Annotated in this window: 32 protein-coding genes and 1 pseudogene; all 33 read right to left on the bottom strand. The window is 39.0% G+C overall.

The genetic code is table 11. The annotated features are described in order from the left end of the window. Positions 1–143: 143 nt before the first annotated feature. Positions 144–341, bottom strand: coding sequence for a hypothetical protein (locus tag DW059_RS10100; protein WP_022244445.1), 198 nt, complete (start codon positions 339–341; stop codon positions 144–146). An 81-nt stretch (positions 342–422) separates the two neighbouring features. Then, positions 423–2,066 (bottom strand): glycosyltransferase family 2 protein, encoded by a 1,644-nt coding sequence (locus DW059_RS10095; protein WP_117698698.1) that lies wholly within the window; start codon positions 2,064–2,066, stop codon positions 423–425. A 77-nt stretch (positions 2,067–2,143) separates the two neighbouring features. Then, a pseudogene (locus DW059_RS10090) lies at positions 2,144–3,327 on the bottom strand (nucleotide sugar dehydrogenase). An 11-nt stretch (positions 3,328–3,338) separates the two neighbouring features. Continuing rightward, positions 3,339–4,811: a flippase gene (locus DW059_RS10085; protein ID WP_118172998.1), complete on the bottom strand. Its 1,473-nt coding sequence runs from the start codon at positions 4,809–4,811 to the stop codon at positions 3,339–3,341. A 15-nt stretch (positions 4,812–4,826) separates the two neighbouring features. Beyond that, the gene (locus DW059_RS10080; RefSeq protein WP_117698696.1) at positions 4,827–5,177 is read right to left on the bottom strand and encodes a glycosyltransferase family 2 protein; all 351 of its coding nucleotides are present in this window, start codon (positions 5,175–5,177) and stop codon (positions 4,827–4,829) included. A gap of 89 nt (positions 5,178–5,266) precedes the next feature. Beyond that, complete coding sequence (locus tag DW059_RS10075) at positions 5,267–5,743, bottom strand: glycosyltransferase family 2 protein (protein WP_158552105.1); 477 nt, start codon at positions 5,741–5,743, stop codon at positions 5,267–5,269. A gap of 26 nt (positions 5,744–5,769) precedes the next feature. Then, entirely contained in the window at positions 5,770–6,777 is a 1,008-nt protein-coding gene (locus tag DW059_RS10070) for a glycosyltransferase family 2 protein (RefSeq protein ID WP_117698694.1), read from the bottom strand. Positions 6,778–6,792: 15 nt separating this feature from the next. Continuing rightward, positions 6,793–7,782 (bottom strand): GNAT family N-acetyltransferase, encoded by a 990-nt coding sequence (locus DW059_RS10065; RefSeq protein ID WP_022244451.1) that lies wholly within the window; start codon positions 7,780–7,782, stop codon positions 6,793–6,795. Between the two features lie 63 nt (positions 7,783–7,845). Continuing rightward, entirely contained in the window at positions 7,846–8,892 is a 1,047-nt protein-coding gene (locus tag DW059_RS10060; RefSeq protein ID WP_330408378.1) for a DegT/DnrJ/EryC1/StrS family aminotransferase, read from the bottom strand. A gap of 12 nt (positions 8,893–8,904) precedes the next feature. Then, positions 8,905–9,318 carry a sugar 3,4-ketoisomerase gene (locus DW059_RS10055; protein ID WP_117698693.1) on the bottom strand — a complete coding sequence of 138 codons (414 nt, stop codon included), beginning with the start codon at positions 9,316–9,318 and terminating at the stop codon, positions 8,905–8,907. A gap of 62 nt (positions 9,319–9,380) precedes the next feature. Beyond that, a complete protein-coding gene (locus tag DW059_RS10050; protein ID WP_117698692.1) occupies positions 9,381–10,349 on the bottom strand; it encodes a glycosyltransferase family 2 protein in 969 nt (322 codons plus the stop codon). A gap of 56 nt (positions 10,350–10,405) precedes the next feature. Beyond that, positions 10,406–11,314 carry a glycosyltransferase family 2 protein gene (locus DW059_RS10045; RefSeq protein WP_158552104.1) on the bottom strand — a complete coding sequence of 303 codons (909 nt, stop codon included), beginning with the start codon at positions 11,312–11,314 and terminating at the stop codon, positions 10,406–10,408. A gap of 12 nt (positions 11,315–11,326) precedes the next feature. Next, positions 11,327–13,102 carry a hypothetical protein gene (locus DW059_RS10040; protein WP_117698690.1) on the bottom strand — a complete coding sequence of 592 codons (1,776 nt, stop codon included), beginning with the start codon at positions 13,100–13,102 and terminating at the stop codon, positions 11,327–11,329. A gap of 21 nt (positions 13,103–13,123) precedes the next feature. Then, positions 13,124–15,073, bottom strand: a complete 1,950-nt coding sequence (locus DW059_RS10035; RefSeq protein ID WP_117698689.1) for a DUF2142 domain-containing protein — start codon at positions 15,071–15,073, stop codon at positions 13,124–13,126. Further along, positions 15,070–18,006, bottom strand: coding sequence for a YfhO family protein (locus DW059_RS10030; RefSeq protein WP_158552103.1), 2,937 nt, complete (start codon positions 18,004–18,006; stop codon positions 15,070–15,072). Before DW059_RS10030 ends, DW059_RS10035 begins: the two co-directional genes overlap by 4 nt. Next, positions 17,987–18,931 carry a glycosyltransferase family 2 protein gene (locus tag DW059_RS10025; protein ID WP_117698687.1) on the bottom strand — a complete coding sequence of 315 codons (945 nt, stop codon included), beginning with the start codon at positions 18,929–18,931 and terminating at the stop codon, positions 17,987–17,989. The genes DW059_RS10030 and DW059_RS10025 overlap by 20 nt, the downstream gene beginning before the upstream one ends. A 12-nt stretch (positions 18,932–18,943) precedes the next feature. Beyond that, positions 18,944–19,276 (bottom strand): EamA family transporter, encoded by a 333-nt coding sequence (locus tag DW059_RS10020; protein ID WP_117698686.1) that lies wholly within the window; start codon positions 19,274–19,276, stop codon positions 18,944–18,946. A 3-nt stretch (positions 19,277–19,279) separates the two neighbouring features. Then, a complete protein-coding gene (locus tag DW059_RS10015) occupies positions 19,280–19,636 on the bottom strand; it encodes a transporter (protein WP_117698685.1) in 357 nt (118 codons plus the stop codon). Beyond that, positions 19,633–20,778 (bottom strand): ATP-grasp domain-containing protein, encoded by a 1,146-nt coding sequence (locus tag DW059_RS10010; RefSeq protein WP_117698684.1) that lies wholly within the window; start codon positions 20,776–20,778, stop codon positions 19,633–19,635. The genes DW059_RS10015 and DW059_RS10010 overlap by 4 nt, the downstream gene beginning before the upstream one ends. A gap of 20 nt (positions 20,779–20,798) precedes the next feature. Continuing rightward, positions 20,799–21,815, bottom strand: a complete 1,017-nt coding sequence (locus DW059_RS10005) for an NAD-dependent epimerase/dehydratase family protein (RefSeq protein WP_117698683.1) — start codon at positions 21,813–21,815, stop codon at positions 20,799–20,801. A gap of 28 nt (positions 21,816–21,843) precedes the next feature. Beyond that, the gene (rffA, locus tag DW059_RS10000; protein ID WP_117698682.1) at positions 21,844–22,977 is read right to left on the bottom strand and encodes a dTDP-4-amino-4,6-dideoxygalactose transaminase; all 1,134 of its coding nucleotides are present in this window, start codon (positions 22,975–22,977) and stop codon (positions 21,844–21,846) included. Positions 22,978–23,044: 67 nt separating this feature from the next. Then, positions 23,045–25,483 carry a glycosyltransferase family 2 protein gene (locus DW059_RS09995; RefSeq protein ID WP_242986202.1) on the bottom strand — a complete coding sequence of 813 codons (2,439 nt, stop codon included), beginning with the start codon at positions 25,481–25,483 and terminating at the stop codon, positions 23,045–23,047. Positions 25,484–25,603: 120 nt separating this feature from the next. Next, positions 25,604–27,463 carry a hypothetical protein gene (locus tag DW059_RS09990; RefSeq protein WP_117698681.1) on the bottom strand — a complete coding sequence of 620 codons (1,860 nt, stop codon included), beginning with the start codon at positions 27,461–27,463 and terminating at the stop codon, positions 25,604–25,606. Between the two features lie 17 nt (positions 27,464–27,480). Then, positions 27,481–29,049: a transglutaminase domain-containing protein gene (locus tag DW059_RS09985; protein ID WP_158552102.1), complete on the bottom strand. Its 1,569-nt coding sequence runs from the start codon at positions 29,047–29,049 to the stop codon at positions 27,481–27,483. 157 nt (positions 29,050–29,206) lie between these two features. Next, entirely contained in the window at positions 29,207–30,307 is a 1,101-nt protein-coding gene (locus DW059_RS09980; RefSeq protein ID WP_117698679.1) for a hypothetical protein, read from the bottom strand. 98 nt (positions 30,308–30,405) lie between these two features. Then, positions 30,406–31,080 carry a hypothetical protein gene (locus DW059_RS09975; RefSeq protein ID WP_117698678.1) on the bottom strand — a complete coding sequence of 225 codons (675 nt, stop codon included), beginning with the start codon at positions 31,078–31,080 and terminating at the stop codon, positions 30,406–30,408. 30 nt (positions 31,081–31,110) lie between these two features. Next, positions 31,111–32,148, bottom strand: coding sequence for a CAP domain-containing protein (locus DW059_RS09970; RefSeq protein WP_117698677.1), 1,038 nt, complete (start codon positions 32,146–32,148; stop codon positions 31,111–31,113). Between the two features lie 18 nt (positions 32,149–32,166). Beyond that, complete coding sequence (locus DW059_RS09965; RefSeq protein ID WP_117698676.1) at positions 32,167–35,253, bottom strand: N-acetylmuramoyl-L-alanine amidase; 3,087 nt, start codon at positions 35,251–35,253, stop codon at positions 32,167–32,169. Between the two features lie 16 nt (positions 35,254–35,269). Further along, a complete protein-coding gene (locus DW059_RS09960) occupies positions 35,270–36,277 on the bottom strand; it encodes an NAD-dependent epimerase (RefSeq protein WP_117698675.1) in 1,008 nt (335 codons plus the stop codon). A gap of 225 nt (positions 36,278–36,502) precedes the next feature. Beyond that, positions 36,503–38,734 carry a DUF5722 domain-containing protein gene (locus tag DW059_RS09955; RefSeq protein ID WP_117698674.1) on the bottom strand — a complete coding sequence of 744 codons (2,232 nt, stop codon included), beginning with the start codon at positions 38,732–38,734 and terminating at the stop codon, positions 36,503–36,505. A gap of 10 nt (positions 38,735–38,744) precedes the next feature. Then, complete coding sequence (locus tag DW059_RS09950) at positions 38,745–39,095, bottom strand: hypothetical protein (protein WP_117698673.1); 351 nt, start codon at positions 39,093–39,095, stop codon at positions 38,745–38,747. Beyond that, positions 39,074–39,697: an SGNH/GDSL hydrolase family protein gene (locus DW059_RS09945; protein WP_158552101.1), complete on the bottom strand. Its 624-nt coding sequence runs from the start codon at positions 39,695–39,697 to the stop codon at positions 39,074–39,076. Before DW059_RS09945 ends, DW059_RS09950 begins: the two co-directional genes overlap by 22 nt. 17 nt (positions 39,698–39,714) lie before the next feature. Further along, positions 39,715–42,414: a YfhO family protein gene (locus DW059_RS09940; RefSeq protein WP_158552100.1), complete on the bottom strand. Its 2,700-nt coding sequence runs from the start codon at positions 42,412–42,414 to the stop codon at positions 39,715–39,717. Positions 42,415–42,543: the final 129 nt, after the last annotated feature.

The raw sequence follows: 42,543 nt of genomic DNA, 5'->3' as shown, positions 1-42,543 counted from the left end.
TTATAACAGAAAGCAAGAGATTTTGTTAAAAAAACTCCTGCAAAACCAGCAAAATTTAAAAGCCGATGGAATTTACTCTTGCACTGGAATTTACTTTTTCAAGTCAGCTTAATTTTCTGTGAAAAAAGTATGTTCTTCTTCTGTCAAATGCTGTTTCTGTGAATATACAGCCAGCTTTCCGAATAGTCTTTCCGTTCTTTCTCACTCATCTTCCCATATTTCTCATAAGGAATCTTTGCCAGAACCATCTTTTCATTTCCACATTTAAAACATTCCACTTCATTTCTTCTTGAAACCGTCCGTATCCAGCCACATTTCGGACAAATATAAACTTTCATCATGTGTAACTCTACCTCCCTGTTACTTGTTTTTCTCTATACTCAGTTACAAAGTTACCACTTTCTTACAAATTCTGCAATGCCTTAGTGCTTTTGTCCCAGGGAATAATCTGTCCGGTAACGGGTCAGTCCGGGATGATAATAGGGATCTCCCTGCTTTAAAATATCAATCCAGCGGGTTCTCATATATTCAATCTCTTCCTGAAAACGGCGTACTTTCTCCTCTGTATCCTCCTGTCCTCTGGACTTTGATTCATAATGGTACGCTTCTACAGATGGTTCATATATAATAAGATAACCCTTCTTCCGGATTTTAAGACACAAATCCACATCATTAAATGCTACTGATAAAGCTTCGCAGAATCCGTCCACCTCACGGAACACCTTTGCCGGCACCATAAGAAATGCTGCTGTTGCTGCACTTAAATTCTGCCGCAGGCTGGCTCTATACATATACCCACTATCGCTGCGTACCTGTCCTACACACATATTGGCTGCAATTCCTCTGGCATGTCCACCGATGCCTATGACAATTCCGGCATGCTGTATCGTATCATCCGGGTAATAAAGCTTTGCTCCCACTGCTCCGGTATTTTCTTTTCCGCACAGGGTAAGCATCCGTTCCATGTAATCCTTTGTTATAATCTCAATATCATTGTTTAAGAACAAAAGATATTCACCCTTTGCATAGGATGCTCCATAGTTATTAATGGCTGAATAATTAAAAGTACCCGGTATTTCAGGTTTCCATTCTACCACACGGATATCCGGATACTGCATCTGCAGCTCTTTATAATAATCAAAGATTTCTTCGCTTTTACTGTTATTTTCTATAATGATAATCTCATAATTCCGGTAGCTGCCCTGCCGAATGGATGTGATGCATTTTTCCAAAGAAGCTTTTTCGTCTTTATTCGGTATCAGAATGGATACCAGTGGCTGCTTCTTTTCGTGACTGCCTGCTGCCATAGATGCATGCTCTACTCTCGGTGCATGCTCTGCCTTTGTATGATAAAGCACTTTGGGAATATGGATGATACTATCGGACTGCTTTGCCGCCCGGCAGATCAGTTCTTCTGTTGCAGGATTTCCGTCATTTTCTTTCAATGCCTGCAGGAATACCGTTTTTCTGATGCAGCATAAATGTCTGATATAACAGTAGTTTTCCAGATAATCCGGGCTGAAGTCCGGCTTTAAAAGAGGCTCTGCTGTCTCCGTTGTCTTTGATTCATCCGGACATCTGACATCTTCATCCGTATAAATCAAATCCGGCTTTCCGATTTCTTCCCAGTGAATTCCTGACTGCCTTGTCTCTTTTGGAAAAGCAATGGCATGGGCAAGCTCATAGAAAGCATCCGGTTCTAAGGTGTCACCCGCCTCAATAAGCGCTGCATATTCCCCGGAAAGTTCTATTTCTTTTCCGGTACAGAGCTTATCGATACAGGTTAGATTCCAGTTGGTATAGCTCTGCTGTTCTAACATAGCCAACGCATCTTCTCTATTTTCTCCCATATAAACACAACTGATAAGCGGTCGATAGGACCACTTATCAGATTCTTTTGTCTGTATCTTAAGTTGTGCTTCTGTCACCTTATGGGCTGCTGCATATTCTGCATAGGAAATCTGCTCCGGTTCTCCTTTTTCTTTCAGGCGGATAAAGAATTCCTTTAAACCATAATTTTTTAAATATCGGAAACCTTTTCTGAGGTTATAAAGGCTCAGTTTCATCTTGTCTCCTTTTTTCACTGCTCTAATCTCACTGCGCTAATCTCGTCGTTCTAATCAGGCAGCTTTATTTTCTAAAATTAATCTCTGTCATAAATATCTCTGGTATATACCTTGTCCTGCACATCCTCTAAGTCTGCACTGTTACGGTTGGATACAATAACATCGGACATCTTCTTGAACTCGTCTAAGTCATGGATTACTTTGGAATTATAGAAGCTGTCATCCTTTAAGGTTGGCTCATAAATCACTACTTCAATGCCCTTTGCTTTCAGACGTTTCATAACGCCCTGAATAGAAGACTGGCGGAAGTTATCGGAATTGGTCTTCATGGTCAGACGATAAATACCTACTACAGAAGGATTTCTATCTAAAATCTGCTGTGCAATGAAATCTTTTCTTGTCGTATTGGCTGCAACGATTGCTCCGATAATATCATTTGGAACATCCGCATAATTTGCCAGTAACTGCTTGGTATCCTTTGGCAGGCAGTATCCGCCATATCCGAAGGACGGATTGTTATAATAGTTACCGATTCGCGGGTCTAAGCCTACGCCTTCGATAATCTGTCTGGTATTTAATCCTCTTACCTCTGCATAGGTATCCAGCTCATTAAAATAGGAAACACGCAGTGCAAGATAAGTATTTGCAAATAATTTGATTGCTTCTGCCTCGGTGAGGTGTGCTAATAATACCGGAATATCCTCTTTGATAGCACCCTGTTTTAATAAGCCGGCGAACTCTTCTGCCTTTGCCCTTAAGCTTTCATCCTCTTTCGGATATCCACTACGATACGGGATGGATAGAGGTTATCATATAATGCTCTTCCTTCTCTTAAGAATTCCGGAGAGAAGATGATATTTTTGCTGCCAAACTGTGCTCTTACTTTTTCGGTATAGCCAACCGGAACTGTAGATTTGATAACCATAATTGCATCCGGTGCATATTCCATAACCAGCTTGATTACGGCTTCTACGGATGATGTATCAAAGTAATTCTTCTTCTCATCATAGTTGGTCGGAGTGGAAATGATAATAAAATCTGCTCCTTCATATGCTGCCTTTGCATCTGTGGTAGCCCGCAGATTCAATGGTTTCTCTGCTAAATATTCTTCAATCTCCTTATCGACGATTGGCGATTTCTTATGATTAATCAGATCGACCTTCTCTTCAACAATATCGACTGCCCATACCTCATTATTCTGTGCTAATAAAATGGAATTTGACAATCCCACATAACCGGTTCCTGCTACTGCAATTTTCATGTGTATCCTCCTTATTTTTCATTGTGTTTCAATTTTCCAAATATCATGCGTACTTCTTCACGCACCAGTTCATCCCCTAAGATTAAAAGCATAATGCCATAGGTTACTACTCCAATTATAATCATCAGTAACATATAAATCAAATAACTGCTGAAAGTTACCTTCTGAAACAGCACATATGCAATGACCATCGGAACGGATGCGATGACATATTTCCAGACACCCTGCATCATTCCCTTAAACGGTATCATCTTATGTCCTAAGATAATGCAGATTAACATTACCATTGCCTCTGCCAGTACGGTAGCAATTGCTGCTCCATCGTAGCTTAATACCGGAATCAGCAGGTAGTTAATGATAAGGTTACTGATTGCGCCACCCAAGGTTGCCCAGAAAATAATCTTCTCTTTCTTCTTTGGCATAAATATCTGATATGCAATAAAGCCGTTAATCGGCGAGAAGAACAAATTGATGGCAAGAATTCTCGATGTTGTAACACTCGGGAAAAACTCGCTGTAATTCTTACCGGATATCAGATGAATGACTTCCGGCGAAATCAAAAGCATACCCACCATACATGGTACAATTAACATCATCATAAAACGGAATGCCTGTTTTAACAGCCGGTCAAAGTTATCCTTCTGGTCATTTTCAAGATAATATGCCATCCGGGGCATGATAACCGTACTCAGAGATTTAATCAGCGTACACAAAACCTGATTCATCTTCGATGCCGTTGTATAGATTCCCGCATCCTTATCTCCCTTCATCCATCCCAACATTGTAATATCGGAATTGAGATAAATAACAGATGCAATCGAAACGCCAAACATATATACCATCGGTTTCATATGAACCTTGATATCAGCCCAATGGACTCTTGTTTCAAATAAATGGATGTAATGTCTGCTGTGAATAAAATTCAGCACACCGGAGCCAACGGTAGATACCGCAGTCAATGCCACATACCATGCCACATCACCTTCATTCCGTACCAGCACAAATAGCATTACAAGTGCTACTACCTGGAAAATGACAGAACGAATCGTAATATACTCATACTCTTCCAACAGTTCATAGAGCCATTCCATACCAAGGGTGGTAAATAGAACCGTAGAACTGCTGATTAACAGCAGCATTTCATAGCCATCAAACTTCGGCAGGAACAACGCACCTGCAAATCCGATATAAGCAAGCACCGTAAATACCAGATTGATGAAAAACATCTCCGAAGCAAATTTATTTAATTTTGCCTTATCGTCACGGATTTTTGCACCCTCTGTAATGGCATAATTATTAACACCAAAGGATGCTACCAGCTGAAAATAGCTGACAATGGATGCTACATAGGCAGCCCGTCCCACTCCGGCAGAATTCAGTACCCGCGTTGCATATGGATAGGTAATCAGCGGGAATACTATCGTCATCAAAACCCGAATCAGATTCATTATAAAGTTAAATTTGATTGATTTTACTTCTTTCACAATATGTCCTCGCTGTTACTTCTGCATTACCTCTAAATGTTCCAAGAGAATTCCAAGCGATTTAATCTGATTCTCCAGATTAAAGATTTCTTTTTTACGCTCGGTCTTATAAATATAATCCGTAGAGATATCCTCAAGATGAAGAATTCTTACCTCCGGACAGTATACCATCGGTATTCCCGCTTCTTTACATCTTAAATATAAAAGTTCTTCTTCCCGGAACATAAAGGTATCCGGCACGAATGCATCTTTATATTTTGTAAGATAAATCGGCGAGAAAATCAGACAGCAGCCATGCAGTACCAGCTCATCCTGATATTCCAAGGAGCCTTCTGTGCAGTCTTCATGTTTCTTTAATTCCGGCATGACATGAATCTTTCCAAGGAAGATGCGAAGCAGCAGCTTTGCTCTGTCCCAAAGATTCCAAAGCGGATAAATGGAAGAGGTAATGTGTTTTATCTCGTCTCATATACATGGCGTTCTTTTTTCAAACCCTCAATGGATGCAATTTCATAATACATGGCATTTTCCCTGCCATCCTTTAATTCAATATGCGGTCCCATTACTGCAAACTGATGTGCTTCATAGGCTGCCTCCACCAGCTGCGCAAAGTTATCCTGCAATAAAATCACATCATTGTTCATTACACAGATAAAATCGCAGTGCAGTTCTTCTCTTGCATATACATAGCCTAGATTGTTGCCTTTGGCAAAGCCGAGATTTTCCTTACTCAAAAGAACACTTACATGCTCTGTGTCTTTATAGCACTCCGCTAAATCTTTACCGGTTCCGTTGCCGGACGCATTATCTACTACCACAATTTCATAATCAGCCTGTGCCATTTTCTCCTGAATTGCCGCAATACACTTCTTTGTCATATCAAGAGTGCAATAATGCAATACCACAAAGCCAAATTTTTTCTTCTCACTCATCTTTGATTCCATCCATTCCAGATATCCTAATTGTGTAATAATAAACTGTCAATGAACAGCCATTTTACATGACAGACAAAATACCAGAACTTTGCTTTTCGGTATAATTTCAAAGCCTTTTTATCAGACATTTTTCCAGTCTTAACATATTCTAACCATGCCTTTGAAACGTCAAGTCCGTCCTTTGTTATCTTATCTTCATAGAAAGCAGCCTTCTCACCAGCCGGTTTCTCCTTACATTTATGCATGAAACTCATATCTGCCCAGTGACGTACGAGACTGTAGCGGATAAATTCCGGTGCAATCTTCTGCTCCAAGTCATAGTCCATCAAATTTCTAAGATAGTTGATAAACCGGGAATTTCCCGTCCAGATGCCGTCTCCGGTCTGACGATAGCTCGCCATAATATCCGGCATATAATATACATCCCCATGCTTAATAAAACAGAACGTAATGGTATTATCATTAAAATAATCTGCTACCACATCCTTCGGAATATCCTTGATATAGGCACTTCGCATCAGAATAGAATCCGGATGGAAATAGAAACGCCCCCAATAGGTTGTTCCCTTTAATTTCATCGTATGATTGCAGTTTAAAAATGGGGTATTTTCTTTCGTCTTCTCATCATAGGCATAGACATTGTGGGCACAGACTGCATATTTTGCATTTTCCGGCTGATCCATAATCTCTACCTGCTTCTGCAGTTTATGGTCATCGACATAGAAATCATCCCCATCGAGATAAGCAAAATACTCTCCCTTTACATACTGCAAAAGATTCAGACGGTTTCTTGATGCCCGCTGGCTACTGTTGTATTTCACACCAGGTTCCCGGTCCATCACATAAATTTCCATTCTGTCCGGATATTTCTGCTTCCATTTCTGTAATTTTGCCATGGTGCCATCGGTAGATCCATCGTCACCAATCAGTACTTCAAAATCAAAATCACATTTCTGGTCAAAGACACTCTGCAATGCCTCATCCACATAATCTTCCTGATTATAAAAAGTCACAAGGACGCTTACTTTCATACTATCCTCCAGTGCCTACAATGTAATGGAGTAGGTCAGGTTATTACAATAGGAGCTTCCGAAGTCTTCTTTGCTGGTAATCAGTCCCATGTTCAGATAATTACCCAAATCTTCGGTTGCTGTTCCCCAGGAAATCCGTTTATAGCCACGATTCTTCATTTCCACAATCATGGAATAATACATAAAGGTCATCGGGCTTAATTTATTAAACGCCTGTCTTGCAGCAAGATACTGTGTATGGGCACAGCCTACTTTATCGAAATAAAACATCATGGAACCTGCTAACATTTCATCCTCTTTGAAGATACCAAAGAATCCACATTCCTCCGGGAAACGGTCATTCTTGAAATCTAAAAGCTCTGCTAAAGTATGTACCGGTTTGGTATCATACTTGGAAAGGTTCTCACAGAGAATATCATAGAATTCTTTAATCTCATCATCTGTCGTCAGCGGTCTGCATTCCAGACCTTCCTTCTCACAGTTGTGTACATTGGTACGTTTTCCCTGTGCAAAGTTTGAAAGAATTGCCTCTTTATAAGTCGCGTAGTTTACATAAGTACTCAGCTCCTTATGCTCCGTATAGCCTGCATGCTGGAATGCATACTGGAATAAATCACTTTCTACTTCTGAGAAAATATCGGAAGTCATCTTAAGATAAGCCTCGTTATAGCCCTGCTCCTTAAGATAATCTTTTAATTCTTCTACTAATACCACGACATGTTTTGCATTGTGATGCTTCTTGTCGATAATGATACCGCCAAAGGTGGTTCCTTTGTGGGAGAAAAATACCTTTTTCCCATCCTGCTCCAATTCACATGCCGGAATCAGGGCTGCGATATTATTTTTCTCATTATATACTACCAGAGATACATCTTTAAATCTGCCTGCCGGATGATAATTGAAGAACCGGCGGCTCTGTAAAAAGGTTCCGTTTATGGATTTTTCTGTGATAAATTTATCCCACTGTTCCTCTAAACTGTCCTCATATTTTTCAAATCGAAACATAGTCTCTCCTCTTCTATTTGAATGCATTGATTGCATCAATGACATATCCGGTTTCTTCCTCTGTCATTCCATAATACATCGGAATGCTAAGCTCTGTTGCAGAAATCTCTTCTGCCAGTGGAAGCTCTCCCTTTTTGATGCCAAGCTTTCATATGCGCCCTGCAGATGCATTGGAATCGGATAATGTTTATTGGTTCCAATTCCCTTTTCATTTAAGAACTTCTCTAATTCATCCCTGCGTGCACAGCGGATTGCAAAGATGTGGAATACATGCTTCGTATCCGGCATTACAGTTGGCAGAGCGATTTCCGGATTCTTAATTCCGGCAAGATATTTCTCTGCTGTCTCAATACGGTTTGCATTCCAGCGGTCTAAGTTCTTTAATTTAATTCTTAAGAAAGCTGCCTGCATCTCATCCAGTCTGGAGTTATTTCCCTGATAGATATGATGATATTTATAATCAGAACCATAGTTGCCAAGGGCACGTACTTTATCTGCCAGCTCTTTATCATTGGTTACAAAAGCTCCGGCATCTCCTAATGCACCTAAGTTCTTGCCCGGATAAAAGCTGAATCCAGCTCCGTCTCCAAGACTTCCCACATGTTTTCCCTTATAGAGTGCACCATGTGCCTGTGCAGAATCTTCAATTACTTTCAGATTATGGCGTTTTGCAATCTCCATGATTTCATCCATTGGTACCGGCTGTCCATAAAGATGTACTGCCATAATTGCTTTGGTCTTATCGGTAATCTTCTCTTCGATTCTTGCCGGGTCAATGTCAAAGGACTCTAAAGTCGGCTCTACAAATACCGGAGTTGCACCTGTATAAGAAACTGCCAGTGCAGTTGCAATAAAGGTATTGGATGGAACAATGACTTCATCGCCTGTCCCGATTCCATATGCTTTCAGTGGAAGGAACAGTGCATCCAGTCCGTTACCTACACCTACACAGTATTTCACGCCACAATATGCAGCATACTCTTCTTCAAACTTTGCTAATTCTTCTCCCTGGATAAACCAGTTTTTTGCTAAAACCTGCTGAAATTTTCCGGTAAGTTCCTCCTTGATTTCATCATGCATTTTCTCAAATGACACAAATGGTATTTTCATGGCAATTCTCCTTTACTTATCCTTATTTTCCTCTTTTACAAATGCAAGGAATTTATCGTAATTCCTGATATAATCATTTTCATCATAATATTCTGATGCCAGTACCATCAGCACTGCATCCTCGGAGAAATCATACATTTCCCGCCACATATTATTTGCAATATATAAGCCTTCATATGGCTTGTCCAATAAGACCTCTGCCGTCTCACTGCCGTTATCCAGATGAATCTTACAGGTTCCATGAATCGGAATCAGAATCTGTTCTAAACACCGGTGTGCATGATAGCCTCTTCGTACACCATCTACGGTATCATACATATAGTAAACACGCTTAATTTCAAATGGAATATCACGCATCTCTTCCAATGCTACCAGCTGACCGCGTTCATCCCCATGCTGCTGAAATCTGTACTTAATCACTTCCATGGACATTCTCCTTCTTCCACATTGCTGTGCTTCACTTTTCTATTTTAATTCTTTTCTTACCCTTACTCTGCTTTTTCTTTGCCGAATTCCGGATTATCCAAAAATCCCTTCTGCTGATGTGATGGCCGGTATGCACCTTTTCGTGCCTGCAGCATATGGCTTATAAGATAACGAATGGCATCCGGATTGCGGAACAGCCGTAACAAAGTACGAAGATAAAGGTTTCTGATTTTATATAATCCCAATACCTTTTTCTGCTTCTTCACATATGGATTATCGCTGTACTGCTCCTGAATCATGGCATAGAAACGGTCTACATCCTGTGCAAGAAGCTCCGAGAAGCTGCTTTTCTTCTTAGTGGATACTCCGGTATCGGCTTCATACCATACCAGATAATCCGGGAAGAAATGCATCGGTCTGCCATCTAAGCCTGCCATCATCTGAAAAATATCTTCTGCATAAATGACCGTTCCCTCTATCTTCTTAAGATAAGTCATATAATAATCTACGGTATAACAGGTACATGCACCGGAAGCATTGTCCCGATACAGCACCAGATTCTTTACAATCTTATCCTCATTCCAGTTCTTATATGGAGATAAATCAAAGGGATGCGGAAATTCCACATAATCTACACCGCCATCTTCCCTGCGGCAATAACCCCGCATCAGTCCAAAGCAGGACTCATACCGGTTCTCTTCCATAAAATCATACACCTGCTGCAGGGTATGTTCATTATAGAATGCATCCCCCGGTCCAAAATCCCGGACATATTTACCCTTTGCCTTTGCCAGACCATCTATGAGGTTCTTTACCGTTCCCTGATTCTTCTCATGAGGAATAAGGGTATAATTTGCAAACTGGTGTGCCGCAAAATAAGCTTCTATCTTATCAAAACAGTTTTCTTCTGAACCATCATCTGAGACTACGATTTCGTAATCCTTAAAGGTCTGTGCCATGACAGAATCCAGTGTAACTAATAATTTCTTCCAGTCCGGATGATAGGTTACGATTAAAACAGTAAATTTCATCGTTGCTCCTTCTTGTTAACTTATACAGTTTACTATGTTTTCTTAAAATTTGCAACTTACAGCCTTCCGATGAGGAACAGTACTCTGACAAAGATTTCATCAATCATTCCCTGACGCAATTTATGCGGATAAAACACTTTTTTCAATGCTACTATTGGATGAAATCCCTCTTGTGTAAACAGATAAAGAGTCTTTCTATCTTCTTCACTCAGCTTATCTTTATATAATTCCGCATATTCACGAATCTGACGTCTGATATACTTAAAATAGTGATTCAGGAAAAACTTTTTAAACCTCCAAACTTGTGCTTTCCAAAAGCTATCCCCGCTGTTACTAACATTGCTCCCTGTTCTACGGTATTTTACGGTTGCACGTTCATCATATATAACCTTTCCCATGCCAACACACACCATATACATCCACCAGTCGTGTCCGGTAGAATATTTTGGCATCTGTTCTGTTACCATGTCCTTAGCTTTACGGTTAAATACACTGTTAAAGCCCAATGAAACACAGTCTACCATTGAATTTGCAAAAGATATATTAGGATGTTTACAGTCCCTATGTGCCACAAAATTTAACCCGCCATCATAATAATCATAATTTGAGAAATACAAAACAGGAACATCCGATGGGCTTTTATCCAGCAATTCCAATGCCATTTTTATCTTATCCGGAAACCAAAAATCATCCTGATCACTAAAGGCATAATAATCTGCTTCACCGCCATTTGCAATCAGCCACTCAAAACTTTTCACAAAGCCGACATTTTTTCCTGCTTCAAGATGAACTAGGCCTCGTTCTTCATACTCTTTTAAAATAGTCAGTGTTCCATCTTTTGAACCATCATCTCTTACATATATTTCAATATTTTTATAAGACTGTTCCAATATACTTTCTATCTGTTCACGAATATACTTCTCTCCATTATAAGCCGATAATAATACATTTACTTTCTTATCCATATGAATCATTCCTTACTTTTCATTTAGCTTACCTACAAAGCCGATTTCCGTATCATATATCCTTTCCAGTGAATCAAAATATGCCTGTTCATCCTGATAAATCTGGCTGTCTTTTAATACCAGTATATACTCTGCTCCAGAATCATTCAAATGATTAAAATAATCTGTGTGATTCGGATCACTCTGTCCCCAGCCATAATATCTTTGATTCGTAATTGCCTGATACCACAAATCATCCTCCCAGTATCCTGCCATCGGAACAAGTTCCTCTCCTTGTTCTAAAAGTTCATTGTAAACCCAATGATATAATTCCTCTTTCTCTTTCGAATATCCTGGCATCCAAAACGTTATGTAATTATAATGCAATAAATCATTATATGCTTCTGCCTTATATGACGAAACCATAAGACTATTATGTATCTGGATACGTTCCTCTACTTTTCCCAGATACATTCCAACCAAAAATACCCAGGTAATAAAGCATCCTGTTATCAGGACTCTGGTCTGCTTTTGTGCATAAACGACTCCATAAAATACTAATACAAAAGCTATTAACCACAACAAAAAATATATTTTATAGAAGTAATATGTAGATGCCTTACCTGTAACCGTTTTCCAAAGCAGTAACAATGTAAATACAAATGTGTAAGGTGCCAAAAACAATACAAGATTATTATCCCCTTTCTTACACATTGCATAGAATCCAAATAAAATCAGCGGTATATATATAACAAAATTAGAAAAAAGATCCCTGTAGCATGCCCCTTCATTCACAATTGCACTGGATACCGTTACCCCATCTTTAAATACACCGGCATATGTATATACAAATCCAAGAATACACGGAATCAGGAACACTGCCAGACAGGTTACCACAGTGTCTCGTGATACTAACTTATGCATTTTCCATTGTTTTACAAAAATGCAGGTAATTAGTGCAAAAAAGGCCACCGGCATAAACATCACATAGCATTCAAAAATAGCAAGGCACCCCAGCATCAGGAAAATGATGTTCATCCATTTTCCCATATTCTCTTTTAAATACATATCAGTTAAAATAATCAACATACCTACAACGGTAACACCCATTCCAAGATATGTAAAACCATAAATCATGGAACACATAGGATATCCAATCATATATACAAAGGAAAGAATGTACGCTGCAACCCTGCCGAAACGGTCTTTACTATACTTTCTTGCTATTCCATAGAAAACAAATGCAGAAAGGCACACCTGAATCAGTTCACTCAAAACATAAAAACGGTAGTAATAGTCCACTGTTGCCAGTGGTGCCAGCATCTCTATAAATAATCCATTCCAAACAGTTTCATAAAACATACTTGTAACAGTTCCGTCATTCACAAGGTCCATTGCTGCCCGGAAATGATTCGCTGGATCAATTGTAAGGAAATTAAGATTAAGAGCTGTTCCACCATATCTTGTTTTTGCAAAAATAATTAAAACAACTACGGCTGTTACGACAAACATCAAATCACTTACCGCAAACTCATATTTCTGATATTTCTTCTTTTTCCAATTAAAAAACCATACTATACCTCCTGTTATCATATCAATGATTCCAATTGATATAATATTTATCGGGATATGTACTAAATCTAAAACCGCCGCCCAAAATGTGTGATAACAGTTTAATAAAATAAGCAACATTACTATCCATGTCACTCCGGTCTGTTTTTCTTCACTTTTATACAAGCCAAAAATACTGCTCCAAACTATTATCACTGCTGCCACAAAAAAAGCTGTACTACCAATGTTCCATCCCATTCCTCTATTCGCCCTTTCTCCTTAATAACAGGTCTTAATCAGAATAAACAATGCATAAAGAAGCATTATTCCCATGATTGCAGATACCTTTATTGTAAAATGATTTATGTTATGTTTTATTTTATCACTGACTAATGCGATAAATGGAAGAATTATAAGAATAATAAAATATCTTCCCTGTACTCCTCCCACAACAGCAGCCCCTACCGGGTTTGCATAACCATCAGCAATATACAGTCCGAGCATCACTGCCACTGCTGTAATTATAAAAGTAACGATTAGTAATACCCTCTGTCTTACTTTTATTTTTCCATCCATACTCTGACCATCCAGCATTCCAACTGTAGTCAGAAAACACGGTGCAATAATCATAAGCATACTAAGCGGATAATTCAGGCTTCCCAGTATATTAAGCTGATGCAAATATTCATTTGTTTGTACCAAAACAGTAGAGAATATTACCTTTACACCCACCAGCGGATTAGCCATCAGATACTGTAACTGTGTCATATCACTGGATGCTCCACCAACTGCCTGAAGCCCACTAATTCCCGTTGAAACCCGAGACATGATATAAATGCATAAAATAGCAAATGGTATCAAGGTTATTGCAAATGCTTTCCAATACTTTCGGTTACTTTCAAATTTATTCTTTGGAATCAAAAATACCAACAATCCCATACATGCATAAACATATTTACACAAGAACATTCCAAGTAACAAAAAGCCCAGCAGTAACGTATGTTTCCATGACAACTTGACATTTTCATCAAAAGCATAATATAAACATAACGCAATAAATAAGAACCCAAATCCATTCAGTACCGCATCCTGCGAAAGCGAAGCTGCCTGATATATACTTAAAGGCATTACTGCCAGCATTGCAAGTAAATTCTTATAGCAGGGAATAAAACGAATTGCAAAAAATCCAAGCATAACATAAGTTAACAGGTTAAACAGTCTTCCCATCAAAATGACACCATAGATACTTAAATTCAATGCTCTTCCAATGAAAATTCCAAGTCCCTGTGGCCAATATACAATCGACGTCACACTTTCATAATATGTCATTTCAACCTTAACATTTGAAAATTTATGAGTTTTTAAATAATTTACATATTCACTTCCTTCACTTCCATCCGGTGTTATCTGCCGATATGAAATATCACTCACATTCTCAGGAACATTTATCACACCATCCCCATGGGAAAAATTACCAAAAGAGCCCAGTATATTTCCATAAGAAACATCCATTGCCTTATAAAAATGCGATGGACCATCACATTCCTGAAACGGCGGATTAATTAACGCCATTGCAATTCCCATTACTGTTGCTAAAATAACAAATATATACTCCGGACGTTCTAACCGTTTCGGCAACACACAAATACCAACAACTACAGCTGCTCCTAATCCGAATAAAACAAAAAATGCTAGATTTAATCCTCCGCCGTAAATAACAGACATCCGAAGTCTTGTTCCTGACTCCTGATTATTTACTGCCATATCGGATTCATAATCCCCTTTCAGTACACAGTAATTCACCTCATCAACAGGAGTTTCTTCCTGCAGCGTAAGATATACTTTCTGTTTTCCACTCACCTCACCAGATGAAAATGAAAAACTTATTACCGACTCTTCCCCCCTGGAATCCGGTAAATCGGTCTGTGCGCTAGCTAGTAATTCATTTGTATCTGCATTATAAAGTCCTGCATCTATAACAACATTCTGACCTGAATCATTTGTCATTAAAAGTGCAATCGACTGCACACTCTCTTTTATTTCAAAATACTGTGTAACAATCGTCTCTTCAGCTGGAATTACATCATTCTCTCCACTTCTATCATTATAATTATCCTGTCTTGATTCATAAAATACGTTTCTATGTTTTACCATCAAAACTGAAATTATTAAAAATACACCAATTGCGATCCAATATTTAACCGGAATTTTTTTTATTTTCTCTTTCATTTCTGCTTACCCACACCTCGTTTTCTATCTTTTAAATGCAATATCAGACATACTCCAGCTAAAACAATGATTCCAAGTACACTTCCTATAATACCTTCCTTTAACCTTGGAATATGATATACCGCCTGCACATTATGAACTCCAGGTTTCAGTCTTACTGCAGTAAATCCATAATCACCATTTATGATTGTTTCTTTTTCCTCATCTACATAGATTTCCCAGCCTTCCTGATCTGGAATAGTCAAAAGCAGAAATCCTTCCTTCTCATTCGAAACAGTACCTTCAAGTGAAGAACCGTCTACTTTAAAATCTCCAATGTCCGTCTGTCCAGGTTCTTCCTTTGATAACATATCCTGTCTGTCCCTGACAATCAAGGTATCCCCTAAAAGTTTTCGGCGACTTCCTTCATCCATTTTTTCACATTCTTCCTGTGAAATAGTTTTTTCATAAAAAGAAGCAACTGAATCTGCATATATATTTTGATATATATATACCTCCCCTATTTTATGTACATATTGGCACCAGGAATAATCAATTTCAGATGTACTTAAAATATATTTTAAATTAATCAACCGCATCGGATAAATCTCTGTTTCATCTGTCACAATAAATGCCCTTTGAGCATCTGTCACCTTCTGGCTACTGTACAGATTTGTATAAAAAGATGACAAATTGCGATTTATGGTACTATTATAATCAGTTATAGCAGAATATCCGGCTATCAATGAATCTCCATACGTTGAAGAAAATGAGTATGTCTTCTCCACGCGGTAAAAAGAATCATCTTTCTCCTTTAAATATTTCAATGCATCTATCGTATCATTTCCCATCCCTTTATCAGAATAAATTATTTTTTCTCCCGAAGCATAAGCCGTTACCCGCTCATTATTGGTAATATAATTTTCCCTTCCCACAGAAATAATCAGACATATTCCAAGGAAAACTTCTACTATCCCCCATATCTTTTTTGTTCTGCAAAAATATCCAATTCCAAGCAATCCTGCAAAGATCAGGCACAAAACAATAAGCTGTCCATCATATTTTATCACTTCACCAGACGCTCTCCGACCGGTCTGTAACAGCACTCCAACACTTGCCGCCAGCCCCAATGCCAATCCAAAAATACTGATTTTTTTTCTTACAATCAGACTTTCCCATTCTGTTGCTACCAGCAATGCTGCTACCGGCATGATTACAAAAGTATATCTTGCCTGCACATATGCAAATCCATTAAACGCAATGGCAAATCCCGGATTATACAAAATAAATACGCCTACCATTGTCACAAAGATTCCATATACCAGCTGTTTTGTATTTTTGCACTCTCTTATTTTACGTACAAGAAATTGTCCCAGAAATATAAATATAAATACAGTAAGGCAGACATTTGGCATCTCATAATAATTTCCCCAACCCGTTGCATGCTCTAACTGGTTAATGCAAAAAGTATTATTTGATATAAGACGACCCGTTGTTTCTATATTGGCATCCATTGTATAAGTAGAAAACAGACCACTTAAAAACTTTGTAATTGCAGACTCACTGGAATCCAGCCTTGTCGAACTGGAAGTCAGGTAAGATGCTGCCGGCAATAATGTCACCGCATCCATAAATACGCCACATATAATTGTTCCAAAGACTGTTGCCGCACGTTTTAATCTGTCTTTCCATTGCCAGTCCAGCTCCGGATTAATCAGCCTGAGTACACAGTATATTGCAGCAAATGCAAGTGCCATATATGTATTATAATAACTGCATAATGTCGATGCTGCGACTGCAACTCCCAATCCCGCAATATATTTTACTTTGACTTCCCGTAACAGTTTCTCCAGGAAAATCAAAATTATTATCTGGTATACACAAATTGTTCCCAGCAAATAATGTTGTCCCCATAACATCAGATAACCATTAAATGCATAAAGATATCCGCCAACACATGCTGCTTTTTCTGAAACATGAAACATTTTCAAAAAATAACGGCATAAAAGTGCCGATAAAACAATCTTCAATATCTGCGCTACTACAAGCAGTCTTCTTACCTTTGAGATTCCACCGATTACTCCACCTAATATTACAAACAATCCAAATGGATCCAACGTCTGTGAAATATTGTTCATCAGACTTGTTCCCAAACCATAATCCCAGTTCCAGATACCAAATGTTCCTTCCTGTATTCTTCTTACACAGTTCATGTAATATGGATAATACTGCTGGATGGTATCTGAGCCAATATCCGCAAAGATAAAAAGTCTGTCACCAAATATATAATCATGAAAAATATATAATACGGTGATACCAACCACAAAAAGAAATACTGTAATGGAAGCAGTTTTTTTTAGTTTTGTTCTATCTTCCGAAATATATTCCACACCTTTTACCAGTACTCCAACCAGCAATAATACAATTGCTATTTTAAAAATAGCCTTCTTATGAATTCGTACATACACTTCAAATGGATTTCGATAAGAGATTTGGTTAATATTATAATGCAGTCCCTGTACATCTGAAATCAATAGTTTAATATACTTTGTTCCTTTTTCCACCTGAATTGGATTATGCCCCAGCTGATAAGTATATGTTGCTGGATCACTATTAAATTCTTTTGTTTCTGACTGCCAGATAAAACCTGTAATTTCCTGATTCAGTTGATTCATTTCAACATCCAAGAGTTTATCTGCATTTACCGGAATAATAAAGAAACTGTCTTCTCCCGTAATATATCCATCCTCATCCTGGATTAAATCATTAGCAGAGCTTTTTATTTCTTCAAGATTTTGTTTTTCCTGCTGAAAAGTAAAATATATTTTCCAGTTGTCAAATCCCCGTTCTCCAACCGTTCCCACCAGAACCAGCCCTGCAAGAATCAGAACCAGTTCTGCAAACAATACTGCTGCATTTTTTAACCATTTCTTCCTATCGACTTGAATCTGCATCTTCCTTCTCCTCATTCAGCATCTGGCGTACCACATAAAGGGGTCTTTGTTTTGACTGCATAAAGATATTTCCTACATAAATGCCTACCAGACCGACTACCATAATAATAATTCCTCCGATGAGACAGTTGGTTGCTACGATACTGGTCCAGCCTGCTGCCACATGACCGGTAAAATAATAGATAATCAGTCCGATAATCACCAGTGCTGAAATGATGGACATCAGAAATCCAAAGCCCATGGTGAATTTCAAAAGTTTATCCGACTGGGAGGTTAAAATCTCTCCCGCCATCTTAAAACGCTTCTTCATGTTATAAGAGGATTTTCCCTCAAAACGGGAATCGTGTTCCACATCAATTGCTGTCTGCTTAAAGCCAAGCCATTTCACATAAATTACAAAGGCACGGTGCATTTCCCGCATCTTGCAGTAATTATCGATTACCACCCGTTTGCTGATGCTGAAATTACAGATTGCCGGGTCATAGTGTCCATCCGATGCAAAGGAATAAATCTTATAGAATATTTTAGATACTAATACCTTTAAGAAAGAATCTTTTCTATGTACTCTTCTGGCAAAGACCACATCATAACCTTCCTGAGCCTTGCGATAAAGATTCGGGATTTCTTCCGGTCTGTCCTGTAAATCACAGTCCATCACCACTACCCAGTCTCCTTTTGAGGCATCCAGTCCTGCAGTTATTGCCATAATCTGTCCGAAATTCCGGGATAATTCAATCCCCTTTACACGGCTGTCCTCCTTACAGATTTCTTCGATTACTTCCCACGAATTCTGCGGGCAGGCATCATTTACCAGAATAATTTCAAAATCATCGGTGATGGTACTTACCGATTCCACCAGACGTCTATGCAATTCATGCAGCGCTGCCCGGCATCCATAGACCGGAACTACAACTGATATATCCATTTTCATACCCTCCTATAGGTAAAACACGATAATGCCAAGCAGTATCAGTGCATTTCCAAATACTTTACGCTTTGTAATCGGCTCTTTAAAAAAGAAAAAGCTTAAAATCATAATTAAGATATAGCCCAGGGATTCAATGACCGGGCCATTCTTATATTCAATTCCATGATATGCCAGAATCGTCAATACGGTAGTTCCTACCATCATGGCATATCCAATGATGACATATGGATTTAAGTATTCCTTTATTACATTATCATATTTTTTTGCAGCACTTTTCTTTAACAAAATCTGCGAAAAGGAAGCTACTACTACGGATGCCACCAGAAAAAGCCAGTATATCATCTTTTAACCCTCCTTATTCACAATCATGGTGCCGGCAATTACCAGAAGGACACCAATAATATTCTGTACCGAAATATGTTCTCCAAAAATCAGTGCTGCCCAGATCATAGACCACAAAATCGCAATGCTCCGGTTTGCATATGCTACCGACAAATCAACCCTTTTGATAATCTGCTGCCAGAAAATGGCATACAATCCAAGGATGCAGATTTCCACTCCGTAACACAGAATAAATCCCATGGATAAGAACTCATATCCTGCTGCAAACTTCGCTGCCACACCGGATAATGTGTATATCATAATTACCAGCTGCAGTAAAATCAGCAGTATCCACTTTTTCTTTCCTTCTACTTTACTCATCGTTCCAACCAATCCTTAATCTCTGCCTGATTTTTCCCAGCCAGAATGTAATAACCAAAACGGCTTCCACTGTCTACTACCTGATGTTCCCCTACCGGCTCCATTTCACTGACCATCTGAAGCAGTTCCGAACTTTTGCTCTTAATCTCCTCCAAAACATCCAGATCCTTCTTTGTAAACACAAAGCGAATTCCCGCACACATCGGCTCATGTGCCGGTGTCAGATCCGGCTTTTCGCCCAGAGCAGTCTCAATTACCATGCGGACAAAATCATATCCGGATGATAAATATACCAGATGGGAGCCAATACAGTCGCCACCCATACGGGAACCGATTTCAATGATTCTTACATTTCCATCGGCATCCAGTTTAAATTCTGAATGAGAAGCACCATTTTCAATCTCAAGAGCAGTAAGTGCCTTCGGAATAAATTCCTTCACCCGGTTCATTTCGATTTCAGAAAGCTCTGGTGGCTCCATATGTCCGGTCTCAATAAAATGAGGATATCCTGTGGTATATTTCTTTGTCACCGCCAGCACATGATGTCTGCCCTGATAAGAAATACATTCACAGCTATATTCATTGCCTTCGATATATTCTTCAATAATTGCCTTCTTTTCAAAGGAATTACGCACTGCCTCTTCCACTGCCGGAGCAATCTCTTCAAGACGTTCCACCCTCATAATACCGCGGCTTCCGGAACGGTCGGTCGGTTTTACTATCATTGGAAACTGCATATCTGCTACAGCTGCCGCGTAATCATCCCCTTCACATACACTTACAAATCCCGGCGTTGGGACACCATGTTTTGCAAAAGCCTCCCGCATGGCATACTTATTGGTCGAAATATAGATACATTCTGCAGAATTATGCGGAAGTCCCAGCTGCTCTGCCAGATACTGCACCGTAATATTTGCAAGATCAGATGCTATGGTTGCTACCGCATCCGGCTGGATCTTACGGCATTCCTCTAAAATTGCCTCTTTTTCCACGATACTGACCGGATAGAAATAATCCGCTGTCCGCTCTCCGATGGAGCCATCTTTCCATGCAAAGACATGTGTCTCATAACCCATCTCTTTTGCCTTTAAAATGAGCGGATTCTGAAAAGAATTCGCCCCTATAATCACAATTTTTTTCATATTGCCTGTCCTCCCGGCATTTAACTTTCTTTGCGGCGGCTTGCGATAAACTTATCCCATCTTCCGCTTTCTAATTCTTTTTTATAATCTTCCATAATCGCACGATAAGAAAGGTATTCCGGCACAAATCCGAAATCTTCCTTCGCCTTTGTCATATCAAACAAAAAGGATGGTGTATTATTCGGCTTGTCCGGACGGTATACAATCTTAGAGCCCTTATCCGGTCCGAATACATCAATAACAGTCTGCACCTGCTTCTCTAAAGTAAGTTCTGTACCGGATGTCATATTATAAAGACCATAGGTCTTATCACTGCGTAACGCCAGCACAAATGCTCTTGCAACATCCTTTACATAAATAATGTCTCTGGAAATCTGTGGGTCACCCCAGATTTCAATGTCTTTTCCGGCTTCTGCATTCTCAATAAAGGTCTGGATTCCGGTCTTATAATATTTACCATTCACATAAATCTCAGAATGAGGTCCTACTCCGTATACCGGTGGCAGGCGGAAAGATGCACACTGCATGCCATGCTGCTCATTATAATATTCCATCACATCATTGGCTGCATTTTTGGAAATCACATATACTGCATGGTCTCCTGTATACATGAAATCTCTCGGTTCTGTCTCCTTAAGTGCAACACCCTTTTTCCATGCATTTCTTACATCTGCATAGCTACTGGTAGCGATCACTTTCTGAATGCCATTCTTGCGGCAGTACTCCAGCACATTTATCGTTCCTTCCACATTGATGCGAATATAATCTGCAGCATTCTCATCCTGTGCAATGTCCACCGGTGCATTTGCCGGAAGAAGTCCAGCCAGCAGGATCACACCTTCTACACCCTCTGTCGGAAGTTTATCAAAATCTTCTTTCTTAGAAATATCAAGTGATATGCAGTTCACGCCCTTTGCAGCCAGTTCCTGTTTCATTATCTCATTTCTTCCGGTTGCAAGCACTTCATATCCATCCTCTAAAAAACGGTCAACCGTATACATTCCAATAAATCCTGTTGCTCCGATAATAATAACCATAGTCTTATCTTCTCTCCTGTATCTTTCCCTATCTTTCTTTGTAAAATGCCTGTACTTTATCGATGATATAATCCGCCTGCTCCAGTGACAGATTATAATACAGCGGCAGACGAACTAACCGCTCACTTTCTGCTGTTGTATAACGGTCTTCTCCGGCAAAGACACCGTACCGCATTCCTGCCGGTGCTGTATGTAATGGAATATAATGAAAGACTGCCTGTATACCCTGCTCTTTTAAATAACTGATCAGTGCTGTCCGTTCTTCCAGGTCTCTTGCTTTCAGATAAAACATATGTGCATTGTGCACACAGCCTTCCGGTATCGTAGGACGCACAATTTTTCCTTCATCTGCCAGTTTGCCAAGTCCATCCCAGTAACGGTTCCAGACAGACAGACGTTTTTTATTGATTTCTTCTGCCTGTTCCAGCTGTGCATAGAGATATGCTGCATTCAGTTCACTTGGAAGATAGGAAGAACCTGCTTCCACCCAGGTATATTTATCAATCTGTCCGCGGAAGAATTTGCTGCGGTTAGTTCCCTTCTCCCGGACGATCTCGGCATTTTCTACATTCTTTTCATCACGGATCAGGAGTGCTCCTCCTTCTCCCATGCTGTAATTCTTTGTCTCATGGAAACTATAACAGCCAAAATCTCCCATTGTACCAAGTACCCTGCCTTTATAAGAAGCCATGACACCCTGGGCGGCATCTTCAATTACCAGAAGATGATATTTCTCTGCAATTGCAAGAATCTTATCCATTTCACAGGATACTCCGGCATAATGTACCGGAACGATCGCTTTCGTCTTATCGGTAATCGCATGTTCAATCAGTTTTTCGTCTATATTCATGGTATCCGGACGGATATCCACAAACACCGCCTTAGCACCTCTTAAGACAAAGGCATCTGCTGTAGATACAAAGGTATATGCCGGCATGATCACTTCGTCTCCCGGCTGAATCCCGGATAAAATAGCTGCCAGTTCTGTTGCGTGGGTACAGGATGTTGTCAGTAATGCCTTTTTTGTCCCGGTATGTTCTTCCAGCCAGGCATTACATTTCTTTGTAAATTCTCCATCTCCACAAATCTTCTTGTTCTCTACCGCCTTACGGATATAATCCATGCTTTTTTCCATATAAGGTGGTTCATTGAAATTAATCATTTCTATGCCTCCGTTATATATTCATGATATTGCACCACTTTTTACAATACCAGACCATTTATGGTTCTCACTCTTTCAGTGAAAAATCTGCTTTATCCAGTGTCAGATTCGGATTATAATACGGATCCCCTTTTTCCAGAATATCTCCCCAGCGTTCTCCAAATAAAGCGATCTCCCGCTGGAATCTTGCCACTTTATCCGCAGAATCTTCCAGACCTCTTGATTTTGATTCATAATGGTAGAACTGTGCATATGGATTGTATACTACAAGATAACCTGCTTTTCTTACTTTCAGGCAGAAGTCAATATCATTGAAAGCTACTTTGTATTCTTCATCCAGTCCCCCGACTTCTTCATATACACTTTTTCGTACCATAAGACAGGCAGCTGTTACTGCTGATAAATCCTGCACACTTATGCTCCTGGAAAAATATCCATTGTCTTCTTTGTCCTGTCCGATAAATGCATGACCTGCAATACCGCCAAATCCAACGATAACACCTGCATGCTGTATGGTATTATCTTCATATAATAATTTTGCTCCGGCGATTCCTACATCCGGGCGCATACATACATCCAGCATTTCCTTGATGCTGTCTGGTTCGATCATCTCCGTATCATTGTTCAGAAGAAGGATATATTCTCCCTTTGCCTGCGCCACACCGAAGTTATTGATCTTCGAATAATTAAAGTCTCCTTTGTAATATAAGACAGTTACATTATCTCTTGTCTCTATCTCTTTATAATAAGCAAAGGTCTCTTCTTCTGTACTGTTATTCTCTACAATGATAAATTCAAAATTCCGGTAGGTGGATTTCTCTTCGATGGAATCCATACATTTTCTCAAGTCTGCCACATGGTCTTTATTCGGAATGATAATCGAAAGCAATGGTTCTTCTTTCCATTGATAACGGGTATGATACATTCCATAAAAAGGTCCTCTTTCTACTTCTGCTGGAATTCCAATTCTGTCATAATGTGCTTTTACCGCCTTGCATCCATTAGTAAATGCATACAGCTTGCTTTCCGGATTCTCTGAAGTTGACTGGGAATGACATCTCCAATGATACAGCACTCTTGGAATATGGGCAATATGTTCTGCTGCCTCGGTACAACGCAGTATAAAATCATGATCCTGTGCGCCATCATATTCACTCTGAAAGAAACCTGCTTTCTCCAGAATCGTCTTATGGAATACGAATAAATGGCAGATATAATTCATGGTACATAATAAATCAATATTAAAATCAGATTTAAAATGTGGTTCAAAATAGTGTCTGCCATTCATGTCCACCTTATCTTCATCCGAATAAATAATGTCTGTCTGCGGCTCTTTCTGTATTGCTTTCGCACACTGATATAATGCTTCCGGTGAAAGCAGATCATCATGGTCTGTCAATACAATAAAATCTCCATTCGCCATTTTCAGTGCTTCATTGGTATTACCGGCAATTCCTTCATTGCTTTCCAATAAAATATATTTTATACGCTTATCCTCTTTTGCATATATATCTACAGTTTCTTTCAGGGATTTTTCTTTTCCGCTTCCATCTGCAAGACACAGTTCCCAGTTGGTATATGTCTGCGCCTGTACCGACTCTATCATTTCACGCAGGAATTTTTCTTTGGTACAATACAATGGAACAACAATGGAAAACAATGGACCGCCTTCGATCACATCCTGTCTCTGCCGCTCCAGTTCATTTTCGTCTACTCCATATTTCTTCAGAAATTCCTCGTAATTCATCGTGTCCTTTTTGCCCTTTAACTTATAGAACACCTTACGCACCATTTTCCGGAAGCCATAATGTTTCCAATACGCAATCGCTTTTCTCACATAGCCGGAACCAGTCTGTTTTTCTTCTCCCTGGCGGACTTTTTCCAATAATATTTCAAACCGCTTCTGCTTATCTGCTGCTTTCAGTATAAGTACCAGTCTCTTTCCTCCCTGATCCGGTACAAAGATTTCATAACCACAATTTATACTGTCTGAAAGTTCTCCAAAAACATCTACTACATCTTTACGATATTTCCACTGTACTTCAAATGGTACACTTTTTTTATCGATAAAAACTTCACATTTGGTTGTATCCCCTGCTGCACTCCATCCGGTCAGAACAATTTTATCCTCTTCTAAACGTTCCATCTCCAGATTGCTTTCCAGCTGGCTGCATATGCTCTGATATAATTTTCCATCTGCCCGAAAAGACAACGCTTCCTCACTGCCCTTGCAGCTGTATACCCGGATTTCTGTAACCGGTTCTTCCGGTATTCCAAATTCTCCTGTAACTTCTTCTCCTACATTCATCTGGTAATGCAGATATCTTCTTCTGACATCCACACTTTTCTCTATTGTTATCTCTACTGGAATTTCCTTTTTATTTACATATACTTTAATCGTTCTTCCTTCCGGATTATCTTCTGGAAAGAAACCACGAAAAACCATTCGATTCTGTTTCGTCAGATGCATTCTCATGCTCTCTGTCACGAAATCATAATTTATCATATTCTTAAGTATTCCTCCTTAGAAAACATAGTTATCTATATTGTATCAAAAAGAATCCGGATGGTCAAATAATGACCATCCGGATTCCAGTCTTTTTTCCAGTATTTTCTGATTTTTCAATTATTGGAAACTTCCAAGATAATGTCCGTCTGTTGTATCCATATTATAATAGTAGACACCATCTGTGATCAATCCGCGGGCTACCATTCCATTCCAGTGGTAGAATACAATTCTTCCCCATGGATCATAGGAGAACTGATTCGTTTTTAATGTTCCATCTGCATTTGCATATCCATAATCCATGCCATTTGCGAACTGGAACCATCCACTATTCTCCATTTTACCATTTGCATTCAGATAATATGTCTTATTGCCAACAAAAGTAATCTGGTCCTTATAAATATATCCCAGTGAATCAAAGTAACAGGTATATCCTACTTTGGAGCAATAATAGAAATCCATAAATACTTCGTGTCCCTTTTCATCGAAACAGATAATATGTGTTCCATCCGGATGATAAGTCAGATTGTCTTTCATTGCTGTTCCATCTGCCTGGATATAATAAGTAAAATATCCGTCAAATATAAACTGATTGTAAATAGGTGTTCCATCCGGATAATATGCATGTATTGTTCCATCTGCATCTGTCTTAAAACGGTTGCCGGTATACTGGCAATTCGTTACTGCCATATTACTGCCTGATGTATTTGCAATCTGGTCTGAAGAATAATTTACATTATCATCTACATAGCCTCTGTTATAGCAGTTTTCTACATATACATAGCTACCAGTCCCATCCTCAGTTCCAAAATTATTCATGGCACCGCCAATTCCGCCTAAAACATCTATATTGACATCACTCCTGCCGTTTTCACTATAAATACTTCCTGAGTTACCACATCCTTTTACATATATCGTTCCAGTTTTGGAAATTACAGCACCGCCAAATACGCCTCCAACAGAGGAACTTCCTGATTTCTTTGCAGTAATATTTCCACTGTTTCCGCAGCCTTCTACAACAATATTATCTCCACCCGAAGGAATTTCCACACCATTCTGCATATAGGAATTTCCACGGTTAATATTTCCAATTACTCCTCCCAGGCTACCTGTACCGGAAATATTTCCTGCATTTGTACAATTCTTAATCGATGATGTACTATTGTCACCTTTTCTTGTGGCTTCACCAATGACACCGCCAATTGTTGCGGCTCCATTTCCAGCATCTCCGGAAATATCACCTGAATTTTTACAGTTTTCTATACTAAACTGGGTATTTCCGCTAAATCTTGTTTCATCACCGATGATTCCGCCTGCATAAACATGACAATTACTGGTTGTAAAGCTGATTGCTCCGGTATTTTCACAATCCACCACATTTGTTCCACCATTCAGCCCTATAATACCGCCCACTTCCGAAATATTTCCGGAAATATATCCTTCATTCTTACAGCGGTAAATGTCACCTACATTAGTTGCTGCAACTCCGCCAACACGGATATTAGAGCTTCCACCAGAGGTAATATTCACCTGGCTGACACAGTCCTCAATGGTTCCTGTATTAGTTGCTGCAATTCCACCAATATCAATAAATGACGCACTGTTTACCTGCAGATTGCCCACTACAGTAAGATTACTGATCCGTCCCAAGTTATAGGAAAACAGGGACTTGTCTCCATTGATTCCATATATGATATGTCCATTTCCATTAAATGTTCCTTGCAGCTGCATACCTGCAATGTTCCCTATATATGCGCTGATATCAATATCATTCATGAGAACATAATTGTCTCCCATTGATGTATCTGCATGATTCACCAGGTCTGCTGCCGTATAAATATAAACAGTTCCGCTTGCATAGTTCTGGGACACCACCGTCTCTTCATCCATTGTCTGCGCATATGCAGTCTCATTTATTCCTGTCGTAAATAATGTCACCATTGCTGTCATTGTTAAAAATGTAACCAGTTTTCTTTTCATCCAAAATCTCCTCTTATTTACTGGAAACTTCCAAGATAATGTCCGTCTGTTGCATCCATATTATAATAATATACACCATCTGTAATTAATCCACGGGCTACCATTCCATTCCAGTGATAGAATACAATTCTTCCCCATGGATCATAAGAAAATCCATCACATTTCAAAGTTCCATCCGTATTCGCATATCCAAAATCCCTGCCATTTGCGAACCGGAACCAGCCACTGTTCTCCATCTTTCCATTTGCATTCAGATAAAATACTTTATCGCCAACAAAGGTAATCTGATCTTTATAAATATATCCCTGGGAATCAAAATAGCAGGTATATCCCACACTTGGACAGTACTGGAAATTATTAAACACCTCATGTCCTTCTGTATCCAGATAAATAATATGTTCTCCATCCGGATGATAAGTCAGACGGTCTTTCATCGGTGTTCCATCTGCCTGCATATAATAGGTATAACTTCCGTCAAATACAAATTTATTGGTAATCAGTTTTCCTTTTTCATCATAGCTGCGGATATTTCCATCTACTTCACGATAAAAACTGATTCCATTATAAGAGGACACTTTTCCGATATAATCTGAATTACATGCCGGTCTGTATGCACTCAGACAACTTTCCACTTCATGATATCCCTCATTTATTGTAGCATCTGATTTGCAAAAATAATTATAATACCAGCTATTGTCTGAATCAGAATCATCCCAGGTACAATCTACAACATACCAGTTATTATCCAGCTTCACTTCGTTCCATTCATGATATGGACTGGTTACACAGATTGCAGATATGCCTGCTGCATTGCATAACAGGGAAAAGAGCTGTGCATAGCCTGCGCATACTGAGTTTCCCGTCAGTACTGCTGTTCCGCTGCTCTGATGCTTTTCCTGATTGCTGGAATCATTATCATATACGATGTTCGCACATACAATATCATGTGCTTTTTTAATTTTAAAGTAATCTGAGGATTCTGCATTAATCTCATTTATCCAGTTATTCACTTTTGCATTAAACTGGGCAGTATATTTTGCACGTACATATCCTTTCTGATAATCCGGATAAATTGCCAGTGCCACATATTGTTTTGAACCCTGATATCCTTTAAAAGCGGATGTACCACGGACAAAATAATACTGCGGGTTTGAAAGCGTAAATATCCAAACAACTTCCCACAAATCATCTGTTGACATGCCTGTGCATTCTATGTAGTCTGTCCTTGCATAAGAAGAACCATCTACTACCGCATCCTCCTGTGTATCCAGATACTGTTCACATTCATACTGCATACTATTATATAATGTTCTCTTTTCATAAGATAACTGATTATAGTAATAGCTGGAACTGTAATCAGTACCAGAAGCACTATATGTCTCTGCTCTGTATTCCTGGTCTTCCAATGTGAGGGCATCGGCAACATCCTCTTCTGTCAGTGTTACCTCTTCAATTCCCACCGGAAGATATCCCGTCTTATCTGTCACCTCATCTGCCACCGGTTCCGCCCATACATTTATCGGTAATACCTGCATCATCATCGCTACAATTGCTAATAAAGCAATTCCCCTTTTCCATCTTTTCATATTTTCTCTCCATTTCTTATCTTGATTTGTGATTGCCATATATCATTTATATTATATCAGCTTTATTCACCTCTTTTCAATAGAAAACCGCTTTCCGATTACATATAATCAGAAAGCGGCTATTCCCATATCTTATTATTTTATTTTTCTGCTATTATTACGGTCCTACATAAGTAACATATGCATTACATACATCAAGCATCTGTCCATTGGATACTCTTACTTCAACAGTCTCTCCATCATAAGTAAACTGGTGGCTGCTTGCAACACTATTTAAGAATGATGAATCATTCCACAGATTATAATAACGTCCCTCACCAGGATCGGTTGCTGCTGTAATACGATATACACCTGCGCCAATATGTACACCAACTTTTGCATTTAAATTGCAGGCAGAGAGGTTTACCGCCTGGGATGCAAGATTCGGAGTTGCTATTCCCTCAAAAAGCCAAACCGTTTCACCTGGCACTGCTGTAAAAATCAGGTTCTGATCACTCCAATCAGATCTTACTACATCATTATTACTATCATAAATTGTGAAAGCCGAACCATTTCCCTGATTTGCAATAAAATATTCACCTGCCGGCATATTTACTCCAACAATATAGTATGATGGACCATATAACGGATTAGTGTTACCAGTAGAAAAGCTTCCCAGATAATGTCCATCATCTGTAGACATACTATAATAATTATTTCCATCTGCAATTAAACCACGGGCTACCATTCCATTCCAATGATAGAATACAACTCTTCCCCATGGATCATAATCAAATCCAGAGCAGTTTAAAGAGCCATCATCAAAAGCATATCCGTAATCCACACCATTTGCAAACCGGAACCAGCCGCTATCCTCCATTTTACCATCTGCATTCAGATAATATGGTTCATTGTCTACAAAGGTAATCTGATCCTTGTAGATATACCCCTGTGAATCAAAATAACAGGTATAGCCTACGCTCGGGCAGTACTGGAAATTGCTGAATACTTCATGTCCCTTTGAATCAAAATAGATAATGTGTACTCCATCCGGATGATAGGTCAAACGATCTTTCATCGGTGTTCCATCTGCCTGTGCATAATAGGTATAGGTTCCATCAAACACAAAATCATTGATTACCATATGACCATTGCTATACAGGTGTCCATCATTACTAAGTGTTCCTGTTGTGTATGCTTTTGCAGATGTCTTGTTCACAGAAAATGCGGCAAGAATAACTCCCAAACATACAACAACTTTCATCAGTTGTTTTTTCATAAACTTCTTTCTCCATTTCTTTTTATGTAGTTTTTAGTTACAAATAAACTATAGCAGTTCTAATGCTGGTTTTCAACCAATATTTTCTAATTTTTTATTTAAATAGGACTCTGATCTTCTATTGAGAATCCATCCAGGAAATGTCCATCATAGTAATCCATGTTATAAAGATATACTCCATCGGAAATTATGCCACGGGCTACGATTCCATTCCAGTTGTAGAAGACAACTCTTCCCCATGGATCATAAGAAAATCCATTATTCCGCAAGGTTCCATCTGTATCTGCAAATCCGCAGTCCTTACCGTTCGCGAAGTAGAACCAGCCGGAATCTTCCATCTTACCGTTTGCATTCAGATAATATGGCACACTATCTACAAATGTAATCTGATCTTTATAGATATAGCCCTGGGAATCAAAGTAACAGGTATATCCTACAGCTTCACAATACTGGAATTTGTTAAAAACTTCATGACCATTCTCGTCAAAGTAAATAATATGTTCTCCATCCGGATGATAAGACAGACGGTCTTTCATCGGTGTTCCATCTGCCTGCGCATAATAAGTATAAGTTCCATCAAAGACAAAATCATTGATTACTTTTTGTCCTTCTGAATACAGATACTGCACTCCGTTCTCCGTCTTAAGTTCTCCCGTTATGTGTGCGGTATGTGCCTCCGCCGTTATCTTATTACTGCCTGCCAACGTTACTGCCATGAGTCCCAGACACGCCGCAGTCTTCCAAAAATGTTTCTCCATAAATTGCTTTTTCATAAATTTTCTTCTCCTTTTACCTCATAAATTTTACCAGTATCTGTCTCCAATAAACATCTGTACCCAATAACAGTAGTATGGACCGGAACCATAATAATATCCTACTCCCAGTGCCGTATAACTTTCTTTCAGAATATTGGCTCTGTGTCCTGGTGAATTCATCCAGTCACTCACCACCTCCTGTGGGCTACTCTGTCCTGCTGCAATATTCTCTCCGGCAGAACCATATCCATCTGTTACATACTCATCCAGTGCCGTAAAGCAGGATCTTCCATCCGGACGTATATGATCGAATACTGTGCTGATTTCACCTGCACGTACCTGTGCTGCCTGCTGCACCTGTTCGTTTAACTTTAATGGTGCAATGTTTCTGCTTAACCGTTCTTCATTGACAAGGTCAAGTACCTGGAGCTGATAGGTATCTGACGGTGCAACGCCTGCCGCTTTAAAACGTCCCAGGTAATGTCCATCCCCTTCATCCATGCTATAATACCATAATCCATCGGATATCAGACCTCTTGCTACCATTCCATTCCAGTGGTAAAAGACAACACGTCCCTGATTATCTTTTGCAAATTTATTATTTATTAAACATCCGTCAGATTCCGCATATCCGTAATCTCTTCCATTCGCATACCGGAACCAGCCATTCTGCTCTAACGCCCCATTTGCATTTAAATAATATGGCTGTCCGTCCAGGTATGTTGTCTGGTCTTTATACAGATAGCCCTGGGAATCAAAATAGCAGGTATAACCTACACTCGGGCAATACTGAAAATTATTAAAGACTTCATGCCCATCTTCGTCAAAATAAATAATATGTTCTCCATCCGGATGATAGGTCAACCGATTTGTCATTGGTGTCCCATCTGCCTGGGCATAATAGGTATAAGAGCCATCAAATACAAAGTCATTGATCACTTTCTGATTGCCGGAATATAAATAATAGTTTCCATTCATATATTCCAGATTTCCTGTTGTAAATGCCTTTGCATCCATTTTGTTCATGCAGCACACACCCAGCACTACTGCACAAAAAGTGATTATCTTCTGCAATGTTTTTTTCATTTCACCCCTCCTTTCGGTTTAATATCTAAACAGTTTTGCCATATAAAGATTAACAATATTATAGCCATAATTTTTAGCAGTCGCCCATCCTTTTCCATATGGGTTCTCCTGGATTCCAAGCCACTCTACATATGGTGCAGTTCCTCTCTTTACATATTGGAACCGTGAATCCACACATGGCTGGTTCAGACCAGCAGTTGATGCATAGGCCTTCAAGTGCTGTACCTGTGCCCGGATTCCTTCCCTTACACTGCCAAAGGAATTTCCCGGTGCTCCATTACCAGTTGCTCCTAATCCGGCAAAGTTATACTGGTTAATCTGTACATCCCCGCCATATCGTAAAAATCCGGTTTCCAGCATCGCCTGGCAGAATGCCACTTCTGCTTTCAGTCCTTCTGCCTGGCATTCTTCCAGATATATCTGGCAAAATGCTTCTATTGTCGGTGCATCGGAAGATGCATAGAATTCCGGATAAGCATTATTGGCATTATAATATGCAACCATCTGGGAAATATTGGTACTGGTCGTTCCCATGATCTCATATCTTGCCGTCACCTGATAAGCAATGCAATAGCTTTCTACTGTTCCGTCACTGGTTCTTGCTTCCACATATACCCAGTAATTACCAGAACCCGGATACCAGGATACCCAGTTGCTTCCCGTCCAGTCTGTCAGTGTAGACCAGGTACTGGTGCTAAGGTCATAAATCTGCCAGCGGAATGCTGGTGATGTATCATTGGTATTATAAGATACACCAAGATTTATTGCGGCTTTATCATTCACACTGCAGATTCCATTAATCGTTATGTATTTATGATTGTAATTTCTTGCTGCATTAAAACAGATTGTATATTCTTTCGTCACACCATCTGATGTCCGTGCTGTCACATGCATCCAGTAATTGCCTTTGTCCGGATACCAGGATACCCAGTTGCTTCCCGTCCAGTCTGCTACCAGATTCCACTCCTGCTTATCCAGGTTATATGCTTCCCATTTAAATGTCACATTGGAATCATCACTATCATAAGCAATTCCGACATCAATCCGGTCATCATAAATATTGTAGCACATTCCATTGAGGTTTAATGAATGATGGGAATAATCTTTCTGTGATGCAAAACACATAATCGTATTCTGTGTCGCACCATCCGGTGTCATTGCCTCTACATAGAGCCAGAAGTTGCCCTGTTCCGGTTTCCATGTTACCCAGTTGCTTCCCGTCCAGTCTGCCACCATGCTCCATTGCTGTTTATCCAGGTTATATGCCTGCCATCTGAATTTCACATCTGATGCATTGCTGTCATACGCCACACCTACATCAATACCATTATCTCTCATGATATAACACATTCCATTCAGATCAAGATAATAGCCGGTATAATTATGTGTTGCTGCATAGGAAACTGTCTTCGTCGTACCATTTCCATTGCTGTCAATTGCTGCTACCTGTACCCAGTAATTACCAGCTTTTGGCTGCCATTCCACTTTAGATTCTGTGGTCCATTCTGATATAACACCCCAGCTCTGTGCAGCCAGGTCATAATACAGATAACGATACTTTATGCCCTTCATATCAGAACACTTTGCTGATACTTCCACGGAACTGTTTTTATCCTGAAAATCTATTTCATTAATCTGAAATCCCTGTTTCAAATTATAATACTGGGCAATTCCTGTTGCATCTGCCACACCCAGTTTCTTTAATTGTTCATCGGTCGATAAATAATTGGATACATCCGATGGATTGGTAACAAATGCATGTTCTACGATAATTGCCGGAATTCCTTCTTTCTTGCAATTACGGATTACAGCATAGTAATCTGCCTGGGAACCATCCGGATACTGATATTCCGGAACAGTATCTTTACATGTTCTGATCTTTGTTCCACGATTCTTTAGTCCCAGTGCAGTCAGCTGTCTTAAAATCTGAGAAGCCAGCTCTTCACCTGTCCGGCTGACAGACGGATTATAATTCGTATTCGGATAATAAATTTCTACTCCGGAAGCCTCTGATGAAGATGCTGAATTATTATGCAATGACACATAAATATCTGCTCCAACACTCTTTGCATATGCTACTCTGCTCTCATTACAGCTCTTTGCATCCACACTGCTGCCACCATATGGGCAGGTCTGTGAATCTCTTGTCATATATACGGTAACACCGCTGTATTTTTGCAGTTCTTCTTTGCAATACTGGGCTATTTTAAGATTAATTACAGATTCAGCCACTCCGTTTCCGCTTGTACCTCCATGGCTGCCATCATGTCCTGGATCCAGCACAACTACAATATTTCCGTTGCTGCCATAAGTAGAACGGGTAAGTCCATCTTCATTCTGTTCCTGACGCTGGTTCTCAATGGCTGATGCAATTGACTCTTCTGATATCTGGTTTCCATCTTTATCAAAAGATACTACATCATAATCCACATCCGGTTCTGTATCTTCTTCATTTATCACCTGTGCATCCGGCTGGGATTCTATATCACAGTTCACACCATAAGATACATTAACTCCTGCTTCTGAAAGAACCTGTGTATAAACTACTCCATTCACGGTTACTTCATAACTGTAGAGTGTATACACACCAGTCTTATTTTCATCCAGATATTTCTCTGTAAAAAGCATTGCATTTCCATCTATTGCTGATGCTTCCAATGCATACTGTTCCCCATCCTTTTTCTGAAGGAACAATCTGGCAGATTCTATTACTGTAGAATCGTCACCCACACTCAATACAATATTCTGTTCTCCATTTATTTCTACGTTGTTCTTATCAACATATACATAGTTTAATAATGGTGTTTCTTCCTGAACGGAAGCATCCTCTTCTGCCTGTTCTGTTTCCGGCTGTTCTGCTTCTGTCATTTTTGCTTCTTCGTTGATTTCTGTTGCTGTCTCTGTTTCTCCAGCCTGTTGTTCCGTCTCAGTCTGCGTCTCTGTCTCTGTTGTTTCCACGCTTTCTGCTTCATTTACTTCTTCAACCTGCTGCTCTGTTTCAGGCTGGACTGCTTCTGCGGCAAATACTCTCTGTACCGGTGCTTCTCCTGCCAGCATTAAGATTGCCAGTAAACATGCTGTTGCTCTTTTTAATATCTTCTTCATTTTATGTACTTCTTCCTTACTCGTATCTATAATATTCCTTAAACCATGTTACAAATTTACCTAAACCTTCATCAATTGATGTACTCGGTTTAAAATTAAAATCATGCATCAAATCACTTACATCTGCATAGGTCTGATAAACATCTCCCGGCTGCATTGGTAAAAATTCTTTCTTCGCCTCTCTGCCCAAATGCTTTTCCAGTGTCTGAATATAATCCATTAACTTTTCCGGTTTATTATTTCCAATGTTATATACTTTGTACTTTGCCCCTGTCTCTATTTCTTCTGGTGGATTTGGAAGAATATTGGCAATTCCTTTTACAATATCATCAATATATGTAAAATCACGCATCATATCGCCATTGTTATAAATCTGAATTGTTTCTCCATTCATAATCTTCTTTGCAAATTTAAAATATGCCATATCTGGTCTTCCAAATGGTCCATATACCGTAAAGAAACGAAGTCCGGTTGCCGGTATTCCATATAACTTGCTATAACAATGTGCCATCAATTCATTGGACTTCTTGGTTGCCGCATAAAGGCTTACCGGATAATCCACTTTATCTTCCACCGAAAACGGTACTTTTTTATTTGCTCCATAAACCGAGCTGGAAGATGCATATACTAAATGTTCTACTGGATAATGTCTGCAGCATTCCAGTATGTTATAAAAGCCAATCATATTGGATGAAATATATGCATCCGGATTATCAATGCTATATCTTACACCTGCCTGTGCGCCAAGATTTACTACGATATCAAAAGAATACTCCTGAAATAATTTTCCCAATGTTTCTTTATCTGCAAGATCACCCTTAATAAATGTATATCCTTCTCTTCCTTCCAAATCCTTTAATCTGTCATACTTTAACTGGACTTCATAATAATCATTCAGATTATCATATCCAATAACTGTACAATCATATTCTAATAATTGTTTACTCAGATGATAACCGATAAAACCAGCTCCACCAGTAACAAGAATTATTTTTCCTTTTAATTCTTCTGTTCCTCTGCTCATTACACTTCCTCCATTAATTTATGCTTGTATTTCCAATCTTTTTCTTTTTAACACAAAATTTTCCATCTAACAAGAGCAGATGCAAAAACAGGCAGTAACAAAAGTTACCGCCTGCGCCATTATCTTCCAATTGAACAATACTCTACGCCGCACCTTTTCATTTCGTCTGTATCATATAGATTTCTTCCTTCATATGTTTCATAATTATAAATTTATAGTACTCTTCTACTGTGCATTTGTAAACCCATAACACTGTTGATCAACCAGATTACCTGATGCATCATATAAATTAAACAGTGTCCAATAGTATCCCGGTACCGGCTGCCAGGTCGTCCACAAGGTATTTCCCTGGGTTCCACACTTACCGGTAGTATAAATCCAGGCGTCCTTTCCCTGCACATACAGATTGCAGTCTAATATCTGCATTTCATAATAATAACCTAGGTTATTAAAGCTCTGGATACCAATTAAATATCCATTTCCTGCCGGGTCAGGCATCTGGCAGATTGCTTCTATTGCATGGCGGTAATTAACTCCTACTGTGGTATTTACCACAGTTCCCTGTGCATCTTTTACCTCACAATAGACAAGGTAATCTCCACTTGATGACGGACTATAATGGATTCCATAGTCTGCAGACCAGTCACCTGCCTGAATCCACTGATTATTTTTCACATCATATACCAGCCAGCGGTAAGAAAGCTGTGATTTATCTGTGCCATCATTTACTACCGCCCCACCTTCAATCAGCCCATTTTCATACTGCCAGAGATAGATTCCAACAGAGGACAGTCCTGAAACAGCCGGTGCAGATTCAGGTGGATTAATGGCATTTCCATACTGGTAACCAGTAGTTGCAGTTTTTACGGAATTCGTATTTCCTGCAACCCGCACTTCCCCCTGTACCAGATAATTTCCAGCATTTTCCGGATACCAGTTCAATATATTCTGATTCAGCTGCCAACCACTGACCACTCTCCAGACTGCAGTACTCTGATCGTATACCAGCCAGCGATACTCCAAATCCGCAGACGCAGATGTCGTTGCACTCATTGCCATCTGCACACATGGGCCAGACTGATTATCTGGAATATAAAGCTGAGCTGAAGTAATAGTTGCTAATGTTGGTGCCGCTTTCCATATAATATCATCTGTCCAACTGCTGATTGGTGTTCCTGTATCATTTGGTTTTATATATTTCAAATACTGTTCTACAACAGTTGAAGCATATGGGCCATCCATATACTTAAATACATTATATGCCTGACGGCCTGTCCCGTCAGCATTCACAAGTCCCTGATAAAGACCTGCTCCTGTAGCACCAAGATTATCTTTAAATTGTACATAAATCATGGCATCTACCATATCATTTCTAGCTGCTGCATAATAAAGGTAAGCAAGACTTGCCGCCTGTGCTTCTTCCCCCAGGGTCTTAGCATCAAACCCCTGCTCTGACAAAATAATCCGATGCTTGGAACCATATGTATTCTTAATATAATCCGTCAGCACTTCCAAATTTGCCGCACATACAAAATTAGAAGTAATATCATGGGATAAATCTGCCGCTGCATCTTTGCTCCACATCGTCTTATCCATTTTGCGTGGATAAGCATGATATGCTATGTTCCAATTACGGCTCTGCTCTTTTGCTGCAAAACGGTCAATAAACGTTTTGGTTGGAATTCCTGTTCCAGCCAGATTATCATACCAGTTATGTGTCGGGCATACATACACTCTTGCATATGGACTGTTATCTTTCACTGCATCATAAAATAAATCAAAAGACTTTACAGCAATATCAACATTTGTATTGATATCATACGAACCACAGTAATTATAATGCTGAGGTGCTGTTATCTCATTTCCAAGAATCCAGTTCTGTATGAAACAATCTGACTGTCCAAATACATCTGCCAAATAATGGAAAGTTGCATCCAGTGTTGCTACAGCATCCGCATCCTGTACATTCAAAGCATAATAGAAATGTCCATTTTCTCTTCCTGCCGGATAAATCAGTTTCTGTATTTCCGGATTATCCGACCAACCTAATAATATTTCTGCTGTAATAATCTTACCAGCCGCCCGGAGTTCCCTGATTCTCCATTCAAAAACCTTTATATAATTTTCATAATTAAAATAATAGGTTTTTCCATTATAAACATATGGTGTTCCCGTTCCATCCGTGTTAATAATATTATTTAATTCCAGATTCACATAAACATGGTGGACAGAATTCTTCATTTCTGTATCAGAGCTGTCTGTCCAAAATTCTACTCCCTGAATACCTTTTTTATTTTCCGCTGTTGCTTCCACCACGTCAGACGCTGATGCTCTTTTTCCCATCAAGGTTGTTGCTGCTTTCGCCTGTGCCGGTACCATCATAGGAAATACCAGCAATACAACCAGTAAAAAAGCTACCAACTTTTGTCCTGTTCTTCGTATCCCTGCTCTTCTCATAATTATCTCCTTATCTGAATTGTCCTAAATAATGTCCATCCGCTCCATCCATATTATAATAAATATTACCATCCAAAATCAATCCCCTTGCTATCATTCCATTCCAATGAAAAAAAACTATTCTTTCATATGGTTCGTATGAAAACCCGGAATGCATCAGGGTTCCATCGGCATTTGCATACCCTAAATCCCTTCCATTGGCGAAGCGGAAAAGGCCCTGTTGCTCCATGGCTCCATTTGCATCCAGATAAATAATATGTTCTCCATCTGGATGATAAGTAAGCCTGTCCTTCATCGGTGTGCCATCACTTTTGAAATAGTACATACTTCCTTCATATTCTATCCGGCTGTTACGCACCATTCTGCCATTCTCATCATAGAAATAATAGCCACCCCCTTTTCCGTATCTTCCAAAAGTACCGGCAATGCAGCCGAGTAGATTGTATGATATGGAATCATACATACAACTTCAGCATCTGGATAATCATTTCTGATTCTCTGCAACATCGTGTAGTATGCATCTGCAAAATCATCTGTTTTACCATAAATGTATTCTTCTTTAATTTCTCCCATATCTACTTCACCCTGGGATAAAATATCATTCATTCCGGCAAATACAAAAATTTTGTCTGGGATTCCATTGCTTCCCAAATTAACAATTCTCTCCTCTAAGCCAAGATACCATTCATTTCCAATAAACTGCTTTTCATCTTCTGTTACTCCATCCCACGTTACCCTTGTGCCTCCAATGGATTCATTGACACCCAATATCCACTGTTCTTCACCCAGGAGACGCATCCACCAGGTACTTTCAACGGGCAACATGGACTCATCATAATAATAACCCTGTGTACCGCTATAATCTTTATATGTTGTTATGCTATCACCAAAAAAAGAAACTCTTATTCCATCTTCCGTTTCTTCTTCATTTTCCTCTTTACTCCATCGTTCTAATTTTCTCATAACAGCCGGCTCAAAATTCATCCCCGGCTTTTTTTCTTAAGCAATAGTATATGTCCTGCCAAAAGAATAATACCCACGATGGAAATGTATACCGGAATTGCATTACTATCCGGTACATAGTCAAGTTTTATAACATGGTTTCCTGCTGCAATTCTGCTTCCCATAAATCCATAATCTACCTGTTGTAATTGTACCTCTTTTCCATCTACATACAATTCCCAGTTCTTATCAAAAGGTATCATAAACAATAAGAATGAATCTTTTTCTGTTTCTATTGTTCCTGTAATCAAATTATTTTCATATGTGTCCATCTGCAAAAACGATTTTTCACTTATGCCCGATTGATATACCTCATCAATCGCATCTTCACTACTGCTTTCATAATGCAGATTTCCAATCTGATAAGTTCCTTTCTGAAAATACATGCATAAAGTATCTGTATTTTTATAATCTATGGTAAAGTTAACATTATTCATTCCTTCTGTAACTGAAATAATTTTCTGTTTCCAGACATCTCCCTCGTTCCACTGTATAAAAATTGAATTTTCTGTAGGAGAATAAATCTTGAAAGATACAATATATTCATTATCCTCCGTCCACTGCATATCCTTTGTCTGAAGGCAAATACGATTAAAATCCTCTGATTCACATTGTATTTCATACATATCATTTTTCCCGGCTAACGTTATACCTTCTAAATACATCTCCTCCAGGGTAATTTCCTCTGACTCGACATTCAGCTCATTCTGATACTGAGTCAAATTACTCTCCTGTATGTCATCTGAAACAATACAATTCAGTAGTGCAACGTCTTTTTGACGGATAGATAACTTTTCAAAATCTTCAATGGATATCGTCTGGTCTATTACCACACCCAACGGCATACTATAATTATTACGATAAATATTATAGTTTTCATTCTCATCAATCTTTTCAAATCCTCTTGGTGGAGTTTCTGTCTTATCTAATACTGCATACTTCACACTCGCCAAGGAATCTATCATATATCTGGACAAAAAGCCATTACTTCTTTTCCAGACAGGTCTGTAAGTTGGTTCTGCCTCTATAGCCTCCAGAAAATCAACATACCCGCTTTTTACACTTTGTTCTCCATATCCCATGCTATTAAAATTATACAAAACAGATTCTGTATTATAATCTGCCATACGCTGGTCCCGAAAATATATTCTGTAAAAATCTTCCTGTTCATTTTCCTTTATTCCATCAATCATCCTCTGATTTTCTCCGGTATCTACAATATATTTTAATCCATCTGCCAAATCTTCTGCAGCTGTCATTGTCGGATGAATAAAGAAATATATTTCAGTGCATACAATTATCATAAATATGTAATTCACTATGACTTTATTTTTTATTTTGTTAAACATCAATAGAAACAGCAGCCAAAGACTTAAATAAATAATTACTTTTCCAAACATAATCATATTGAGCCGGCTTTTAAAATCATCAATTCCCAGATTCACCCCCATAAAAGCCACCATAATCACCGCATATGTTATACAAAGTAATTTTCCGTCTATACATTGTACCCCGCGTACTACCTTATCCAATACATAGACTGTCGAAAAAATCAGGAAGGCAAGCATCCACATTGTGCTTAACTTAAAATAGTCCTCATCTGCACCTAGATTACATAAATAAGAAACTGCCGGAATCACACAATATGCTACAATAAATGCAAATAATCCGAGCCATACCTTTTTTCCCTTTTTATTCAGGAATTTTACACATTGTGGCAACAACAATAATACCAATAGTCCCACATAAAACAATGGTCCATCCAACGCATTCGGGCAAAAGGCAGTATTTCCAATTGCCCCTTCCAATGAAATTGCAAAACAGCTATTGAATGATGCTATAAGACGATCCGGTTCAGCAAATGCCAACAAATTTATCCACTTTGCAGAACTTCCAACCTGTGTACTAACATTTGCTACACGACCAGACGAAAATGTTGACATAATTTCCGGAATAAGACGATATGCCAATATAATAACAGAAACGATCATAATCAATGCACAGTTTCCAATATACTTCCAAAACTTTTTCCCACGATAATTTGTCACAAGATAATTACGAATTAACGTATAGCATAACATTGCAACTGAATACACCACTAAATGATATAATTGCAATTGTGTCCCCAATAAAACAATTGCAACCACCAACAGGAGCCAGTTGTTATCCTGAAAATAACATTCCAATGCATAAAGCAACAATGCAAAAAGGACAAATTCCAATGCATAGCTTGCCCAAAAACTTCTTACAATAAATGTAGCAGAATAAACATAACATAATGCACCATATACTGCCACTTTTTGCTTTATTCCAAGCTTTGTCAACGCACAATAGAACAACACTGCAGCCAAATACATTTTAATCAGATGATACCAGATAAATGTGTATTTAAGATTTTCTTTTCCAAAAAGGAGGAGAAATATATTTAAAGAAAAAGTCTGTCCACTAAAATCATAACTATTTCCCATACCCTCTGAAAAAGACCACCCCTTTATGCCGTCTCCTATATGATTTAACCAGTTCACCAGGCTTGAATATTGTTGGATAGCCATATCTTTTGATACTAAAAAAAACTCTTTTCCAATAATAAATTTCCAATACAAAAGCAGATTAAGAATTGTCATCAAGACAACCAACCAAATCCAACTGTATTTTTCTTTTAAAATGCTACCCTTCATATCCCACCTCAAATAAATCATTTCTGCCACTTTATATAAAACTAATCACAAAAATACACTATCGCAATCTAGCCTATCATTTGATCTGTTTCTATATTCTATTCTTCAATTAAGTCAATCCACTGTTTA

This window comes from Roseburia sp. AF42-8, from assembly GCF_003435965.1.
Lineage (GTDB): Bacteria > Bacillota > Clostridia > Lachnospirales > Lachnospiraceae > Roseburia_C > Roseburia_C amylophila.
Note: the sequence above shows the minus strand (reverse complement) of the source record. Positions and strands in the feature narration are given on the sequence as shown.

Coding starts and splice junctions, on each gene's coding strand:
- DW059_RS10100 (WP_022244445.1), bottom strand. CDS start 341: ATGATGAAAGTTTATATTTGTCCGAAATGTGGCTGGATACGGACGGTT.
- DW059_RS10095 (WP_117698698.1), bottom strand. CDS start 2,066: ATGAAACTGAGCCTTTATAACCTCAGAAAAGGTTTCCGATATTTAAAA.
- DW059_RS10080 (WP_117698696.1), bottom strand. CDS start 5,177: ATGCCGGAATTAAAGAAACATGAAGACTGCACAGAAGGCTCCTTGGAA.
- DW059_RS10075 (WP_158552105.1), bottom strand. CDS start 5,743: ATGAGTGAGAAGAAAAAATTTGGCTTTGTGGTATTGCATTATTGCACT.
- DW059_RS10070 (WP_117698694.1), bottom strand. CDS start 6,777: ATGAAAGTAAGCGTCCTTGTGACTTTTTATAATCAGGAAGATTATGTG.
- DW059_RS10065 (WP_022244451.1), bottom strand. CDS start 7,782: ATGTTTCGATTTGAAAAATATGAGGACAGTTTAGAGGAACAGTGGGAT.
- DW059_RS10060 (WP_330408378.1), bottom strand. CDS start 8,892: ATGAAAATACCATTTGTGTCATTTGAGAAAATGCATGATGAAATCAAG.
- DW059_RS10055 (WP_117698693.1), bottom strand. CDS start 9,318: ATGGAAGTGATTAAGTACAGATTTCAGCAGCATGGGGATGAACGCGGT.
- DW059_RS10050 (WP_117698692.1), bottom strand. CDS start 10,349: ATGAAATTTACTGTTTTAATCGTAACCTATCATCCGGACTGGAAGAAA.
- DW059_RS10045 (WP_158552104.1), bottom strand. CDS start 11,314: ATGGATAAGAAAGTAAATGTATTATTATCGGCTTATAATGGAGAGAAG.
- DW059_RS10040 (WP_117698690.1), bottom strand. CDS start 13,102: ATGGGATGGAACATTGGTAGTACAGCTTTTTTTGTGGCAGCAGTGATA.
- DW059_RS10035 (WP_117698689.1), bottom strand. CDS start 15,073: ATGAAAGAGAAAATAAAAAAAATTCCGGTTAAATATTGGATCGCAATT.
- DW059_RS10030 (WP_158552103.1), bottom strand. CDS start 18,006: ATGCAGATTCAAGTCGATAGGAAGAAATGGTTAAAAAATGCAGCAGTA.
- DW059_RS10025 (WP_117698687.1), bottom strand. CDS start 18,931: ATGGATATATCAGTTGTAGTTCCGGTCTATGGATGCCGGGCAGCGCTG.
- DW059_RS10020 (WP_117698686.1), bottom strand. CDS start 19,276: ATGATATACTGGCTTTTTCTGGTGGCATCCGTAGTAGTAGCTTCCTTT.
- DW059_RS10015 (WP_117698685.1), bottom strand. CDS start 19,636: ATGAGTAAAGTAGAAGGAAAGAAAAAGTGGATACTGCTGATTTTACTG.
- DW059_RS10010 (WP_117698684.1), bottom strand. CDS start 20,778: ATGAAAAAAATTGTGATTATAGGGGCGAATTCTTTTCAGAATCCGCTC.
- DW059_RS10005 (WP_117698683.1), bottom strand. CDS start 21,815: ATGGTTATTATTATCGGAGCAACAGGATTTATTGGAATGTATACGGTT.
- rffA (WP_117698682.1), bottom strand. CDS start 22,977: ATGATTAATTTCAATGAACCACCTTATATGGAAAAAAGCATGGATTAT.
- DW059_RS09995 (WP_242986202.1), bottom strand. CDS start 25,483: ATGATAAATTATGATTTCGTGACAGAGAGCATGAGAATGCATCTGACG.
- DW059_RS09990 (WP_117698681.1), bottom strand. CDS start 27,463: ATGAAAAGAAAACTGGTTACATTTTTAACAATGACAGCAATGGTGACA.
- DW059_RS09985 (WP_158552102.1), bottom strand. CDS start 29,049: ATGAAAAGATGGAAAAGGGGAATTGCTTTATTAGCAATTGTAGCGATG.
- DW059_RS09980 (WP_117698679.1), bottom strand. CDS start 30,307: ATGAAAAAACAACTGATGAAAGTTGTTGTATGTTTGGGAGTTATTCTT.
- DW059_RS09975 (WP_117698678.1), bottom strand. CDS start 31,080: ATGAAAAAGCAATTTATGGAGAAACATTTTTGGAAGACTGCGGCGTGT.
- DW059_RS09970 (WP_117698677.1), bottom strand. CDS start 32,148: ATGAAAAAAACATTGCAGAAGATAATCACTTTTTGTGCAGTAGTGCTG.
- DW059_RS09965 (WP_117698676.1), bottom strand. CDS start 35,253: ATGAAGAAGATATTAAAAAGAGCAACAGCATGTTTACTGGCAATCTTA.
- DW059_RS09960 (WP_117698675.1), bottom strand. CDS start 36,277: ATGAGCAGAGGAACAGAAGAATTAAAAGGAAAAATAATTCTTGTTACT.
- DW059_RS09955 (WP_117698674.1), bottom strand. CDS start 38,734: ATGAGAAGAGCAGGGATACGAAGAACAGGACAAAAGTTGGTAGCTTTT.
- DW059_RS09950 (WP_117698673.1), bottom strand. CDS start 39,095: ATGGTGCGTAACAGCCGGATAGAATATGAAGGAAGTATGTACTATTTC.
- DW059_RS09945 (WP_158552101.1), bottom strand. CDS start 39,697: ATGAGAAAATTAGAACGATGGAGTAAAGAGGAAAATGAAGAAGAAACG.
- DW059_RS09940 (WP_158552100.1), bottom strand. CDS start 42,414: ATGAAGGGTAGCATTTTAAAAGAAAAATACAGTTGGATTTGGTTGGTT.